At 64.3% G+C, this 56,905-nt stretch carries 50 protein-coding genes (1 of these 50 cut by a window edge); 30 read left to right on the top strand and 20 right to left on the bottom strand.

Annotation, left to right across the window (positions count from 1 at the left end; genetic code table 11):
* Nucleotides 1-287 carry the 3' portion of a DUF4193 domain-containing protein gene (locus ABH924_RS12600; RefSeq protein WP_059389433.1) on the top strand. 16 nt of this gene lie to the left of the window's left edge, so the window shows 287 of its 303 coding nt (coding positions 17-303); its start codon lies beyond the left edge, outside the window; its stop codon occupies nt 285-287.
* Between the two features lie 69 nt (nt 288-356).
* On the opposite strand, the gene ABH924_RS12595 is transcribed toward ABH924_RS12600, so the two are convergent.
* A complete protein-coding gene (locus ABH924_RS12595) occupies nt 357-1,862 on the bottom strand; it encodes a CHAD domain-containing protein (RefSeq protein WP_404499247.1) in 1,506 nt (501 codons plus the stop codon).
* A 190-nt stretch (nt 1,863-2,052) separates the two neighbouring features.
* Here ABH924_RS12595 and ABH924_RS12590 point away from each other — a divergent pair, with 190 nt between their 5' ends.
* The 3 genes from ABH924_RS12590 (at nt 2,053) to ABH924_RS12580 (ending at nt 3,831) form a co-directional block, all read left to right on the top strand.
* Entirely contained in the window at nt 2,053-2,721 is a 669-nt protein-coding gene (locus ABH924_RS12590) for an alpha/beta fold hydrolase (protein ID WP_404499245.1), read from the top strand.
* A 204-nt stretch (nt 2,722-2,925) separates the two neighbouring features.
* Nucleotides 2,926-3,420, top strand: a complete 495-nt coding sequence (locus tag ABH924_RS12585; RefSeq protein ID WP_404499243.1) for an ester cyclase — start codon at nt 2,926-2,928, stop codon at nt 3,418-3,420.
* A 111-nt stretch (nt 3,421-3,531) separates the two neighbouring features.
* The gene (locus ABH924_RS12580) at nt 3,532-3,831 is read left to right on the top strand and encodes a ribbon-helix-helix domain-containing protein (RefSeq protein WP_234753358.1); all 300 of its coding nucleotides are present in this window, start codon (nt 3,532-3,534) and stop codon (nt 3,829-3,831) included.
* Between the two features lie 191 nt (nt 3,832-4,022).
* Here ABH924_RS12580 and ABH924_RS12575 read toward each other — a convergent pair whose 3' ends face one another.
* From ABH924_RS12575 to ABH924_RS12565, 3 genes are all read right to left on the bottom strand, one after another.
* Nucleotides 4,023-4,364: a hypothetical protein gene (locus ABH924_RS12575; RefSeq protein WP_404499241.1), complete on the bottom strand. Its 342-nt coding sequence runs from the start codon at nt 4,362-4,364 to the stop codon at nt 4,023-4,025.
* 172 nt (nt 4,365-4,536) lie between these two features.
* On the bottom strand, nt 4,537-6,240 hold the full coding sequence (locus ABH924_RS12570) for an alkaline phosphatase family protein (RefSeq protein ID WP_404499239.1): 1,704 nt from the start codon (nt 6,238-6,240) through the stop codon (nt 4,537-4,539).
* 221 nt (nt 6,241-6,461) lie between these two features.
* Nucleotides 6,462-7,325 (bottom strand): IclR family transcriptional regulator, encoded by an 864-nt coding sequence (locus ABH924_RS12565; RefSeq protein WP_234753366.1) that lies wholly within the window; start codon nt 7,323-7,325, stop codon nt 6,462-6,464.
* A gap of 140 nt (nt 7,326-7,465) precedes the next feature.
* Between ABH924_RS12565 and ABH924_RS12560 the strand changes: the two genes are divergently transcribed.
* The 11 genes from ABH924_RS12560 (at nt 7,466) to ABH924_RS12510 (ending at nt 18,521) form a co-directional block, all read left to right on the top strand.
* On the top strand, nt 7,466-8,131 hold the full coding sequence (locus ABH924_RS12560) for an ABC transporter permease (RefSeq protein ID WP_404499237.1): 666 nt from the start codon (nt 7,466-7,468) through the stop codon (nt 8,129-8,131).
* Nucleotides 8,124-9,158, top strand: a complete 1,035-nt coding sequence (locus ABH924_RS12555; protein WP_404499235.1) for an ABC transporter ATP-binding protein — start codon at nt 8,124-8,126, stop codon at nt 9,156-9,158. Before ABH924_RS12560 ends, ABH924_RS12555 begins: the two co-directional genes overlap by 8 nt.
* Nucleotides 9,155-9,940, top strand: a complete 786-nt coding sequence (locus ABH924_RS12550; protein ID WP_234753372.1) for an ABC transporter permease — start codon at nt 9,155-9,157, stop codon at nt 9,938-9,940. The genes ABH924_RS12555 and ABH924_RS12550 overlap by 4 nt, the downstream gene beginning before the upstream one ends.
* 114 nt (nt 9,941-10,054) lie before the next feature.
* Nucleotides 10,055-10,966: a glycine betaine ABC transporter substrate-binding protein gene (locus ABH924_RS12545; RefSeq protein WP_404499233.1), complete on the top strand. Its 912-nt coding sequence runs from the start codon at nt 10,055-10,057 to the stop codon at nt 10,964-10,966.
* A gap of 2 nt (nt 10,967-10,968) precedes the next feature.
* A complete protein-coding gene (gene fae, locus ABH924_RS12540; protein WP_404499231.1) occupies nt 10,969-11,475 on the top strand; it encodes a formaldehyde-activating enzyme in 507 nt (168 codons plus the stop codon).
* A 5-nt stretch (nt 11,476-11,480) separates the two neighbouring features.
* Nucleotides 11,481-12,584 (top strand): mandelate racemase/muconate lactonizing enzyme family protein, encoded by a 1,104-nt coding sequence (locus ABH924_RS12535; RefSeq protein WP_404499229.1) that lies wholly within the window; start codon nt 11,481-11,483, stop codon nt 12,582-12,584.
* A gap of 10 nt (nt 12,585-12,594) precedes the next feature.
* The gene (locus ABH924_RS12530) at nt 12,595-14,115 is read left to right on the top strand and encodes an aldehyde dehydrogenase (protein ID WP_404499227.1); all 1,521 of its coding nucleotides are present in this window, start codon (nt 12,595-12,597) and stop codon (nt 14,113-14,115) included.
* Between the two features lie 21 nt (nt 14,116-14,136).
* Entirely contained in the window at nt 14,137-15,132 is a 996-nt protein-coding gene (locus tag ABH924_RS12525; RefSeq protein WP_404499225.1) for an NAD(P)-dependent oxidoreductase, read from the top strand.
* Between the two features lies 1 nt (nt 15,133).
* Nucleotides 15,134-16,321 carry an iron-containing alcohol dehydrogenase family protein gene (locus ABH924_RS12520; protein ID WP_404499223.1) on the top strand — a complete coding sequence of 396 codons (1,188 nt, stop codon included), beginning with the start codon at nt 15,134-15,136 and terminating at the stop codon, nt 16,319-16,321.
* Nucleotides 16,322-17,827 carry an NAD-dependent succinate-semialdehyde dehydrogenase gene (locus ABH924_RS12515; protein WP_404499221.1) on the top strand — a complete coding sequence of 502 codons (1,506 nt, stop codon included), beginning with the start codon at nt 16,322-16,324 and terminating at the stop codon, nt 17,825-17,827.
* A gap of 16 nt (nt 17,828-17,843) precedes the next feature.
* Nucleotides 17,844-18,521, top strand: a complete 678-nt coding sequence (locus tag ABH924_RS12510; RefSeq protein ID WP_344787020.1) for an SDR family oxidoreductase — start codon at nt 17,844-17,846, stop codon at nt 18,519-18,521.
* Between the two features lie 3 nt (nt 18,522-18,524).
* Here ABH924_RS12510 and ABH924_RS12505 read toward each other — a convergent pair whose 3' ends face one another.
* A complete protein-coding gene (locus tag ABH924_RS12505) occupies nt 18,525-20,699 on the bottom strand; it encodes a transglycosylase domain-containing protein (RefSeq protein ID WP_234753391.1) in 2,175 nt (724 codons plus the stop codon).
* Between the two features lie 205 nt (nt 20,700-20,904).
* Here ABH924_RS12505 and ABH924_RS12500 point away from each other — a divergent pair, with 205 nt between their 5' ends.
* The 4 genes from ABH924_RS12500 to ABH924_RS12485 all read left to right on the top strand — a co-directional run bounded on the left by ABH924_RS12500 (nt 20,905) and on the right by ABH924_RS12485 (nt 24,758).
* Nucleotides 20,905-21,177: a hypothetical protein gene (locus ABH924_RS12500; protein ID WP_234753392.1), complete on the top strand. Its 273-nt coding sequence runs from the start codon at nt 20,905-20,907 to the stop codon at nt 21,175-21,177.
* A 62-nt stretch (nt 21,178-21,239) separates the two neighbouring features.
* On the top strand, nt 21,240-22,172 hold the full coding sequence (locus tag ABH924_RS12495; protein WP_234753393.1) for a threonine/serine dehydratase: 933 nt from the start codon (nt 21,240-21,242) through the stop codon (nt 22,170-22,172).
* Nucleotides 22,173-22,269: 97 nt separating this feature from the next.
* Nucleotides 22,270-22,854 carry an adenylate kinase gene (locus tag ABH924_RS12490; RefSeq protein WP_234753394.1) on the top strand — a complete coding sequence of 195 codons (585 nt, stop codon included), beginning with the start codon at nt 22,270-22,272 and terminating at the stop codon, nt 22,852-22,854.
* A gap of 41 nt (nt 22,855-22,895) precedes the next feature.
* On the top strand, nt 22,896-24,758 hold the full coding sequence (locus ABH924_RS12485; RefSeq protein WP_404499333.1) for a glycoside hydrolase family 15 protein: 1,863 nt from the start codon (nt 22,896-22,898) through the stop codon (nt 24,756-24,758).
* On the opposite strand, the gene ABH924_RS12480 is transcribed toward ABH924_RS12485, so the two are convergent.
* A complete protein-coding gene (locus ABH924_RS12480; protein ID WP_404499218.1) occupies nt 24,738-27,347 on the bottom strand; it encodes a bifunctional lysylphosphatidylglycerol flippase/synthetase MprF in 2,610 nt (869 codons plus the stop codon). The genes ABH924_RS12485 and ABH924_RS12480 overlap by 21 nt on opposite strands.
* A gap of 430 nt (nt 27,348-27,777) precedes the next feature.
* Between ABH924_RS12480 and ABH924_RS12475 the strand changes: the two genes are divergently transcribed.
* The 3 genes from ABH924_RS12475 (at nt 27,778) to ABH924_RS12465 (ending at nt 29,637) form a co-directional block, all read left to right on the top strand.
* Nucleotides 27,778-28,425, top strand: coding sequence for an SGNH/GDSL hydrolase family protein (locus ABH924_RS12475; protein ID WP_404499216.1), 648 nt, complete (start codon nt 27,778-27,780; stop codon nt 28,423-28,425).
* Entirely contained in the window at nt 28,422-29,294 is an 873-nt protein-coding gene (locus ABH924_RS12470) for an NAD-dependent epimerase/dehydratase family protein (protein ID WP_404499214.1), read from the top strand. Before ABH924_RS12475 ends, ABH924_RS12470 begins: the two co-directional genes overlap by 4 nt.
* 97 nt (nt 29,295-29,391) lie before the next feature.
* The gene (locus ABH924_RS12465) at nt 29,392-29,637 is read left to right on the top strand and encodes a hypothetical protein (RefSeq protein WP_234753401.1); all 246 of its coding nucleotides are present in this window, start codon (nt 29,392-29,394) and stop codon (nt 29,635-29,637) included.
* 39 nt (nt 29,638-29,676) lie between these two features.
* Here the strand turns inward: ABH924_RS12465 and ABH924_RS12460 are convergent, their stop codons facing one another.
* From ABH924_RS12460 to ABH924_RS12435, 6 genes are all read right to left on the bottom strand, one after another.
* Entirely contained in the window at nt 29,677-31,074 is a 1,398-nt protein-coding gene (locus tag ABH924_RS12460; protein WP_404499212.1) for an AAA family ATPase, read from the bottom strand.
* Nucleotides 31,075-31,363: 289 nt separating this feature from the next.
* Nucleotides 31,364-32,572: a serine hydrolase gene (locus tag ABH924_RS12455; protein ID WP_234753405.1), complete on the bottom strand. Its 1,209-nt coding sequence runs from the start codon at nt 32,570-32,572 to the stop codon at nt 31,364-31,366.
* 201 nt (nt 32,573-32,773) lie between these two features.
* A complete protein-coding gene (locus ABH924_RS12450) occupies nt 32,774-33,586 on the bottom strand; it encodes a bifunctional allantoicase/(S)-ureidoglycine aminohydrolase (protein WP_404499210.1) in 813 nt (270 codons plus the stop codon).
* Between the two features lie 10 nt (nt 33,587-33,596).
* Complete coding sequence (locus ABH924_RS12445; protein WP_404499208.1) at nt 33,597-34,865, bottom strand: DUF6986 family protein; 1,269 nt, start codon at nt 34,863-34,865, stop codon at nt 33,597-33,599.
* A gap of 2 nt (nt 34,866-34,867) precedes the next feature.
* Nucleotides 34,868-36,463, bottom strand: a complete 1,596-nt coding sequence (aceB, locus tag ABH924_RS12440; RefSeq protein WP_404499206.1) for a malate synthase A — start codon at nt 36,461-36,463, stop codon at nt 34,868-34,870.
* Nucleotides 36,464-36,477: 14 nt separating this feature from the next.
* Nucleotides 36,478-37,896 carry an NAD-dependent malic enzyme gene (locus ABH924_RS12435; RefSeq protein ID WP_404499204.1) on the bottom strand — a complete coding sequence of 473 codons (1,419 nt, stop codon included), beginning with the start codon at nt 37,894-37,896 and terminating at the stop codon, nt 36,478-36,480.
* 210 nt (nt 37,897-38,106) lie between these two features.
* On the opposite strand from ABH924_RS12435, the gene ABH924_RS12430 reads away from it, so the two are divergent.
* On the top strand, nt 38,107-38,862 hold the full coding sequence (locus ABH924_RS12430; RefSeq protein WP_404499202.1) for an IclR family transcriptional regulator: 756 nt from the start codon (nt 38,107-38,109) through the stop codon (nt 38,860-38,862).
* A gap of 151 nt (nt 38,863-39,013) precedes the next feature.
* Here the strand turns inward: ABH924_RS12430 and ABH924_RS12425 are convergent, their stop codons facing one another.
* The 4 genes from ABH924_RS12425 to pucL all read right to left on the bottom strand — a co-directional run bounded on the left by ABH924_RS12425 (nt 39,014) and on the right by pucL (nt 44,258).
* The gene (locus tag ABH924_RS12425; RefSeq protein WP_404499200.1) at nt 39,014-40,585 is read right to left on the bottom strand and encodes an NCS1 family nucleobase:cation symporter-1; all 1,572 of its coding nucleotides are present in this window, start codon (nt 40,583-40,585) and stop codon (nt 39,014-39,016) included.
* Between the two features lie 177 nt (nt 40,586-40,762).
* A complete protein-coding gene (locus ABH924_RS12420; protein ID WP_404499198.1) occupies nt 40,763-41,587 on the bottom strand; it encodes a MurR/RpiR family transcriptional regulator in 825 nt (274 codons plus the stop codon).
* 100 nt (nt 41,588-41,687) lie between these two features.
* Nucleotides 41,688-43,178 (bottom strand): nucleobase:cation symporter-2 family protein, encoded by a 1,491-nt coding sequence (locus tag ABH924_RS12415; protein WP_404499196.1) that lies wholly within the window; start codon nt 43,176-43,178, stop codon nt 41,688-41,690.
* Nucleotides 43,179-43,343: 165 nt separating this feature from the next.
* The gene (gene pucL, locus ABH924_RS12410) at nt 43,344-44,258 is read right to left on the bottom strand and encodes a factor-independent urate hydroxylase (RefSeq protein ID WP_404499194.1); all 915 of its coding nucleotides are present in this window, start codon (nt 44,256-44,258) and stop codon (nt 43,344-43,346) included.
* Nucleotides 44,259-44,685: 427 nt separating this feature from the next.
* Between pucL and ABH924_RS12405 the strand changes: the two genes are divergently transcribed.
* Nucleotides 44,686-44,862 carry a hypothetical protein gene (locus ABH924_RS12405; RefSeq protein WP_269995742.1) on the top strand — a complete coding sequence of 59 codons (177 nt, stop codon included), beginning with the start codon at nt 44,686-44,688 and terminating at the stop codon, nt 44,860-44,862.
* A 132-nt stretch (nt 44,863-44,994) separates the two neighbouring features.
* Here the strand turns inward: ABH924_RS12405 and ABH924_RS12400 are convergent, their stop codons facing one another.
* On the bottom strand, nt 44,995-45,735 hold the full coding sequence (locus ABH924_RS12400) for a DUF2510 domain-containing protein (RefSeq protein WP_404499192.1): 741 nt from the start codon (nt 45,733-45,735) through the stop codon (nt 44,995-44,997).
* A gap of 40 nt (nt 45,736-45,775) precedes the next feature.
* Nucleotides 45,776-47,251 (bottom strand): 8-oxoguanine deaminase, encoded by a 1,476-nt coding sequence (locus tag ABH924_RS12395; protein ID WP_404499190.1) that lies wholly within the window; start codon nt 47,249-47,251, stop codon nt 45,776-45,778.
* A gap of 299 nt (nt 47,252-47,550) precedes the next feature.
* Between ABH924_RS12395 and ABH924_RS12390 the strand changes: the two genes are divergently transcribed.
* The 5 genes from ABH924_RS12390 (at nt 47,551) to ABH924_RS12370 (ending at nt 54,895) form a co-directional block, all read left to right on the top strand.
* Nucleotides 47,551-48,045 carry a nucleoside deaminase gene (locus ABH924_RS12390; protein ID WP_234753431.1) on the top strand — a complete coding sequence of 165 codons (495 nt, stop codon included), beginning with the start codon at nt 47,551-47,553 and terminating at the stop codon, nt 48,043-48,045.
* Nucleotides 48,046-48,060: 15 nt separating this feature from the next.
* Nucleotides 48,061-49,632 (top strand): NCS2 family permease, encoded by a 1,572-nt coding sequence (locus tag ABH924_RS12385; protein WP_404499331.1) that lies wholly within the window; start codon nt 48,061-48,063, stop codon nt 49,630-49,632.
* 315 nt (nt 49,633-49,947) lie between these two features.
* Nucleotides 49,948-51,141, top strand: a complete 1,194-nt coding sequence (locus ABH924_RS12380) for an XdhC family protein (RefSeq protein ID WP_404499188.1) — start codon at nt 49,948-49,950, stop codon at nt 51,139-51,141.
* Nucleotides 51,132-52,073, top strand: a complete 942-nt coding sequence (locus ABH924_RS12375) for an FAD binding domain-containing protein (RefSeq protein ID WP_404499186.1) — start codon at nt 51,132-51,134, stop codon at nt 52,071-52,073. The genes ABH924_RS12380 and ABH924_RS12375 overlap by 10 nt, the downstream gene beginning before the upstream one ends.
* 2 nt (nt 52,074-52,075) lie before the next feature.
* The gene (locus ABH924_RS12370) at nt 52,076-54,895 is read left to right on the top strand and encodes a molybdopterin-dependent oxidoreductase (RefSeq protein ID WP_404499184.1); all 2,820 of its coding nucleotides are present in this window, start codon (nt 52,076-52,078) and stop codon (nt 54,893-54,895) included.
* Nucleotides 54,896-54,945: 50 nt separating this feature from the next.
* On the opposite strand, the gene nboR is transcribed toward ABH924_RS12370, so the two are convergent.
* Nucleotides 54,946-55,575 carry a nicotine blue oxidoreductase gene (gene nboR / locus ABH924_RS12365; RefSeq protein ID WP_404499182.1) on the bottom strand — a complete coding sequence of 210 codons (630 nt, stop codon included), beginning with the start codon at nt 55,573-55,575 and terminating at the stop codon, nt 54,946-54,948.
* A 202-nt stretch (nt 55,576-55,777) separates the two neighbouring features.
* Between nboR and ABH924_RS12360 the strand changes: the two genes are divergently transcribed.
* Nucleotides 55,778-55,969, top strand: coding sequence for a YegP family protein (locus ABH924_RS12360; protein ID WP_234753445.1), 192 nt, complete (start codon nt 55,778-55,780; stop codon nt 55,967-55,969).
* A 57-nt stretch (nt 55,970-56,026) separates the two neighbouring features.
* Here the strand turns inward: ABH924_RS12360 and ABH924_RS12355 are convergent.
* Nucleotides 56,027-56,905: transketolase-like TK C-terminal-containing protein (locus ABH924_RS12355; RefSeq protein ID WP_404499180.1), on the bottom strand; the 879-nt coding region annotated here is incomplete at its 5' end.

The raw sequence follows: 56,905 nt of genomic DNA, 5'->3' as shown, positions 1-56,905 counted from the left end.
ACGAACTCCGCTCCGACGTCGCGGAATCCCAAAGCACGTCACTTCAGGCCCTGCAGTCTGCCAATGCTCCGGACGCGCGCAGCGTTGTACGCGAGCTGGACGAGGCCGATGCTTTTGAAGGCAACGAGGTACCAGGCGGCGAATTCGTGGCCGAGGAACTGATCATTGCGGTCGTTCCCCAGAAGGAAGACGAGTTCACGTGCTACTCGTGTTTCCTCGTCCGTCACCGCTCCCAGATTGCCCGTGAAAAGAACGGCCACGCGTATTGCGTGGAGTGCGAAGGCTGAGCCTCTGAGACCCAGCCCCGCCCCTACCAGCCCCCTACCTCACTGTTGGGTTCCTCACAGTCCCGTCCCTCACAGGGGATTCAGGCGCTTCTTCTTGGCGAGCTTTTCATAGCGGGCCCCTGAGTCCGCGGCTCGCTGCTCCTCGGCAGCGAGCAGGGGGCCATAAGGCGAGTTGTCCTCCACCGATCCGCCGGCATCGTTTGCGAGGCGGAGCAGCACCGAACGGCTTACGACGCTGTCCTGGTGCTCTCCTAGGATTTTCTGGAACTCGCGGGCGTCACGGACCAAGCGCACAGCGGGCTTCCCATGAACGTCTTGCAACGCTTCGGCCGCATGGCGCAGCCGTTTGGCGTCTTTGCGGACCTGATGCAACGCCGTGTCGTTTTCGACGCCGGTGTGCTGGGCCGCCGCCTTCTGTGACCGGCGCAGCCGCTTGATCGCTTTGTCGGCCAGCTTGGCCGTGACTGGGCGGGCCTTCTTCCCGGCACGAGGCATCGTGGGAGGCGTGTCGCGGAAATCCTCAAGCGCTTCCAGGAGCCGGAAATAGCGTTTCGTTCCCAAGGAGCGGAGCATCTCGCGATACCCGGAGTTGAAGGCGGCCTCGAGTTCGTCATTGATCCTGGAGGCGGCTGGAGCTGGCACCAGGCCGTCGGGTTGCTCATTCAGGAGTTCCCCGATCCGGTCGCGCAGCACCTCGGCATCCCGGGCCTTGCCCAGGACCTTGGTCAGCCATTTCAGTTCGGATTTGAGCTGATCACCGGCGTCGGCGTCGAAGAGCTTGCCGTAGGCGGACAACGTCGAGCGGAGCCTGCGGGTGGCTGAGCGCATGCCGTGAACGGCGTCGTCGGCGCCTTGCCGGACTCCGGAGTCCAGGGCGGTGATTTCGGCAATCTGCGCGGCTATGTAGGCAACTATTGCGTTTCCCGCAGAACCCTTCGGACGGGCTTTTGGTGGCGCCGGCACGGCGGCTGGCCAGGCGGTTCCGAATGCGCGGGCCAGCTTGGAAGCGTGCTCCGAGGGGGTTGCGCCGGTCCCCGACAAGACGCGCTCCGCACTCTCAAACAGGGCTTCATCGCCGTGGACCAGCTCGATTTCCCATTCCCGCCATTGCCTCTCCAGCTGCATGGGGTGCAAGGTCTCGGCTGTCACGTGGTCATCCACGAAGTCGGCCAGGGTGACGTCCTCGCTTCCGTGCAGCCGGTGCAAAATGCGGCGAGTGTGGATCCGCGCCACGGGCCTTAGCTCATCGCCGCGGGTGAACACGAGGAGCTTCTCTGCCAGTTCCTCTGGAACGGACTCAGGCTGGCCAAGCGGCGCCTGGATCTCCACGCGCGTGCCCCGGTCTGCCGGCAGTTTCAGATGCCAGCCTGAATCGGTGCCGCCGGTGCGGCGCCGCAAGGTGATGCGGTGCTTGGCAAGGATGAGGCCGTCCGTGTCGAAGTAGACGGCCTCGAGTTGATGATCTGCAGGGTCTGCGACTTGTTCGACGCCGATGATGTCCCCGAACGCGGGAAGGGGCGTTTCCAAGTCAGCGTCGTACTTGCGTTCTGTTTCCACGGATTCCTGGGTCGACATGTCGTTTCCCGTCCTTCTCGTAGCTGCCCGCACCTATAGGCATCCTCCCACTAGGCCTCGTGCAGGGAAAGACCGGGCGAACGCATCTCCAGCAGGTCCCTTGCGGGCGCGGGGATCTGGGGAAGAATGTGGGCATGAGTTCGACGCCGAGCCTTGGTCCGTTTGTTGATGGTTTCACCGGGGATGCCTCGTGAGCGCGTTCGTGCTCGTGCCGGGGGCGGGCGGCTCGGCCTGGTATTGGAGCCGCGTCGTCCCCCTCTTGCAGGAGGCAGGTCACGATGCTGTCGCCGTTGATCTGCCGGGGGACGACGAAAATGCGGGCCTGCCCGAGTACGCGCGCTTGGTTGAGGCGGCAACCAGTGGCCGGAACGACGTCGTGCTTGTTGCGCAATCGCTCGGCGGTTTCACGGCGCCGATGGTGGGTGCCCGGACCGGCGTCGCAGAGATCGTCTTCGTGAACGCAATGATTCCCAACCCGGGTGAGACCCCCGGTGCATGGTGGGACAACACGGGCTGGGAGGACGCACGCAAGCGTGCTGCCGCGGCCGGCGGCTACAGCGAAGAGTTCGATGTGAACGAGTACTTCCTCCATGACGTTCCGCCGGAGGTTGCTGCCGAGGGGGAGCCGTACCAACGGCCCGAAGCGAACGCAGTCTTCGCGTCGAGCTGCGAATTCGTGGAGTGGCCGGCGGTGCCCATCAGGGTGCTCAGCGGCGAGGGGGACCGGTTCTTCCCGCTTGAGTTCCAGCGCAGGGTGGCGCGCGATCGCCTAGGGCTTGAGCCGGATGTCCTGCCCGGCGGGCATCTCCTTGGGCTGTCGAATCCGGCCGGGGTTGCTGACTACCTCTTGCACCGATGAACTTTTTGCGACCGCGGGCGTCCGATTCCCTAGACCGGAATCGACCCAAGCCCTAAGATCACTCTGACGGCACCAGCTCTGGCTGATCGATGTCCGTCGCGGTCTCACCCTCAGCGTGAGCGCCGGGTCCGTTCCGCGACTCCTGGGTCTTCGAACGGGCCCGGTCGACCTCCGCTTGACCTCCTATCCGGAGGAGGCCTTCCTATGAGTGAAGCCAACAAGGAACTGGTGCGGCGCCACTTCGAGGAAATCTGGAACCAGAGGCAACTGGACGTTTGCGACCAGATCATGGCCGATTCATACGTCGAACACGCCTGGGCTCCTTTCGGGACTACCGAGCCAGGCGCCGTCGTCGGACCCCAAGCGATGCGCGAAACCGTGCAGTGGCTACTTGCCCAGTTTCCCGACATCACCATGACGATCGAGGCGATTGCCGCGGACGGCGACACGGTGGCCGTCCGCGTCTTGTCGGAAGGCACCAACCTCGGGCACCTTAACGGGCGGGGTCCTGCCACCGGCAAACGGATGTCCGCGCGTCAATCGCACTGGTTCAGGATCGAGGACGGCAAGCTCGCTGAGCATTGGGCCACTCGTGATGACCTCACGGCGATGCTTCAGCTTGGGGTCATCAAGCACCCCGGTCCGCCGAAAATCGTGGCGATGATCCAGCGACTGGCAGGCCGCCCAAGCGGAACATGACCGGTGAGCGCGCCAAGATGTGGGATTGCGGCGATAGTTAGAGAGTAGTTACTCGTAGATGGTGACTGCGGCCCGCCAACGGAGGATGCTTGATTGTTGGGAGGGAAAATCATGACACGAGATGTGAGTCATTTCGAGCGCCTTTCAGCGTGGACTGAAAACGACATGAAGCCAGCCGTCGGCAAGCTGTTGCGCGGTGATGGTTTGCCTGCCGATGCCCGGGAAAGCAACCATCCCTCGCCCCTGGATTTCCAGATCCCTGAGGAACTGGACCGCGCCCTGGAGTCGGCTTCGCAAACGCTCAGTCTTACGCCCAGCGAGATCCTGCGCGAGGCCCTGTCCGAATGGCTGGGCAGCCACGGACAGCCGGCCACGGGCCACCATCCATTCGGGAAACACACCGCGCTGTAACGAGCGCCGGCTGCGGGTCGCGGGCCGCGGAGCTGCAGCCGTTACTGGAGGCTGCCCTGAACAGCGTCTCCGTGCCGCGCCGAACGGAACGGCGATGCCGCAAGGAACACCGCCGCCGCCGTCCGCCGACGCGGGCCACCCGAGGACCGGGCGCCGATGGCCAGTCCCCGGGTATGGAATGCAAACTGCCTTTAGCCGCCGCAGTACTTGCTGTAATTGGTGCCCGCGTTCTGGTAGTCGTTCTTCAGTGCATTGAGCTTCGCGGTATCCGGGTTGTCCTTCGCGGACTCGTCCAGGTAGTCCACAATCGTCTTCAGGGTGGGCTTCAGCTCATCTGAGGACACGGCTTCGATCGGGCGGAGCTGGTTGGCTACCCGGATGGTTCCCGTTTTGTCCGTGGTGTTCGTGGGGTTCGAGATGACGGTCTTGACCCGGCTGCAGGTGTCCGCGGTGCTCAGCTGCTGCGGTGCGGAGCAAGCTGAAGCGGAGAGGACGAGCCCGGCCGCGAGCAGGGCTGTGGTGATTTTCTTCATGGTTCCCTCAGTAGTTGCTGACGTTTGATTGTAAGCAGACGTGGCGCGGCGCCCAATGCAGGCTTGGCCAGCGGAAGGTCTACTGCGTGCATCCTATGGCCTGATGATGACAAGGGAGGGGCCCCTCGGCCGTCCGGCCGCGGAACCCCTCCAGTGTTCGAAGCGCGCTGGATCAGCGCTGGGGGAGTGCCTTGGTCCCCTCGATCTGCACGGCCTGCAGCTTGTTCGGATCAAGGCCAAGGGTCTTCAGGATGGTCGGCGCAATCTGCGTCGTCTCGACCGCGGTGGTCACGGTCCGGGCGTGTTCGTCGTTGGTGCCGGAGACCACGAGCGGCACATCGCGGTCGTCCGCGCTGGCTCCACCGTGTTCGGCGATCTTGGCCTTGCCGCCGGTGTAAACCACGCCGGTCTGGGCGATGCCCAGGATGTCCGGGTAGCGTGCATCGCTGGTTTGGGTGCCGAAGTAGTTTGCAACTTCGCTGCCCGCGTACACCTTGCTCAACCCCGAGGTTGTCACGGTCTTGGCAGCACCGTTGATGTCGTTACCTGCTGCGGAGTGCGCTGCCAGGTAGTCCTTGGCGAACTGCGCAGCTGCCTGCGAGTGGTCCGAAAGCCACAGCTGCATGATGTCGTCGTCGGTGGAGAACGCCACGAGGTCTGCGGAGCCGGGGTGGGCCGACTTCCATGCGGCGTTCAGGCCGTCGATGATTGCGCTGTCAGGCACCCTCGTCAGTGTCGAAGAGTCCACGGGGGACTGTCCGTGCTTGGCAGAAAGGATCACCGTGGTGTCCTTCGCGTGGCCGGAAGCGGCCAGTGCAGACTCGAACTTCCCGACAGAGGCGTTGACGAAGTCCAGGGCTTTGCTCAAGAGCGGCCCGGGAACGGTGCCGCCCTGAAGGTAACCGCCGGTGAGGCCGTCCGACGTCGGGAGCTTCTGTGCCGTCGAGACGGCCTGGAAGTTCATCCCGAAGATGCCCGGGACTGCGGCCGCCTTGGTGCCTGAGTGGTCCTTGCCGTCGATTTCGTTCAGCACGGCCTGGACCTTGTAGCCGTCGTACTGCTGGGTTGCGGCGTTGTCCTGCGTCCAGTCGCCGGTGAACGGAGCGGCGGCTTTGCTGTTGATCTCCGGGGTGAACAGGTCATCCAGGCCCTTGCCGGAAGGGCCGTTCAGGATTTCGTAGGCCGGGTGCTTGTCCGACCACGCCGTGGTCAGCCCGGCGCTCTTCGCCACTTCGAAGACCGTGTTTACCTTCAAGTACTGGTGGGGGTAGACCGGCTTGCAGCTCGCCGGGTCAACCGGGAGGGCGGCCGGGTCAAGGAGTGCGCCGGGTTGTCCCGTCATGTTCAGGATGCTGGCCGGAAGCCCGGGCAGGCCCTGGCCGGCGTCGAGGGCGTTCTGGTTCTTGTCGGCGGCTTCGGTGAAGGCCACTTCGGCGCCGGGCGCAGTGTTCTTGCAGTCCGTTGTGCCTGCCGGCAGGAGTGACCTGTTGAAGGTGTCGTCATAGTAGACGCCGGTGGTCCCGGGATTGCCGCCGGTCAGCTGGCCGACCATGCCGGGGAAGGAATCCGAAGGCACGGGAGTCTGGGCGTGCGTGTAGCTGGTGCCGTGGTTGACCAGCGACGCCAGCGCCGACGTCGGGTGGTTCTTCACGTACAAATCCAGGTCCTTCTGGTGGAGGCCGTCCACCGAAAGCAGCAGGACGTGCTTCGATGTTTCGCCCTGGCCCTTGCTGTTGTCGGATCCCTGCTGGCCCTGGACGTCCTGGCCGCCGCGTGAAGCGTCGTCGGCCATGGCCGGCGCCACCGCGGATCCGGCCATGAGCACGGCCCCCAGGACCGCTGCTGTGGCAAGTCCGTTTTTCTTGGCTGTCTTCATCAAAATAAGACCCTTCGCTATTGCGTTCTTATCGATCGAGAATGCGTCCCCGGATGATTCTTGTTGCGGGGAGGGCATCCGTCTCGCCGATCGGGGCTCACGGCGGAAACGTTCACGATAGGTTCAATTGCGGGTAGCCGAACTCTTCCGAAACTCACAGGAAATCCGCGTACCCCCGGGCGGCCGGGGGTACGCGGGCTTCTGCGAACAGGGCCTACCGCCTACGCGACGGGCGCCCCCAAGGACACCGAGAACTCCATTGCCACTTTCGCCGCCAGAGCCCCGGCCTGCTCCAGATGGCGGCCGAAGCGCTGCTTCGGGGCGCTGACATTGAACGCCGCCACGATCCGCTTCTTGAAGTCGTAAACTGGGGCTGAAACGCCCACCACCCCGAGTTCGAACTCTTCATCAACTACTGCATAACCGCGCCGGCGAATCAGGGAAATTTCGGCGCAAAGGTCCTCGAAGCTCTGGATCTTGTTGGGCCGGTGTCCGGGTTGGCCTTGCCCTGCTTCCAATGCCAGGGGGGAGAGATCCTGCAATTCCGAGGCTTTGGCGGCGTTGGTGTCATACCAATCGCGAAGGGCTGTAGCATCCCAGTCGCTGACCAGCACGCGCCCCGAGGATGTGCCCCAGGCGTCCACGCTGACGCCTTCCCAGCCAAGTGCCCTGTATGTGTGGTTGGACATCTCGCTCTTCAAGGTAAGCACCGTGCCGCCACGCAGCACGCAGAGGTGCGTGGTTTCGTGGGTGGCTGCGGAGACGCGCTTGAGGAACGGAGTCGAAGCGCTCACCATCCTGGCTTCGGCGGTCCGCGCGGCCAGGGCGTAGAGCCCGTATCCGAGGCTGTACAGCAAGCTATCAGGGTCCCTATCGACCAGGCCGGCCTCTGCAAGGGTGGCCAGCGTCCGGGACACCTGGGCCTTGTCCCGGCCCGCGATTTCCGCCACCTTGCTCACGCCTAGTCCGGAGGCGGCAACCGACTCCGGGGATCCCAGGATTTCCAGAAGCTCCAGATCGCGCCGCAGGCCAGATGAATTGCGCCGCGCAGGACGGGTGGCGGCTGAAGCATTTGAGTCACTCACAAAACGACCATAGCAATGTCGAGTTGACATATCAACAACTCGCATTGCGCAAAAGGGAACTCGCCTCATACGGTTGTGGCATGGCTCACGCAATTGTGAGTCCTCATCCTTGACCCGACGAAGTGAAAAGGAGGATCACGTTGAACGACTCGTTCTTCTCGGACTTCGGTTTGTTCCTCACAAAGAGATCGGCAGAAATCGCCGAATCCGCCACCCAGCATCTCGTGGTTGTTTTGGTTTCCCTGCTGATCGCCACCGTAGTCGGCGTCGGCATCGGAGTGCTTGTCTGGAACAAGCCGGTCAGCCGCTCGGTGGCCATTGCCGGCGCAGGCGTCGGCCTGACCATTCCTTCCATGGCCCTCCTGGCGCTGCTCATCCCGGTGTTGGGTCTCGGCTGGACCCCCACCATCGTGGGACTCGCCTTTTATGCGCTGCTGCCCATCATCCGCAACACCGTTGTTGGATTGCGCGAGGTCCCGCCCGCAGTTTCCGAATCCGCCCTCGGAATGGGAATGGGAACAGTGAAGACGCTGTTCCGGGTGCAGCTGCCGATGGCGTGGCCTGTCGTCCTCACCGGCGTGCGGGTCTCCGCGCAGCTCTCGATGGGAATCGCCGCTATTGCCGCCTATGTGGGAGGACCGGGCCTGGGCGGAATGATCTTCAAGGGCCTGTCCAGCCTTGGTTCAAAGAATGCCCTTAACTTCGCCGTCGTTGGAACCGTCGGCGTCATTGTTCTCGCCCTGCTGGTGGATGCAGCGTTTGTCGCCATCCGCCGCCTCACTACCTCAAGGGGACTTCGTGTCTGAAACAATCTCGCGTCCGGCAGCCGGCGCCCGGATCGTCCTCAAAGACGTCACCAAGACCTATCCCGGCCAGGCCGGACCCGCCGTCGATTCTTTTTCCATGGACATTGCTCCCGGCGAGTTGATCATGTTCGTTGGCCCTTCGGGTTGCGGCAAGACCACCACCATGAAGATGATCAACCGAATCATTGAGCCGACGTCTGGATCGATCACTATCGACGGCGAAGACATCCTCTCCCTGAATCCCAACGAGTTCCGCCGGCGGATCGGCTATGTGATCCAGCAAATCGGCCTGTTCCCGCACATGACCATCGCCGAGAACATCTCCGTGGTCCCTAAGTTGCTCGGCTGGGACAAGAACAAAACGCAAGCCCGCGTCGAAGAGCTGCTCTCCGTCGTCGAACTTGACCCCAAGGTGTTCGCTTCCCGTTACCCGCGCCAGCTATCCGGCGGCCAGCAACAGCGGGTAGGCGTGGCTCGGGCCCTGGCTGCGGATCCGCCCGTCATGCTCATGGACGAGCCCTTTGGTGCAACGGACCCCATCACCCGCGAAAAGCTGCAGAGCGAATTCCTCCGCCTGCAGGAAAAGCTGAGCAAGACGATCGTCTTCGTCACCCACGACTTCGACGAAGCGGTCCGGCTCGGCGATCGCATCGCCGTCCTGTCCGAGCGCTCGCAGATTGAGCAATTCGACACCCCGGCAAACATCCTGGCAAATCCCGCCAACGACTATGTTTCGCAGTTTGTCGGACACGGCGCGGCCCTCAAACGACTGGGGCTGATCCCGGTGAACCAAGCTACGCTCGGCCCCACCGTCGCTGTCCGCGGTGCCATCGAGGTCAGCCTCACCGACTCGCTCCGTGACGCGCTGGATGCCCTGGTCCTCTCCGGCGGGACTCCGGTTGCCGTGGTCAACGGGCAAGGCCGGGCCGTTGGCTCCATCGACATCCAGAAGATCTCCGCCGTGCTGGGGACCGAAGTCCTCCCGGACGCGTTGGCCGGCGGAACGTTGAGCGGAGCCCGGCCATGACGGCCCAGGCCACTTTGGATCTTGCAACCGCCTTCGGAACAGCATCCAACCGGCGCGGGAAGTACTTCTCCTTCAAGCGCTTCGGCACACCGGTTGTCATCGTCCTCGCGTTGCTCGCACTGTCCTTGTGGCTCGGATCGCTTTCCTTGGACTCAATCGAACAACGGACCCTGAACTGGCAATACCTTCAGGACCGCACTTTCGAGCACTTGCGGTTGACGGTTGTCGCGTCGGCGATCGTTGCCGTCATTGCCATCCCGGCCGGCATCGCGCTGAGCCGTATCCACTCAAGGACCGTCCATGCTGTGGTGTTCGGCATCGCCAACGTCGGCCAGTCCACTCCGGCAATCGGCCTGGTGATCCTGTTGGCCATTGTCTGGAAACTCGGCTTCGAAGTGGCCCTCGTCGGCTTGGTGGCGTACTCCGTTCTGCCCGTTTTGCGGAACACCCTGGTGGGGCTGGAACAAGTGGACTCGAGCCTCACTGAAGCAGCCCGGGGAATGGGCATGCACCCCCTCCAAGTCCTCACCCGGATCGAACTGCCCCTGGCAATCCCGGTGATCGTGGCCGGCCTGCGCACGGCCTTGGTGTTCTGCGTCGGCGTGGCCACGGTGGCCACCTTCATCAACGCCGGTGGCTTGGGCGACATGATCGTCAACGGCCTCAAACTCCAACGTTGGCCCGTGCTCATCACCGGTGCCGTGGTGGTTTCCTGCATCGCCCTGGCTATCGACTGGATCGCGGGGCTGGCCGAAGACCTGCTCACACCCAAAGGCCTCTGAGTCTCCGGCCTCTGACACCAGGGACCAAGAATTCTCCTGAACCAAAAGCCCAAGCATCGAACCCTCCAAGCGTTCCCCTCAGTGGCGCCTGCCCACTTCAGTAAAGGACCCAACATGAAGAAACCAGTTCTCGCACTCCTGGCCACCGGCGTCGTTGCCGCCCTGAGCCTCACCGGATGTGGCGGCTCCGCGAGCTCGTCCACCGACACGGCCAAAGGCAACGAGCTCGACGGGCTGACCGGCGTCATTGGCGCCAAGGACTTCTCCGAGCAGTTCATCCTGTCGAACATCACCAGCCAGGTGCTCAACGCCCACGGCGCCAAGACCACCACCAATACCAAGGTGGTCGGCTCTGCCAATGTCCGCACGGCCTTCGAAACCGGCCAGTTCGCGGGCTACTGGGAATACACCGGTACATCCTGGATCACCTACAACAAGCAGACCACGCCGATCAAGGACAAGAAGGAAATGTTCGACGCCGTGAAGGCCGCCGATGCCAAGAAGGGCATCGCGTGGTTGGACCCGGCGCCGCTGAACAACACCTATGCCTTCGCCATCCGCGAGGACAAGGCCAAAGAGCTGAACATCAAGTCCCTTTCCGACGTCGCGAAACTCCCGGCCAAAGAGCAGACCTTCTGCATGGAAAGTGAATTCTCCACCCGCGACGACGGCTGGCCCGGCCTGAAGAAGGCGTACGGCCTCAGCCCCGACGCGAAGGTTTCCATGCTGGACACGGGCGTCATCTACACCGCCACCCAGAAGGGCCAGGACTGCAATTTCGGTGAAGTCTTCGAAACGGACGGCCGCATCTCGGCGCTGAAGCTCCAGGTCATGCAGGACGACAAGCAGTTCTTCCCGATCTACCAGGGCGCCCTCACCATCAAGGCGGACATGCTCGCCAAGTACCCTGCCATCGCGGACATCATGGCAAAGGTCTCCCCGAAGCTCACCGCCAAGGCCGACGTCGATGGAGACGATCCGGACAAGATCGCCAGCGACTGGCTGAAGTCGGAAGGACTGATCTAGTGATGACTGCGGTGCAAATCGGCGAATCATTCATAGGCGACGGCCCCAACGCTGCCCACGTGAACACGGTCCTCGGCCACAGGGACGGCCCGGCGGGCACCGCCTGGGCCACTGCCCTGGCAACGCCCAGCGCCGGACATGTCCCCTTCGTCACCGTCCTCCGGCCCTCCCTGCCGGTCAAGCCGTTGACACTGTTCGTCACCAAAGCGGCTCCCGTCAATGAGCGGCACGGCAACCTCATTTGGGGCGCCGCCCAGGCGGGCATCGCGGCCGGCGTCGCGGATGCCTTGGCGGACGGCACCGTCACGGCAGAACAGGCCGATTCCCACGTGGTGATCGCCGCCGTCTGGGTCAACCCCGGCGCGGACGACGAAGACGCCGTCTACCGAAACAACCGCGAGTCCGCACGCACCGCCCTGGAAAACGGGGCACAACAGTTGCCCTCAACCGCCGCTGTCATCGAGGCACGCAACGTCCCGTCCAATCCCTTCTTCACTCCGCGAGGCTGACAACAATGAAGATCACCGCCATCCGGCTGACCCGCATGGTTCTGCCCCTCGACCCGCCCTTCAGCGCAGCGTGGGACCCCGTACCGCGCACGACGTTTCCGGCCACGCTTGTGGAAGTGGAAACAGACGAAGGCATCACCGGCGTCGGCTCGGGCGACACCATGGACGGCTTCGAGGCCTACGAGCACCTGTTCATCGGCACGGATCCGTTGACTATCCTCAACCAGGTCCGCCGCATCGAGACCATCAACTTCCATGGCGGCCGCTACTGGCCCTTGGAGGCGGCGCTCTGGGACATCATAGGCAAGGTGGCCGAGCTGCCCGTGGCCATTCTCTTCGGGGGAGCGCGCAACAAACTGCTGGCCTACGCCTCTTCCGGCGAACTGAAGGCTCCAGCGGCCCGGGCCGAGTCCGCGCTCGCCGCCAAGGACCGGGGCTTCAAAGCGATGAAGATCAGGATCGCCCGGGACCACCTTGAGGAGGGCGTGGAATCCGTCCGTGCGGCCCGTGAAGCCGTCGGCAGCGATTTCGACCTCATGGTGGACCTCAACCAGATGTGGCGCATGAGCGGGGACATCGAACCGGCGCTCGAGCTGGCCAAGGTCCACAAGCTGGCAACGCAGTTGGCCGAACTGGGTGTCCGCTGGCTCGAGGAGCCGCTGCCGCAAGCCGACATCAAGGGTGCCCAGCGTGTCCGCGAGCAGACCGGCATCCAGGTTTCGGGCGGCGAAATGGTCCGCAGCATGCCCGAGATGATGGCACTCATTGAAGCCGATGCCTACGACATTTACCAGCCCGATGTCGCCCTGGCGGTAGGCATGTACCGGGCCCGGCAAGTGGCCGAGACCGCCAACCTCAAGCACCGCTTCTTCACTCCGCACACGTGGAGCAACGGCCTGGGCCTGCTGGCCAATCTGCACGTAGCCGCCGGCGTGGACGCGGGGCCATACTTGGAATTCCCCTACGATCCGCCCGGCTGGACCCCCGAACGTCGCGACTTCTTCATGGAGCCGCTGGATATCGATGCCGACGGTGCGCTCCGCGTACCCGACCTTCCGGGCCTGGGTGCGGTCATCGACTACGACGCCGTCAAGAAGTACTCGGTCTAAGGAACGCGCAATGACAGCAACGAAGAACGATTGGATCCAGCGGGCTGGAGCCCAGCGCCCCTCCACTGGTTTGTACATCGACGGCGGCTTCCGCGACGCCCGCAGCGGCGAAACGTTCCCCACGGTCTCGCCCCGCGATGGCTCGGTCACCGCACATATAGCGGCAGCGGGGGAGCAGGACGTTGACGACGCCGTCGTCGCCGCGCACCGCTCCTTCGAGGCCGGTGCATGGTCCAAGACCGACCGGCGCCACCGCCAAGCGGTCCTCACGCGGCTCTCCGAACTCATCGTGGAGAACCTCGAGGAACTTGCCCTTCTGGAATCCACGGACAGCGGCCACCCGATCAGCGATGCGCTCGCCGTCGACGTCCCAAGCTGCGCCCGGACCTTCCGCTGGTACGCGGAAGCCCTCGACAAGGTGTACGACGACGTCGCGCCCACTCCGCGCAACGCGCTCGCCATCATCTCGCGGGAACCGCTCGGCGTGATCGGCGCGGTGGTTCCCTGGAACTACCCGCTGATCATCTCCGCCTGGAAGGTGGCCCCGGCCCTGGCGGCCGGGAACTCCGTGGTCCTCAAGCCTTCCGAACAGACGAGCCTCAGCGCCCTGCGCCTGGCCGAGCTGGCCACCGAGGCCGGTGTCCCGGACGGTGTGTTCAACGTGGTTCCCGGCCTGGGACACGTGGCCGGAGCCGCCCTTGGCCGCCATCCGTTGGTGGACAAAATCACCTTCACCGGATCCCCGGAGGTGGGCAGGTATTTCCAGCGTTATGCTTCCGAATCCAACGGCAAGCAGGTGGCGCTGGAACTCGGCGGAAAGTCCCCTCAAGTGGTGCTGCACGACGTCGGCGACATCGCAGCGTGCGCGTCCGCCGTCGCATGGGGCATCTTCTACAACGCCGGCCAGACCTGCCACGGCGGCTCCCGCCTCCTCGTAGACGAGCGTGTGCACGACGAACTCCTCGAAGAAGTCATCAAGGTGGGCCGTTCCCTGCAGCTTGGCGACCCACTGGACCCTGCAACGCAGATCGGCGCAATCGTCGACCACCAACAGCTGGAGAGCATCCTGGGCTATTACCGCATCGCTGAATCCGAAGGCATCACGGTCGCCAGCGGAGGCGCCCGGATCCGTCCGCCCGGCGTCGAAAACGGCTATTACCTGGAGCCCACGGTCCTGGACCGGGTCGACAACTCCGGGCGCATCGGCCAGGAGGAAATCTTCGGGCCGGTCCTGGCCGTCAGCACCTTCCACGGCGCCTCGGAGGGCGTCCGGATGGCCAACGACAGCAAGTACGGCCTTGCCGCAAGTGTCTGGACGCAGGACATCACGAAGGCACACACCGTGGCCCGCGAATTGCGCGCCGGCACCGTTTGGGTGAATACCTTCGACGTCGCAGACATCATCACGCCGTTCGGCGGCTTCAAGGAGTCCGGCTTCGGCAGGGACCGTTCCCTGCACGCCCTGGACGCCTACTCCGCCTTGAAAACCACATGGATCAACCTGGGCGACGCGGCCCTGGATGACGCCTGACTACCGGAATCGAGACTTGAAATGACAGCAACAACCCACGCCCCTGCCGCCGGGCCGGCTTCACCCGAGACGCCCTTCACCCCAGGTACCGCCCGCATCGGCTTCATCGGCCTCGGCAACATGGGTTCGGGCATGACCCGCAACCTCCAGGCCGCCGGCTTCCACCTGGTCGTCAACGACGTCCGCAAGGAGTCTGCCGCCGATCTCCTCGCCCATGGCGCCGAATGGGCGGAGAGCGCAGCGGCGGTCGCCGCCGGCTCCGACGTCGTGATCACCATGCTCCCCACGCCAAAGCACGTTGAATCCGTCGCCATGGGTCGGGGAGGCATCCTTGAGGGACTGCCCGACGGCGGGACATGGGTGGACATGTCCACTTCTGTCCCGGACGTGGCGAACCGGGTCCGCCGAGCCGGAGAGGTCCGCGGCCTCCGCGTCCTGGACGCGCCCGTGAGCGGTATGTCCGTAGGGGCCGCGAACGGCATGCTGCAGATCTTCGTCGGCGGCGAGGCTGCCGACGTCGAGCGCCTCCGCCCGGTGTTCGAGGCAATGGGCGACCCCGAGCGGATCCTGCACGTGGGCGGCCACGGAGCAGGCTACGCCGTGAAGCTCATGATCAATCAGCTGTGGTTCTCCCACCTCGTAGCCACGGCAGAGGTCCTGAGCACCGGAGTTAAAGCAGGCGTGGACCTGGAAGTCCTACGGCAGGCCCTCATCGCCAGCCCGGCCAACTCGAACTTCGTCCAGAACGATGTCCTGTCCATCCTCAACCACGGTGACTACGACGAAGGTTTCGCGATAGCCCTGGCTTGCAAGGACCTCGGCCTCTCGGTGGACCTCGCCCGTTCCGTGGGGGTGCCCGTGGAACTGTCGTCGCTCGTGGAGCAGCTCTACCGCCGGGCCAAGGCCCTTTACGGCGACAAAGCCGGCGAAATGACGCCCGTGAAACTTTACGAAGACGCCATCGGAATGCAGTTGCGCGCCGCAATCGTACCCGCTACCGCAGCAGAAGGAGCCTGATATGCACACCCGGCCGCAGATCCACGCGGAGCTTGCCTCCACCGAACTGACCCTGGACCCCAAACCAACGGCGTACTTCGGCCGCGGAAAGGTCACCGAGGTGGGCAGGATCGTGGCCGCCCTCGGTGCCAAATCGGCGCTGATCGTCACGGACCCGTTCCTCGCCACCACCGACGTCGTTGCCGCCGTCCGCGCCTCGCTGGAGACGTCCGGACTGGGCGTCACGATCTTCGACGGCGTCACCCCCAACCCGACCACCACTTGCGTCGACGCTGGCTCGGACCTGGCCGCGTCCTCCGGAGTGGACGTCCTCGTGGCCGTGGGCGGCGGCTCGTCCATGGACGCGGCCAAGGGGATCTCGCTGGGCGCCGTGAACCCGGCCCGCGGTGCAGGGCTGGACTACAGCAACCACTTCGCCAACCCCGCGCTGCCTATCGTCGCGGTCCCGACGACGGCCGGCACCGGCGCTGAAGTCAACGCTTTCGGTGTGGTCACCGACGTCGAGGCCCACCGGAAGTTCTACGTCGGCCACGAATCCGCGCTGCCCAAGGCGGCCATCCTCGACCCCGAGCTGACCCTAGGGCTGCCGCCGAAGGCGACCGCCGCCACCGGAATGGATGCGCTCACCCATGCGATCGAGTCCTATTCCTCCATCCGCCGGAACCCCTACTCGGATGGCATCGCCCTCCAGGCAGTGTCCATGGTGGCCGAGTTCCTGCCCCGCGCAGTGGCTGACGGATCGGACCTTGAGGCTCGCTCCCAGCTGCTCCTGGCCTCGCATATTGCAGGCGTCGGCTTCTCGCACACGGGCCTCGGCTTGGTCCACGCCATCGCGCACCCGCTCGGCGGCCGCTTCAACATCCCGCACGGCTTGGCGCTGTGCCTGGTGATCGAGGACGTGCTCCGGCTGAACCTCCGCAACCGTCTGGACCGCACTGCCCGCTTGGCCTTCGCCCTGGGCGTGGGGGACACGGCCGCCACCGTCGAGGCCAACGCCGAGGCTGCGATCGCCGCCGTCGCCGGCTTGGCCCGCGACGTCGGCATGACGGCTCGATTGACCGATTTCGGCGTCACCGCGGCGGACCTGGATTCGCTCGTGGATGACACCCTGGCGGACGCTGTCATCAACAACACACCGGTGCCGCCCACCGCCGCCGAAATCCGCACGATCCTCGAGAAAGCGCTGTAAGTGGAAAACACCCTTGCCCCCGCCGTGCCCGCAACCACCACGATGGACTCGGAACTCGAGTTCATCGCAACGCTGCCGAAGCAGCTGTTCATCGACGGCGAATGGATCGACGCGTCCGACGGCGCCACCTCCGCCGTCGAGGACCCCTCCACGGGTGCCACTCTGGCTTGGGTCTCGGATGCCTCACCGTCCGACGGTGAGCGCGCACTGGCCGCCGCCGCCCGGGTCCAGGACAGCTGGGCTGGGACGCCGCCGCGCGAACGCGGCGAAATCCTGCGTCGCGCCTTCGAGCTGGTCACCGCGCGTGCCGAGGATTTCGCCCTGGCCATGACTCTGGAAATGGGAAAACCGCTGGCAGAGTCGCGGGGTGAAGTGGCCTACGGCGCCGAGTTCCTGCGTTGGTTTTCCGAGGAAGCCGTGCGTATCTCGGGCCGCTATTCCATGGCGCCGGATGGCAAGTCCCGGCTTCTGGTGACCAAGCGTCCCGTGGGTCCGTGCCTGTTCATCACGCCCTGGAATTTCCCGTTGGCCATGGCCACGCGCAAGATCGCGCCGGCCGTCGCCGCAGGCTGCACCATGGTGCTCAAGCCGGCCAACCTGACACCGCTGACGGCACTCCTGCTCACCGAGGTGTTCCAGGAAGCGGGCCTGCCTGCCGGGGTCCTCAACGTCATCCCGACCACGCGCCCCGGCGATGTGACCGGACCGTTGATCCGGGATAGCCGGCTGCGGAAATTGTCCTTCACCGGTTCCACCGGAGTGGGCAGGCAGCTCATCGCCGACTCCGCCCATCAGGTGCTGCGGACCTCCATGGAACTGGGCGGCAACGCACCCTTCCTGGTCTTCGAGGATGCGGAGCTGGAGGCGGCCTTGGACGGAGCCATGCTGGCCAAGCTGCGGAACATGGGCGAGGCCTGCACGGCGGCCAACCGCTTTATCGTCCACGAGTCGCTGGCCCTTCAATTCAGCCAAGGCCTCGCAGACCGCATGGGCTCTCTCAAACTCGGCCGTGGCTCGGCCGAGGGCACCAACATCGGGCCGCTCATCGACGCCAAGAGCCGCGCCAAGGTGGATGAACTGGTGCAGGACGCCATCGCCGGGGGAGCCACGGCACTTACCGGCGGCGCGCCGTCGGACGGTGAGGGCTACTTCTACGCGCCCACGGTACTCACGAACGTGCCGTCGGGCGCGCGGATCCTGCAGGAGGAAGTCTTCGGACCGGTCGCGCCCGTGGTCAGCTTCCGCACCGAGGCCGAGGCGATCGCGCTGGCCAACGACACTGAATTCGGTCTCGTCGCCTACGCGTACACCCGCGACCTCAACCGGGGCATCCGCCTTTCCGAACGGTTGGACGTAGGCATGTTCGGGTTGAATACCGGCATCGTGTCCAACCCCGCTGCCCCGTTCGGTGGCGTCAAGCAGTCCGGGCTAGGCCGCGAAGGCGGCACGGAAGGCATTGAGGAGTACCTGGAAACCCGCTACATCGGTATCTCGGATCCGTCCTGATGGGAACGTGGGCATAGTGCGCATCATCGTGACGGGCGGCACCAGTGGGATCGGTGCCGCCCTCGTGCGGGAATCACTCCGCGCCGGCCACTCCGTTTTCACCACCGGGCGCGACGCCGTGCGGCTCGCAGCGTTCCTTGAGTCTTGTTCCGGGCTGGGGCACGTGGGCGGACTGGTGGCGGACGCGGGGGACTGGGAACGGACCCGTGGAGCCGTCGCCGCTGCAGTGGACTTCCTCGGGGGAATCGACGTCGCTGTAGCCAACGCAGGTTTCTCAGCCCCCGGAGATCTTGCCGACGGTGACCCGGAACGCTGGCGGGACATGGTGCTGACCAATGTCTATGGCCCCGCGATATTGGCCAAGGCCGCCCTGCCGGAGCTCAGGGCCAACCGGGGGCACATGGTACTCATGGGCAGCACGGCAGGGCGCAAGGTGTACCCCGGAAACCTCTACACGGCCACCAAATGGGCAGTGACCGGCTACGCCGAATCACTCCGTCAGCAGCTCGTGGGTACAGGCGTCCGGGTGCTGCACATCGCCCCCGGGCATGTGGACACTCCCTTGTGGAAGAACGCCCCCGACGCCGCCATCGCCCCGGAGTCCGTGGCAAAAACCATGCTCTGGGCACTCGCCCAGCCACCCGGCGTCGACGTCTCTGAAGTGATGATCCGTGCTACTGGACAGGAATTCTGAAACTCAGTGGGAAGGAGTCGGCGTAGGTGTCCCCGCCATGGACGCGGGCGGCGCAGGGAAGCCTGCCGCCGGGTACAGCCCGGCGACTTGCGTCATGTAGTTGGCCCACTGGGGGCCAGCCAGCATGTAGCCGTCGATGGCGGTGTAGAACTTGCCGTTGATGGTCACGTTCTGTCCGACCCGGCTCTGCCCTGCCATGGTGTCGCCGAAGAAGGACGCCGTGGCGAGCCCGGTGGTGAATCCGACCACCCAGGTGGAGCCGTTGCTATTGTTCGTTCCCGTTTTTGCCGCGGTAGGGAACAGGTCCTGGACTTTCGGTTGAATGTAGATGCCGGACCCCCGTTTCAGGACGTCCTGGAGCACGGAGTCGACGCCGCGGGCAACCTCGGGCTTGATGGCCGGGTGGCATGAACTGGCTTGGGCGGGCAGCTTCCCGCCGGATGGATCCGTGATGCCCACAATGGCGATCGGCGCGCAGTATGTGCCGTCGTTGGCGAAAGTGGCAAAGGCGTCGGCCATGACGAGCGGCGATACTTCAGTGCCGCCGAGCAGGTTGCCCAGTTGGTGCATGTTCACGGGGGCGTTGTCCACGCCGCTGTGGAGACCTACCGCATCGACCACTTTCTGGATGCCGCAGAAGTCCAGTTGGGCTGCCTCGGCAAAGGTTGCGGTGTTGATGGAGTTGTAGAGCCCGTAGTTGACGGGCATTGGGCGGTAGTATCCCTCGTCGTTGTTGCGGAGGTCGTCCGCTGTACCGAGGCCGGCTATCTTCTGGGCGGTGCTGTAACCGCCAAGCACCTTCCCGCAGCTGTCTTTCCAGGGGAATCCGAGTGGATAGGTGCGCCGCGACGCGTCCACCTCTGTGGTCATGGATTTGCCCTCGTTGAGCCACTCGGTGAAAGTGAACGGCTTCATGGCGGAGCCTGGCTGGAACCCTCCGGCTCCGTTCAGGTCATTACCGTTGGCGTCTTTTGAATCGACGTTGAAGTTCAGCTGGGTATCGAATTTTCCGGGTTCAGGAAGAAAGACGGTGTTCTGCGCCATCGCCAGGATCTTGCCCGTGCCGGGCTGTACCGAGACCAAGGAGGCGCCCCATTTGTCGGGGTTGGCCCCTGCTGTGGCATCGACCTGCTGCTGTGCCACCACTTGCAAGCGGCTGTCCAAGGTGGTGGTGATCGTCAAGCCACCGCGGTACAGAAGCTGTTCCCGGTCCGTGACGCTGGCACCGTAGGCCGGATCATTGAGGATGAGGTGGGAGATGTAGTCGCAGAAATACACGGCCATGTCTGCTGCGGCGCAGCCTTGCTTCCCGGGGGTGATGTTGAGCTTGATGGGGGTGGCGACGGCGGCCGCATACGCTGCCTGCTGGATCTTGTGCTGGGCGAGCATGTCGGACAGCACAAGGTTGCGGCGTTGGATGGAGTTGTCCGGATGGACGGAGGGGTCGAAGTAGCTGGGACTGTTGACCAGGCCGGCGAGCAGTGCGGCCTGTGGAAGGCTGAGGTCCTTGGCTGAGACGCTGAAGAAGTGCTGCGCTGCCGCTTCGATCCCGTACGCGTCCCTGTTGAAGAACACAATATTGAGGTAGCCCTCCAGGATCTGGTCCTTCGTGAATTTCTTCTCGAGTTCGACGGCGAGCTTCATTTCGCGCAGCTTGTCGCCGATGGTCTTCTGACCGCTGAGCACCACCTGACCGGTCTGGCCTGCCGCCAAACGGGACTCGTTCAGTACGTTTGTCACGTACTGCTGGGTCAGGGTCGACGCGCCCTCGTTGGTGCCCTTCGTGAAGTTGGACGCTAATGCCCGGAGAATCCCCTGTGGGTCGATGCCGCCGTGCTCGTAGAAGCGGCTGTCCTCGACGGCGACAATCGCGTCCTTGATGTAGGGGGACATTTGGTCGAGGCTGACCCTCACCCGGTTCTCCGCATAGAAGGTGGCGATCGTCTTTCCGTCTGCGCTGAGCACTTTGGTGGACTGCGACGGCGCGGCGACCACCAGATCGCCCGGAAGGTTGTCAAAGTACTTGATCGAACCGCTGACGGCCATGCCCGCCGAAGCCACACCGGGGACTACCAGCCCGGCGGCCAGCACGCCACAAATGGCGCTCACGACGAAGAATCCGAAGACCCTCCAGAGGGCCGCGGCCAAACCGCGTTTTCGACCGTTCTTCGACGCCATTTTTCCAGCTATCAACCGTGCGTGTTTACAGACTACGCCGCCATTCCACCCGTCACATAGGCCCCGAAATCCGTGGCGACACGGCCCCCGCGGTTATGTTCGTCACTTCGCCCGCGCGCTGACCGTGTCCGGCGTTTTTCCGGATGCATACTGAAGTTATTCGGGTGCGGAGATGGAAGGCAGGTGGCAGCCGGTGGAGACACTGATGGCTGTAGTGAGGAGCGAGTATTTTCCGGCGGGAGCAGTGCTCTTGGGCGTGGTTTTGTTCTGGACAATCGGCTTGCTCGGCGGGTTGTCCTGGTTGAGCGGAGCGCAGCAGCCCTTGGCCATCCTGACGTGGATGATCTTCATCTACGGCGTCGTCGTGCTCTCTCCCCTCGCCGGAATCTGGGCCGCAGTGGACCTTGCCCGCCGTTGGTTGCGGAACCGCCAGGCACGCCGGCAGCAGCTCGGAACGGCCGACGTCGAGTCCCTCTAGGTACGCGGTAGCCTGAGGCTAGAGCCTGCCCAAGATCGGACCGCACGGAACGAGGACTTCCCATGATCACACGCGTCGACGTCGATGAAGCTGCCGCCCGGATTGCGGGAAGGATCCGCCGCACACCCGTATTCGAAGCCGATGCCGGAACGGTGCCCGGGCAATTGTGGTTCAAATGCGAGTTCATGCAGCACACGGGGACGTTCAAGGCGAGGGGTGCTTTCAACCGCGTTCTGGCCGCGCGGGAGCGCGGCGAGCTGAAGGACGATGTTGGAATCGTCGTTGCTTCGGGAGGCAATGCGGGGTTGGCGAATGCCTATGCCGCGGCGCAGCTCCGTGTGCCCGCAACCGTCTTTGTCCCCGAGACCGCACCTGCCGTGAAGGTCAAGAAGCTCAAGGCCAGCGGAGCCACGGTGGTCCAGCGCGGAACCGAGTACGCCGAAGCGTTTGAGGCCGCCCTTGACTACGCCGCGGAAACCGGCGCAGTCTACTGCCACGCTTACGACCAAGCCGAAATCGCCGCTGGCGCGGGCACTGTCGGCTCGGAGCTCCTGGAACAGCTAGGGGAGGTAGACACCGTTGTGGTAGCCGTTGGAGGCGGCGGGCTCATGGCGGGAATCGCGGCCGCCGTCGAAGGTCACGCCAGGGTCGTCGGCGTCGAGCCGGACAACGCTCCCACTCTCTATTCGGCCCTCGCTGCAGGGGCACCCGTTGACGTTGCCGTCTCCGGGATCGCTGCAGATTCCCTGGGCGCCCGGCAGATCGGCCGGATCGGTTTCGAGGTGGCTGTCCGCACGGGTGTCCGGACGGTCCTGGTGTCCGACGACGACATCGCCGCGGCGCGCTCCCTGCTCTGGGAGCAGTACCGGATTGTCGTGGAACATGGCGCAGCCGCCGCTTTCGCGGCCGTGAACTCCGGAGCGTATGTTCCGGCAGAAGGTGAACGCGTGGCCGTGGTCCTCTGCGGCGCCAATACCGACCCCGCCACGGTCTGAAGCGGCGGGTCGTGGCCCTGCCGCGAGCGCCCCACAGTTGCTAAGCTCTAGCCACAATGCCGGGGCACGCAAAACCGCTTCACGAACGGACAGTGGCATGACGCGATTGATCATCATGGGCCCTCCTGGCTCGGGCAAGGGCACCCAGGCTGAGCACATCGCCGGGCATTTCGGCATACCCGCCATTTCCACCGGAGACATCTTCCGCGCGCACGTCGGCGGCAAGACGGAACTCGGAGCCGAAGCCAGCAAGTACATGGACAGCGGCGAGTTCGTGCCGGATCACGTCACCAATGCCATGATCCGTCAGCGGCTTGGCAGCGCCGACGTCCTGGCAGGATTCCTCCTGGACGGATATCCCCGCACGACGGCGCAGATCGAGGCATTGGACGGCATTCTGGCCGGCAACCAGCAGCAACTGGATGCCGTCGTCGAACTAGCGGTCGACGACGACGAGCTCGTCGCGCGGATGCTCCGCAGGGCGCAGGAGCAGGGCCGGAGCGATGACACAGCACCGGTGATCCGACGTCGCCTGGAACTTTACCGCAAGGAAACACAGGCCGTGGTTGAGCGATACTCCGAGCGCGGAATCGTGCTCGCCGTGGATGGTTCGGGCCAGCGGGAAGAGATCACGGCCAAGGCAATAGCCGCCATTGAATCAGCACTAGGAAAGGGACTGTGAACGGTCAACCGTCTACCGGCCAAAGAATCGAAGACTATGCAATGATCGGGGACCTGCACACCGCAGCCCTGGTCAGCACGGCGGGCTCCATAGACTGGCTGTGCCTCCCGCGTTTCGATTCGCCAGCGTGCTTCGCCGCGCTCCTGGATTCCCCTCAAGCCGGGCGCTGGCTCTTGGCACCTGAAACCGGGGGAATTTGCACGCGCCGCCAGTACCGAGACGGAACCCTCATCCTGGAAACGGACTGGGAAACCGATGAAGGGCACGTCCGGGTCATCGACTTCATGCCGCCGCGCGACGCCGTCGCGGACATCGTTCGCGTGGTGGAAGGGATCCGCGGGACGGTCAAGATGCGCGGGGAACTGATCCTGAGGTTCGACTATGGACACGTGGTGCCCTGGGTTCGCCGTGACAGGCACGGCCTCCGCGCGGTTGCCGGTCCGGACTCCGTCTACCTCAAGACCCCGGCGTCGTTGGTAGGCAAGGACTTCACCACCGTCAGCGAGTTCACGGTGAACGCCGGTGACCACGTCCCCTTCGTCCTGACCTGGGCGCCCAGCCACGAACGGCGGCCACGCACCGTCGAGGCAGATATCGCGCTCGAGGACACCGCAGGATTCTGGACGGATTGGTCCAAGCGTTGCACCGTCCGGGGGCCGTACCGGAAAGCCGTTCAGCGCTCCTTGATCACGCTGAAGGCCCTCACCTATGCGCCTACCGGGGGCATTGTTGCCGCCGCCACCACCTCGCTCCCCGAACAGATCGGCGGACCGCGGAACTGGGACTACCGCTATTGCTGGCTGCGTGATGCCACATTGACCCTTCAGGCCTTCCTGGCCGCGGGCTATACCGAAGAGGCCAGCGCGTGGCGGGATTGGCTACTCCGCGCAGTGGCCGGCGACCCGGCAGACCTCCAGATCATGTACAGCTTGCACGGTCGCCGGCGATTGCCCGAGACGGAGCTGACGTGGCTTGCGGGATACCAGGGTTCGAAGCCGGTCCGAATCGGGAATGCGGCAGCGGAGCAGCTTCAGCTCGACGTGTGGGGAGAGGTCCTGGACTGCCTGTCCCTGACCCGGGCATCACTGATGACCATCGGCGATGAGTCCTGGGCTATCCAGATCGCCTTGATGCGCCACCTTGAGAGCACCTGGGACAAGCCCGACAACGGACTTTGGGAGGTACGCGGCCCGCGGCGCCACTTCGTGCACTCGAAAGTGATGGCCTGGGTTGCGGCTGACCGGATGGTCCGGGGAATCCGTGAATCCGGGATGCCCGGTCCGCTGGATCGCTGGGAGGCTTTGCGGGACACCATCCATGACGAAGTCATGACCCACGGATTCGACGCGGACCGCAATACCTTCGTCCAGTCCTATGGGAGCAAGGAGTTGGACGCGAGCCTTCTCCTCATCCCCAAAGTGGGGTTCCTGCCGCACGACGATCCGCGCGTGATCGGCACCATTGACGCCATCCAGCGTGAGCTGACGGAAGACGGCTTTGTGCTGCGCTACCGTCCGCAGGACAGCGACGACGGACTGCCGGGTGGGGAGGGCGTCTTCCTCGCGTGTTCCTTCTGGATGGTGGACGCGCTCTTGGGGGCGGGGCGCCGTGCGGAGGCGACAGCCCTCTTCGAGAGGCTCCTGGCCCTTCGCAACGACGTGGGCCTGCTGAGCGAAGAATGGGACGCACATACGGGCCGCCAACTTGGCAATACGCCCCAGGCCTTCAGCCATTTCGGCTTGGTGCTCAGTGCTTTGCAACTTCACCACGGCAAAGCGCATCACAGCAATGTCCCGATCGGCGGGGTCCCGGCGTCGGGCTCCTTGCCGGCCTCGCCGTCGGGCTCGCCGTCGGGCTCCCCGTCAGGGGCGTCCTCGACGGCTTCAGGGACGGCCCTGACCTGACGTTGCGGAGCGCTTGGGCCAGCGGAAGATCCGGCCTGCCAAAGCCAGCCCCGCTCCGAGGTTGAGCATCGGCAGGTAGGCCCGCGCAACTGCGGTTCCAACGGCAGGCAGGGAAGCGGCGTCGGGGTAGAGCATGTAGAGGGGCTCGTACCGGGGCTGGAATTTTGCTTTGAACGCCAAGAGGGACCTGAACCCGTACACCGGTTCCAAAGTCGCCCCCAACCAGTCGAGCAAGCGGTCGAGGCTGCCGGGAGGCCGGGATCGTGGCCTTGGGCGAGGCATCTCGGAAGGATCCTCTTCGACCCGTGCCAGGGGTGCTCCGGAAAGGCTCACGAATTCGCATCCTTCATCCTTGAGGCTGAGGGCCGCTGAAGCGATGAGGAATTCGATGCTGGCACGGAAGCCGCCGCTGCGGCGACGCATGAAATCGAGGGTCCAGCCAATGATGTGCCCGTTGCGGTATACGGGCAACCAAGACGTGACTGCGTGTACGGTGTGGCGCTTGTCGATTGCAAGCAGGCAGCGCACCTCGGGGTCGTCGAGTTCGTCAAGGCTGCCCAAGGTAAAGCCCATTTCGGGCATGTTCCTGTCTGCTACCCATTCTTCGGAGATTTCCTCGATCTGGACCTGGACCGAGAAAGGGGCCGAGGCGTAACTCGTCCATTCGTAGCGGATGCCCGCCTTCGCGGCATTGTTCAACGCCGTACGGATGTCCTGGAACTTTTTCCCTTTGAAAGAGACCGAATGCAATGGCAGGACTGTTTCCTGGGCTACTTGTGCAGAGCTCCATCCGGAGGAATCCGCGTGGTCGCGCAATTCCTGGGGTACGGAGTAGAAACACGGCGTCCAACCGTTGGCCCTGCAGTAGCGGGCAAATTCTTCGAAGACGGCGGTCGTCTCGGATTTAGGTCCCACCGGGCCGCCCAGTGTGAGCGCAACCCCCGTGCTGACGCGGTACGCAACGAAGGACTGCCCGGAAGCGGAGAACCAGTACATGTTTCCCGGCCAAGTGGTCATCCAGGACAGTGAGCTTCCCTCCCACGTCTTGATGACTTTCCGGGCACGCTCCGTACTGGCGTCGTGCCGGGTGTGGGCCTGATGGAGGAAGGTCCTGAAGATCAGGACACCCGCGACCGCCCAAAAGACGACCCCGACGCCTTCGTACACGAGAACGGCGGCCGTGCCCTGGGGGAAGATCGCCGGCGGCACATCCAGGACGAAGCCCAGCGGAAGGAAACGGTCAGGGACATCCGCCAGTAAGTCCGGCAGCCCCGGAACAGGGGAGAAATCCTGCGCGAGCAAGAGCCCGGCGCCGACATAGACGACACTCAGCACAGCCGCTATCGCAAGTACCCGGACCGCGAGGCGTCTGTAAGTCCCCTTCGGCGCCTCGACATGAAACAGCCGCCGGGTCGCGAGCAGAATGATGGTCAGCGCAAGGGGCAGAAGCAGCGGCAGGGCCAGGGTGAACGGCTGCGAGGAAGCCGATCCTTCGATTGCGACAATCCCCTCGCTCGCGCCGGTAGCCGAAGAAGTCGGCTGCAAGACTCCGGCCAGCGCAATTCCGGCCAGGACGGAAAGGCCCACCTGGATCAAAAGGGTCCCCACCCAGGCAAAGCGCCGTCCGCGGCGGAGGCCCTCCGCCAGCAACAGCAGAAGGAAGGACGGAAGTATGGCCATGAAGATCCCGCCGGCGCCGGCGCGCAACTGCAGCTGCGCGACGGCGCAGTCCTTCGCTTGCGCCGGGTCCGAGCAGAGGCCTTGGAGTGTTTGGGGATCTACGGGCTGGATGTTGGTAAACAGGAAACGCAGGATGGACAACGGTCCTACCGCATGCGGGATGAGGCCGGCTACTACCGGACCGATCGCCGATGCGGCAATGAGCAGCGAAAGCAGCACCCGGCCTTCGTGCCGGGAACTGACGGGGCGCGCAAACCGCGGCCGGCGGCCCATCAGCAGCGGCCCGAGAACCGTGCCCGCACCTGCGGCGCCGAGCCTGACCAGGTCTGCAAACCCTCCGCTGTACAGGGCCAGGAGGAGCAACAAGGCGAAGACGACAAGCCGGATCCGGCGCCTCCACAGGGTTGCCATGGAAGCAGTTCCCGCCATGGCGGTACCGATGATGAACGCACTCGGACCCACGAAGAGGTGGCTGCCTATCTCCGCTGTCCAGCTACCGAGCAACCCTTGGGCCAAGGCAAGGAATCCAAAGGCAATGCCAACGCCCAGAATCTGGCTGGAGACAGCTGCGATTGCGTACGCCCGCCGTCCCATTCGCCGTTCCAAGGGCACGCCAAGCAGCAGCACCAAAGCAGTTTCCAGCACATAGCCCGTCAGGTCCCTGGCCCAGACGGCGGAAGTTACAGCGGCCCACCAGTGATCAGGTAGGGAGCGGGGCGTAAGTGCGAAATTGAGCCGCAATTGCGCATCCGGTCCCGTGGCGAGACTGGAGGTCAGCGCTCCCAATCCCCAGAAGACGATGACAAAACCCAACGTGAGCTGCGCTGAGCGCAGTCTTCCCGTCCATGATCGCCGCGAACGGACATCGGGGACAGAGTGGGTTTCCGGCTCGGGCGCCGGTGCGTGCACGGGGTTCCTATCTGTGCGTCGGAAGGATGGGGGTGCGAAATGAAATTCTTCCACACCGGCCGTCCGACGAGGATAATTCCCACGTCGCCGTGACCTTCCCCGTCCCGATCCAATAGACTCCGACGTAGGCAGGCTGCCGGCTCGTTCCGTCACCGGTCCGTGAGCAATGCAAAGTTGCTTAAACAACGCTTAAACGAACAGAAAGCAAGCCCGGGACAGGTCGATGCACAAATCTCGCATACTCCGCTTTGCTGCATCCGTGATCGCCGCCGGAGTGCTCTTGGCAGGCTGTTCACAGGCGCCCGCTGAACCGAGCGACTCATCCAGCGGCAGGCAGACAGCGGCACCCGCTGCGCCCTCAGGGAGTCCAGCGGCAGCGGGCCAAGGTCCCAAGAAACCTGATTCCGGGCCGGATCCGTCAAAGCTTCCCGTGGGGTCCCTGTTCAAGAACCCAAGCAACAACCGGAACGAAATCATCCTCGCGGACGTCCGGCACACGGCCGTCCTCATTGGGGACTCCCAGTCTGAGCCCATGGGCTCATGGCCGCGGGAGGCTTTGGGCTCGCTTGGTTACAAGGTGTACTCCGTGGCCCGGGGCGGTACGGGATACGTGGCCGCGACGAGCAAGAGCGGCAACTACATCGATGCGCTGCAACGAGGAGATTGGGTCCTGCCTTATGGGACGCCGCCGCTGATCGTTGTCGAAGGTGGAGGCAACGATGCCTCCCACAACGCCAGCGACGAGCAGATCACGGCCAACGCCAACAGGCTCCTCGCCGCCCTCAAAAAGAGGTACCCACAGGCGAAGATCGTGATTATCGGAACTCTTGCCAGGGGTGCCAACGCGGGCGGGGGGCGTCGCACCCAGGTTGACGCGCTGCTGGGCAGTATTGCAGCCAAGGCCGGGGCTCCTTTCTTCAGCGTCGGGGACTGGATCAGCAAATATCAGGTCGCCGGGGACTTGGTGGACGGCGTTCACCTGAATGCTGCCGGGCACGCCAAGCTCAGCGGTGTGCTGGCGGCGGACATGGCCGCAGCGGGCCTTCGCCTGCAGCCGGACCCGAGGAGTGCATCATGAGAATTGCGGTAACCGGAGGAAGCGGGAAACTGGGCAAGAGCGTTGTCCGCAAGCTGAGGGCCGATGGCCACGAGGTCATGAACCTGGATCGCGCCGGCCTGAAGGGGCGCGGAACGGTCACGGTAGATCTCCGCAACTACGGCCAGATTGTGGACGTGATCCTTGGCCTGGACGATCGTCACCACGGATTCGACGCGATCGTCCACCTCGGAGCGATCCCGGCCCCAGGACTGGTCCCGGATGCCGCAACGTTTGAAAACAACATGCTGTCTACCTACAACGTCTTCCAAGCCGCCAGGAGGGCAGGGATCAAGAAGATCGTGTACGCCTCCAGCGAGACAGTGCTGGGGCTGCCGTTCGACGTCGATCCTCCCTACATTCCTGTGGACGAGGAATATCCGGCGCGGCCCGAAAGCACCTATTCCCTGGTGAAGCATCTCGAAGAACAGATGGCCATCGAACTCACGCGCTGGGATCCCCTGCTGAGCATTGTGGCGTTGAGGTTCTCCAACGTGATGGACCCCGAGGATTACGAAGCGTTCCCCTCCTTTGACGCCGACGCGAAACTCCGTAAATGGAACCTCTGGGCGTACATCGACGGGCGCGATGGCGCGCAAGCAGTGGCTCGCGCCTTGGAGAACGGCAAACCGGGGTTCGAAGCGTTCATCATCGCTGCCGCTGACTCCGTGATGAGTCGCTCAAGCGCCAGTCTGGCCGCCGAAGTCTTCCCGGAGGTCAACGTGACCAAGGACCTGGGAGAACATGAAACCTTGCTGTCCATCGACAAGGCCAAGCGCCTCCTCGGCTTCTCCCCCGAGCACAGCTGGCGGGACTACCACTCGAACCGCACCACACCCACCGAAGACTGAGGAACCCGACGGCGGAAGGTGCCCGCCGCCGTCGGCTCTAGTGTCCGGAGCAGACCGGGGTCTGGCAGAACTTCGCGCGCCGGAGAACAATTGATTTATGGTCAGCTATTCAGCCCTTGAAGAAGCGTCCAGCAAGAATCCGCATGACTGGGGCCGGGCGATGGCAACGGCGATGACGAAGCTCCTGGATGCGGCTCGCATTGACGGACGGCATTTTGAACACGAGTTCCTTTATGGCGAGGAACTGCGCATGAGGATCGACGAGAACAACGGCGGAGCCACGGTCAAGCTCACGTGGACGCCCGCGGACCAAGAGTCCGAACAAAACGCAACCGCGGAGTGAGTGGGTCCTTGGCGCGCTGAGCTTGAGCCGGAGCGGAGGCTACTCCTTTGCGATGGGCTCGCGGCCGTTGCCTCCGAGCAGGCTACGGGTCAGGGCCTCGCCGTCGGCCATGAGCAGTCCCACCGCGGGGCCCAGGTGCGAGTCGCCGGGAGTCTCGCCCGCCAGCGCTGCCGCGACCACCGAGCGTCGGATCAGCTCCTTCGCGAACGACGCCGTAGTGCCGGCCGTCCGGTCTGCGGCGGCTTCGATCGCCGAGGGGGAGAACGCGAGTCCGTTGGAATACAGCCGCAGAAGTTCCACCCGCTCGTGCTTGGACGGAAGTGGGATTTCCACCGCGAGGTCCACGCGTCCTGGCCGCTGGGCGAGCGCCCGCTCCAAAAGGTCCAGGCGGTTGGTCGTCAGCACGAACGCGACGTCGGCGTCGTCGTCGAGCCCGTCCATCGCATCGAGCACCTCGAAGAGCAGCGGTTTGGGGCCGTGGCCGAAGCTGCGGTCTTCGGCGATCAGATCGCAATCCTCCAGCACCACGATGGACGGCGCCAAAGCCCGGGCGATCTTGGCCGCTTCGGAAATTCTGGCGAGCGAACCGCCGGAGAGGAGCACCGCCGTCGTACCCTCGCTTTGGCTCAGCAGGTACCGGACCGTGTGTGTCTTGCCGGTCCCCGGCGGTCCGTAGAGAAGGAGGCCGCGCTTGAGATGCTGTCCGTGTGCCGCAAGGATGTCCGCTTGCCGCGCAATGCCCAGGGTGTGGCCCTCCACTTTGTTGAGGAGCCCAGCCGGAAGGACCACATCGCTGCTGGCGAGTTCCGGGCGCCTGATGAAGGTCACCCCACTGATGCTCGGCCCATAATCGCTGACTGCGAGGGCAATGATCTGGCCTTTGAAAACACTTTGGTGCTCCATGTCGCGCCGCACCTCGGCCAGGAGTTCGGAAGCGACCCCAGGGCGCATGGCCAGGACTTCAAGTGAGGCAATTTGCCGGCCGCGATCCAACTTGGCACCGCGCTGGAGGACCGCTACGGGTGATCCGGCGTAGCTAAAGAGCCAGAGCCCCAGTGCAACGGCCTGGCGCTGTTGCTCTGGGCCAGTGGCGAGGTTGGTGAAGTCCGGCTGGGCGAGGGGAAAACGGGGGTAGCTACGGGATTGCTGCAACATATCGCTGAAGGACATGTGGTGGCGCTGATCGCCGCCGCCGATTCCTACCAGCCGCCAGTCCGGGTCGCGGCCAGCCAGCCCTTCCATCACGATGTCCACATCCACCAAGCGATGCTGCGGGATCTCCTCCGTCACGACGGATAGTTCATGTGCGGGCACGCCGAGGTGCCCGGTCAACGCCTGTAGAAGCTGCTCGCCGTCGTCGGGATGATCCAATCCGGACTGGACCAGCCGAGTCAGTGTTCCGAAGTCTTCGATGAATTTCCCCAATTTTTCATCCATGGACAGACCCTAGCAGGAGGGGCATTGCATGGGCATGGGCAGGGGCGCCGGTGCCAAAGTAAACCATGGCTACGGAGGAAGACGTCCGCGTGATTTGCCGTGGATTGCCCGGCAAAAGCGAGCGGCCCAGCTGGGGCCAGCCGGCGTGGTTCGGTAAGACCCTGATGGCTCGGATCTGGGAAGACGGCGTCCTCACCGTGAAAACCGAGGAACGGGAAGCGCTGGCAGGAACCGATCCCGGCACGTACTTCTGGACGCCGCAGGCGAGCGACGGGCTGAGCGTTCCGACTCAGCAGAGCCCGTTCATGGTCGCGATGGCCACCTCCCGGAGTTGCTCGAACTCCGACTGGCCGCTGCCATCCGTCGATTCAATGTGTTTGTCAGTGTCGGATGGATAGGCGAAGCTCATGGCTATCTGGCGGCTCCCGTCGCTCGTGGACAACGCAATGCTCGCAAACCAGGTGCTGCCGCCGTAGCCGTAGTAGAAGCCGTTCGTGCATTCATCATTCCAACGCTGCAGCCCGAGTCCGTGGTTCTCCTGCCACAGGGTTTGCATGTCGCGGAGGGTGTTCGCCGTGAGTAGCCGGCCCTGCATGAGCGCTGCATAGAACGTGTTGATATCACCCACCGTGGAGATGACTCCCTCGGCGGGAGAACCGACCAGGTACTCCGGCTGCGAGGCATTGATGCGCTCGCCGTCGATGAATTCGTAGCTCTGGATCATGTCGCGCGCATCCCGGTCCGGCTCGGCTTCCAGCGAGGTATGGCTCATTCCGAGCGGCACAAAGATATCTGACTTCAGTACATCCCCGATCGGCCGGCCGCGGAGTTTTTGTACGATCGCGGCCAAGGCGAAGTAGTTGGCATCCGAGTAGCGGAACAGTTGGAAGTTGGCGTGCGCCCATGGCACGGTCCCGGCCGTCCGAAGATAGTCCTCGATGCTGAACCTTGTGTCGATGGCTTGTTTGGGCGGCATGGCCTTCAAGATGGCTTCCGGTGCGTCGGGCAGGCCGGAGCTGTGGTTCAACAGGGAGCGGACCGTCACGGGGCCGGGCGGGTGGACAAGCTGCTCGAATTCCGGGAAGTACTCCGTGACGGGGTCCTCAAGGCCCAGCTTTCCTTCCTGGACCAGCTTGAGGACTGAAACCGCCACCATCGACTGTGTGATGCCGCCGGCCTGGATCCGGTCGGTCACGGCTACCGGCTCGCCGGTCTCGACGTCTTGGCTTCCGTAGGCCTGGGACCATTCCCGTCCCCGGACTTTGATCTGGACGACGACGGCCGGCGCGCCCCGGTTGAGCATTTCATGCGCGAAGAAATCCGCAACCGGGGATTCGGGCAATGCCCCTTGCGAATCGGACGACGAGGTGCCCGCCGGGGGTTCACTTGTCAGAGGGTAGGTGCAAGCGCCGGACGCCAAGGTAAAAGCCAGGACGACGGCCACCCGGAATCCCGCCCGGGATACGCGGGAAGTCCGAGAGGCCCGCGCAGCCTCCATGGCTGCCTCCTGAAGCTACGCTGCAGGGCAAAGGCTGGGCGCCCTTGCCCCCCGTAGTTTCGATCGTCCTCTTCCGAAGCGAGGGGGTCAACGCTGAGAACGTGGGTGCGCCCCAAACCCAACTGACTCGCAGTAGTTGTCGTTATGAGCGCTCATAACGACATTAACTGCGAGTCAGTTGGGGTAGCCGGGAGGGAAACCCTAGGTCAGCTTGACCTGACGGTTGACGTCCTTGTACAGCAGGTAGCGGAACGGACCCGGGCCACCGGCGTAGCAGGCCTGCGGGCAGAAGGCGCGCAGCCACATGAAGTCGCCTGCCTCCACCTCGACCCAGTCATTGTTGAGCAGGTACATGCCCTTGCCCTCCAGGACGTACAGGCCGTGTTCCATGACGTGGGTCTCCGGGAACGGGATGACCCCGCCAGGCTGGAATGTCACGATGTTCACGTGCATGTCGTGGGCCAGGTCGTTGGGGTCGGCGAAGCGCGTGGTTGCCCAGACGCCGTTGACGTCCGGCATTTCGCCCGCTTCGACTTCGTTGTCGCTCGTGACAAAGGACTTGGCTTCGTAGCCCTCAAGGCGCTCGTAGGCCTTGCGGATCCAGTGGAAGGAGACGATCTCATCCGAGACGTTCTCCAAGCCCCAGTTGGAACCGGCAGCCAGGTAGGCGTAGCCTCCCTCTTCGAGCTGGTGCAGTTCGCCGTCAAGGGACAGGTTGACCTTGCCCTTGGTGACGAAGACGACGCCTTCGACGCCTGCCTCGAACTCGGCCTTGGGAGCGCCGCCACCCGGGCCGATCTCGACGATCAACTGGGAGAACGTGGTGGCGAATCCGGAGATCGGGCGGGCAATGATCCAGGAACGCGTGTTGGAGAAGCCAGGCAGGTTGCTGGTTACGATATCGGTCAGCACGCCCTTGGGGATGACCGTGTAGGCCTCCGTGACGATTGCGCGTTCCGTGGTGAGGTGGGTCTGCGGCGGCAGGCCGCCCTGGGGATAGTAGTACTTGCCCATCTTTGGATCCTTACTTGGAGGTGGTGTGTGCGAGCCGGGGATGCGCCAGTGCAGTCAGCCGGGGGAGTTCGACGCAGGCAAGCGCCAGCACTTCTTCGGAACCCACCGCTCCGCACTGGACGCCGCGCAGGACGAAGGCGGCGAGGGCACGGGCGGTTGCGGGCTCGTCCATGATGCCGCCTTCGGTGCGATCCACGTAGTTGCGGAGGCGGGCCGCGGCGGCAGGCAGGCCCTTGCGGTAGAAGGCATACGTTGCCGCGAAACGGCTCGGCAACTGGGCAGCGTGCAGGTCCCAGCCCTGATAGTAGCCGCGTTCAAGCGAGCGGCGGACCAAACGGCCGTGCAGCTTCCACGCGTTTTCCACGTTGTCGCCCACCGGGATGATGTTGGTGGAACCGTCGGAGAGCCGGATTCCGGTGCCCGCAACAGCCAACTGCATGACTTCCTTGGCGAAATCCGCCACCGGGTGCTCCATGGACTGGTACTCCGCGGAGATCTGCAGCGAAGCAGAGTAGTCGTAGGTGCCGTAGTGCAATGCGCTGATGCGGCCCGGAACTGCGTGCGGAAGCTGGGCCACGGGGGAGGTCCCCTCCGGGCCGAGGATCAGTTGCGGAGTCTCTACCTGGACTTCGAAACGGAGCCGGCCCGCCGGAAGGGAGTGGATCTCTTCCAGCCGGGAGACCGCGAAGTCCATTGCCTGCGCCTGGGCCACCGTGGTGACCTTCGGCAGGGTCAGGATAAGGCCCTCGGGCAGATCCCCGGCCGAGGCCAAAGTGGACACGAACAGGTCCAGGGTCTTCAGGCCACGTGCCCGGGTGGGGGCCTCGAAGCACTTGAACCGGATGCCGATGAACGGCGGGGCGGAACCCGCGGCAACGGCTTCGCTGACAGCCTGCGCCGCCGCGACCGCCGCGACGTCTTCTGCTTCATCGCCCCGGTCGCCGTAGCCGTCCTCGAAGTCGAGGCGCAAGTCCTCGATCGGTTCGCTGCGCAGCTTGGCAGCCACCCGGGTCGCGACGGCGGCAGCCAGTTCGGGCTCCTGGCCCAGCAACGTACCGAGCCTTTCGAGACCGCCGTGGGCCTCCGCCGTCGTAATCGCCTGGGCGCCCCATTCCGCGGAGAGCGACGGAGTGAAACGGTCCGCCGGGACGTACACCGTGTGCACGGGCTGGCGGGTGCCGTCGTCACCGGGATAGTTGCGCTCCAGCAGTTGGTCGGTGGCGGCCAGCTGGGTGTCGATGGCGGCGAGATCGGCCGCCGAGAAGGAAGAAGCGGCCATTCCTACACCAGCTCGTAGGCGGGAGTGGTGAGGAAGTCCGTGTAGTCCTCGGAGAGACAGATGTCAGCGATCAGACGGCTGGCCGGCTCGTAGAACTTCTCGAAGGACTCGGCGTCAACCTCGCTGCGCAGGCGGTCGGTCTCTTCGCCGAGGATCCGGGTGACCAGTTCGCGGGTGACCGTGTTGCCGGTGTCAGCCAGGACGGATTTGTTGCGGATCTGCTGCCACACCTGGGAACGGGAGATTTCCGCGGTGGCGGCGTCTTCCATGAGGTTGTGGATGGCGACGGCGCCGCTGCCGGAGAGCCACACGGCGGTGTACGCGACGGCGACGTAGAGGTTCAGGCGAAGCCCGGCCTCGGTCACGTGGCCACCGGCGGAGGAGATGTCCAGCAGCTGTTCGGCAGTCACGGAGACCTCCGGGCGCTGCTTGTCCAGCTGGTTCGGCTTGTCGCCCAGGACCGAGTCGAACACTTCGCGGCAGGTGGAGACGAGGTCCGGGTGGGCCACCCAGGAACCATCGAAACCGTCGTTGGCTTCGCGGGTCTTGTCAGCGCGGACCTTCTCGAAGGCCTGGGCCGTGACTTCGGGCTCGCGGCGGTTCGGGATGACGGCAGCCATGCCGCCCATCGCGAAGGCCCCGCGCTTGTGGCAGGTCTTGACCAGCAGTTCCGTGTAGGCGCGCATGAACGGGGCCGTCATGACCACGGACGCGCGGTCCGGCAGGATGAAGGACTCGCCGGCGTCGCGGAAGTACTTCACGATGCTGAACAGGTAGTCCCAGCGGCCGGCGTTCAGGCCGGACGCGTGGTCCCGCAGTTCGTAGAGGAACTCGTCCATTTCGAATGCGGCCGGGATGGTTTCGATCAGCATGGTGGCGCGGACGCTGCCTTGCGGGATGCCGAGGTAGTCCTGGGCGAAGACGAAGATGTCGTTCCACAGGCGGGCCTCAAGGTGGCTTTCCATCTTGGGCAGGTAGTAGTAGGGGCCGTGGCCATTGAGCAGGAGCTGCTTGGCCACGTGGAAGAAGTGCAGGCCGAAGTCGACCAGCGCGCCCACGGTGGGTTCGCCGTCGAGCAGCAAGTGCCGTTCGTCCATGTGCCAGCCGCGGGGGCGGGCGACGACGACGGCGAGTGGCGCGTCCGTGCGGAGCCGGTATTCCTTGCCCTCCGGGGAGGTGTAGCTCAAGGTGCCCTGGGCGGCGTCGCGGAGGTTGAGGATGGCGTCGATGACGTTCGCCCACGTCGGGGTGCTGGCGTCCTCGAGGTCGGCGAGCCATACCTTGGCTCCCGAGTTCAGGGCGTTGATGGCCATCTTGGCCGGGGAAGCCGGGCCGGTCATCTCGACCCGGCGGTCCTGCAAGGCTGGGGGCGCTTCGGCGATCTTCCAGTCGCCGTCGCGGATGTCCTGCGTTTCGGGCAGGAAATCGAGGCGGCCGGTGCGGGCCACTTCTTCACGCTTGGCGACGCGGGCCGCCAGGAGTTCGGTGCGGGTGCCCGCGAAACGGCGGTGCAGTTCCTCCACGAAGGCCAACGCCTTGGGAGTCAGGATCTCCTCGGCTCGTTCGATCGGCCGGGGGTCTGTGACTGTGAGAGCCATGGGATGGTCCTTTCCTAGAGAGCGTTAGCGGCCTTGGCAGATGCTGCGTTTGCTGCGTTTGCTGCGTTTGCAACGGCTGTGGCGACATCGGCGGCAACGTGGGGGTCGAAGACGCTGGGGATAATGTAGCTCGCATTCAGTTCATCATCTGCAACCCGGTTGGCGATAGCCTCCGCGGCGGCCACGAGCATTTCCGGGATGATGTCCGATGCTCCGGCGTCGAGCAGTCCGCGGAAAAAGCCCGGGAAAGCCAGCACGTTGTTGATCTGGTTGGGGAAGTCGCTCCGGCCGGTGGCGACGACGGCTGCGTGCCTGGACGCAATCACAGGGTCGATTTCCGGAGTGGGGTTGGCCATGGCGAACACGATCGCGTCCTCTGCCATAGAGGCGACCTGCTCTTCGCCGATCACGTGGGGAGCGCTGACGCCGATGAACACGTCCGCACCCTTGAGGGCTTCGTGCAGCGTGCCGGAGAAACCGGCCTCGTTGGTGTTCGAGGCGATCCAGGAACGGTGTTCGTCGTCGTACTTTTCGCCCGAGTGGATGGCGCCGGAACGGCCTGCGGCGACGATGTGCTGCGCGCCCTGGGCCTTGAGGAGCTGGATGATCGCCGAGCCGGCAGCGCCGACGCCGGAGACCACAATCTTGACCTCAGACAGCTTCTTGTCCACGACGCGCAATGCGTTGACGAGCGCCGCGAGCGTGACAATTGCGGTTCCGTGCTGGTCGTCGTGGAAGACGGGGATGTCCAGCTCGTCGCGGAGCCGCTTCTCGATTTCGAAGCAGCGCGGGGCTGCGATGTCTTCAAGGTTGATGCCGCCGTAGACCGGAGCCATGGCCTTGGCGATCATGATGATTTCTTCAGTGTCCTGGGTGTCCAGGCAGACCGGCCAGGCGTCGACGTTGGCGAACTGCTTGAACAGCGCGGCCTTGCCTTCCATGACAGGCAGGGCTGCGGCCGGGCCGATGTTGCCCAGGCCAAGGACGGCCGAACCGTCGGTGAGGACGGCGATGGTGTTGCGCTTGACGGTCAGGTTACGGGCAGCGGCCGGGTCCTCGGCGATGGCGAGGCAGACGCGTGCGACGCCGGGAGTGTAGGCGCGCGAAAGGTCGTCGCGGTTGCGCAGGGCCACCTTCGGGACGACCTCGAGCTTGCCTCCGAGGTGCATGAGGAAGGTGCGGTCCGAGACGTGCTGGACAGTGACGCCGTCGAGCGCATTGAGGGCGTCCTTGACGCGGTTGGCGTGGTCTTCGTCCGTGGTGTTGCAGGTGACGTCGACAACCAGGGTGTCCTGGTGCGACTCGGTCACATCCAGTGCGGTGACGGCCGCACCGACGGCGGCGACGGCTGCGGCCAGCTCGCTCGTGGCTGTGAAGCTCGATGGCGCGGCGACGCGCAGGGTGATCGAATTTCCGGGGCTCGGGTTCGCCATTGAATTTCCTCCTCGTACAGGCCCGTGGTGGGCCTCCGCTCAAACCGAATGTTTTCGTATTATGGATATTATTATCTACAAAGTGGAAACACAAGCCCTGATTGATGGGCAAGCATTCCGGCGTCGCGTGCTGTATCTTGAGTGTTCTAAGCAATTCTTTTCACGATGCGGATAAGAGTTGTCGGATTCCGAGCCATAGGAGACAACGGAATGGCTGAAAAGCCCTCGGGAGGCGTGCAGTCCGTCGAGCGCGTCTTCGAACTGCTGGAACTCATCACTGACGCCGGCGGGGACGTCACGTTGAGCGAACTGTCGTCGTCGACAGACCTGCCGCTCCCCACCATCCACCGCCTGCTGCGCACCTTGGTGTCCCTCGGCTACATCCGGCAACTGCCCAATCGTCGCTACGCGCTTGGCCCTCGGCTCATCCGGCTTGGCGAAGGCGCCAACAAGCAACTCGGAGCCTTGGCGCGTCCCCAGTTGAAGTCCCTCGTGGACCGGCTCGGCGAAACGTCCAACATGGCCGTGCTGGATTCCGACATGGTCATCTACGTTGCCCAGGTTCCGTCACTGCACTCCATGCGCATGTTCACCGAGGTGGGCCGCCGCGCCCATATGCATGACACCGGCGTCGGGAAGGCCATCCTGGCCCAGCTGGATGACGAGGTGGTCCGGGGCATCGTGGCCCGCACGGGCATGCCGACTCCCACGGCAAAGAGCATCGGGGACATTGACTCCCTCCTCGCCGATTTGAACCGGATCCGCGAACGCGGCTACTCGATCGACGAGGAAGAGCAGGAGATCGGCGTCCGTTGCTTCGCGATGGCCGTCCCCAACGCTCCGACCCCGACCGCCATCTCCGTTTCCGGACCGGTCTCCCGGGTGGACCAGCACTTTGCCGACCGCGCCGTGCCCTTGCTGCGGGAAGCCGCCCTCGCAATCTCGGCCGAATTGAACCAGAACTAGGCGGTCCCAACGCTCGCTCACCTATGTCGGGTTTCCTGCGGACGCTCGCTCACCTATGCCGGGTTTCCTGCGGACGCTCGCTCACCCTTGGCCAAAAGGGGTCAAAAGTGAGCGAGCGTCCGGCGGTTCCTGTTTTCGTGAGGGCAGGCGCTCAGACGAGGGCGCCGTCGTTCGCTTCGACGCCGTTTGGCTCCAGGTTGATCATCGGAGAGCGCCTTTCGAAGTACCAGAAGGTCAACAGGCCCAAGGCGCAACCGAGGAACCAGCTGTAATTGCCGATCCACGTTGCGTTGACCGTGGTGGCTCCCGAGTCCAGGAGTGCCTTGGGGATCAGGACCGAGGCGATCGACACCACGCCGCTGATGGCCACCGCCATGACCGCGTTGGGGTTGTAGCCGTTGCGGAACCAATACTTGCCGCTTGGCTTCATCGTGTACATGTCCTCAACCCACACCTTCTGCTTTCCCACGAGGTAGTAGCCGGCGATCAGGATGCCGAAGAGCGGACCGATCAACGCTCCCAGCACGCCGAGGGTGTAGTGGATGGCGTCGTCGTTCGAGTACCAGTTCCAGGGGGTCAAGATGACGGATCCGACGGCGGCGATCATGCCACCCATGCGCCAGCTGATCTTCTGCGGGCTCACGTTGGAGAAGTCGAACGCGGGAGAGATGAAGTTGGCAACGATGTTGATGCCCACGGTCGCGATGACGAAGGTCAGTCCACCGAGCAGCACGGCGAACACCGAATCGATTTCCTGGACGGTCTTGACGGGGTCCGTGATGAGGTGACCGAAGACCGGGATGGTGGCTGACGCCGTGATGACCGTGAGCAGCGAGAAGAACAGGAAGTTGACGGGCAGACCCAGGAGGTTGCCCTTCTTCACTGCCTTGAAGCTCTTCCCGTAACGCGCGAAGTCGCCGAAGTTGAGCATGGGGCCGGAGAAATAGGACACCACCAAGGCGATCGCGGAAATCATGACCGGGATGGACGCAGCGAAGCCGAGCGGTTCGCCGGCGGACAGGTTCAGGCTGATGTTGCTGATGCCTGCCTTGGATACCAAGTAGATGGCAAGGACCAGCATGACCACGTATACGGCTGGACCGGCGAAGTCGATGAACTTGCGGATGCTTTCCATTCCGTTCCAGAACAATGCGGCCTGGGCTACCCAGAGGATTCCGTAGCAGATCCAACCCAGGGCCGAAAGGCCGAGGAAGCTGTATTGGTGGACGTCGTACAACGGTTTCATGGCCGGGAAGAACTTCAGGAACACGATCACCAGCGCTTCGGAGGCGAGGAAGGTCTGCACTCCGTACCAGGCGACGGCGATCAGGCCGCGGATGATGGCCGGGATGTTGGCGCCCTTGACGCCGAAGACCGCCCGGTTGATCACGGGGTACGGGACGCCTGTCTTTTGGCTGGGCTTCGCCACCAGGTTGCAAAAGACCTGGACAATGACGATGCCCACCAGCAGGGCCACCAACACTTGCCAGCTCGCCAACCCGAGGGCGAAGAGGCTGCCCGCCGTCACATAGCCGCCGATGCTGTGGACGTCTGACATCCAGAAGGCAAACAGGTTGTAGCTGCTCCAGCGCTGGTTCTTCAAGGGCGCCAGGTCTTCATTGCTGAGCCGTGGATCGCGGTGTGCGGCGGCTTCGTCAATCGGGCTGTCAAGGAGGGTGCCAGGCGCACCCGTTTGCTCTGGGGCGAGCTGTGCTTCAGCCATCGGTTCCTCGAATCAGGGTTTTCCACGACAGGGGCAGTCGTTTCACTGATTCAATTGAATGGAACAGATGTTTCAGCGTCGTTTCCGGGCCGCTAACTCTTCTTTACGCTTGCGGTCGCGGGTGCCAGCTCTTGCTGCGGCGGGGGTCCGCGTGTGGGGCGGACAATCGCCGTCGGACTACCGCCGCTCGATCTCTTCGAGTGAGTCGAACACCCCGGTGATTTCCAGGACGCGATCCCTTCCTGAACGGCCCTTCGCCGCCAACACGCCATTCGCGAGGACGCTCATGAGGCTCATGGCCGACGCATAGCTGTCAAAGGCGGCGCTGCCTTCCACCGGGCATTCGATCCAGAGGGAGGCATCGGCCGAAAGCCAGCGGGCGCTGGGGTCTCCGATCAGGATGGTGCTCGCGCCGGTGGCGGTAGCGGCCTTCAGGACGTGATGGAAACGGTCGGGCCTGCGCCGGAAGCCAAGCAGGACCACGACGTCGTTCCCGTCCAGTCCTGCCAGTTCTTCGCCCACGCTTTGGCCTGGCTGAGGGGCCAGATTTACTGAGGAACGGCATTGCAGAAGCTGCTGCCGGAGGTGGAGGGCTACGGGGAAACTGTTGCGGAAACCGATCAGCAGGACATTCCGGGCCTCAGCCAGTTGTTGTGCCACCTTGAGGAGGCGATCGTCGTCGAGCGTGTCGAAAAGGCGGTCCAGGTTCTGCTGTTCCTGTGCCAAATGCAGGGGGAGCCTGCCGTCGCCCTCCTGCCTGGCGAGCGGCACTCCGCTGGTCCTCAGGCTCCGGGTGTGTTCCTTGACCTCGCTGAAATCGGCGAATCCGAGGCGGCGGAAGAGCCTGCTCATGGTGGCCTTGGAAACGCCGCTCAGCTGGGCCAGCTCGGCCGCGTTGTAGACGGCAAGGTCGCCCAGACGGTCCAACAGGGTATCCGCGGCCTTTTGTTCCTGCGGCCCAAGCTCCGAGTAGTGTTGTTGGATTCGCTCATCGATCCTCATGAAACAACCGTCTCACGCGAAACCGTATCTCGCGCGAAATGGCAGGTGTTGCCCTTCTTGGGAATAGGGGCAGCACCTGCCAGTTCGGCGCAGAAAGCCGTTAGTGCTCGGCGGGGGTGTCCGACTTGAGCGGCACTTCTTTGCCTTCGGCGTCGATCAGTTTGCCGTTCTCGAAACGGTCGCCGTGCGCGAGGCAGGCAATGTCCGCTTCGCTGACCACGCGTCCCGTGCCTGCCACGAACACGGATTGGTTGTCCGAGTTGCCGGCCTTGAGATGGTTGAAGAGCACGTTCAGCAGGATCGCCATGATGGCTGCCGAGCTGATGCCCGAGTGGAAGATCGTGGAGAACCAGGACGGGAACTGGTCGTAGAACTTCGGGGCGGCGATCGGGATCATGCCGAAGCCGATGGACGCGGCCACGATGATCAGGTTCATATTGTTGCGGTACTCCACCTTGGAGAGCGTCCGGATGCCGCTTGCGGCCACAGTTCCGAAGAGTACGACGCCGGCGCCGCCCAGGACGGGCGTGGGAACCGCTGCGACAACTCGCCCGAGGACGGGCAGCAGTCCGAGGACCACCAGGATGAACCCGCCGGCGCTGACCACGAAGCGGCTCTTGATGCCGGTGATGGCCACGAGGCCGACGTTCTGGGCGAAGGCGCTCTGGGTGAAGGAATTGAAGATCGGGGAGATGGCGCTGGAGAGCATGTCCGCCCGGAGGCCGTTGCCGATACGGCGTGAATCGACTTTGGTTTCCACGATTTCCCCGACGGCGATGATGTCCGCCGAGGTTTCGGTCAGGGTGACCAGGATGACGATCAGCATCGAAACAATGGACGCGATTTCGAAGGTGGGAGCACCGAACGCGAACGGTGTGGGGAAGGCCACCACCGGACCTTGGCCAACCTTGGAGAAATCGGCCATGCCCGTGGCGAGGGCGATGACGGTCCCGATGACCATGGCAAGGAGGATGGACAGGCGCGAGATGGCCGCGTTGCCGACCTTGCTCAGGAGCAGGACGATGCCCATCGTGGCCGCGGCGAGTCCGATGTTTGCCACGCTGCCGTAGTTGGGTGCGGCGCTGTTGCCGCCCATGGCCCAGTTGGCCGCAACGGGCATGAGGGTCAGCCCGATGGTGGTGATGACGGTGCCTGTGACTACGGGTGGGAAGAATTTGATGATCTTGGAGAAAAGCGGTGTGATTACCAGGCCGATCAGGGACGCCACCATGACCGAGCCGAACACCGCCTGGATCCCGCCCCCGCCGTTGACGATCGCCACCATCGTGGAAACGCCGGCGAAGGACACGCCCTGGACCAGCGGCAGTTGCGATCCGAAGAACGGGATGCCGACAGTCTGCAGAATGGTGGCGAGGCCGCCGACAAACAGGCAGGCCGCGATCAGGAGGCCGATGTTCTGCGAGGACATGCCTGCGGCGGCTCCGATGATGAGGGGCGGGGCGATGATGCCGCCGTACATGGTCAAGACGTGCTGGAAGCCGTAGGCGAACGTGCTCCCGATCGAGAGTCGCTTGTCCTCGGGGCGGGCTGGCCCGGACGCTGCGGGGCGGGTTTTATTCTTCGTGTTCATGGCAGACTTTCTTGGTTCATGGCAGACGTCTTTGTCTGGCTAACTTTGTCTGGCTAACAATGTGGATTTTGGGTGCGAGTGATTGCCCAACTGACTCGCATTTGATGTCGTTTTGAGGCTCCATAACGACACTTGCTGCGAGTCAGTTGGGCGGGTACCTCGGGGTCAGCAGAAGCCGGCGATGCCGTTCCACGCAGCCGGGGCAGGTGTGGTGTTGTCGCGCTGGACCGTGGCTTCGATCAAGCCGTACGGACGGTCCGCGGCGAAGAAGACCTCGTTGGGGTTGTCGAGGCCGAACGGGCTGAGGTCAACCAGGAAGTGGTGCTTGTTGGGCATCGAGAACTTGATCTCGTCCACTTCGCTGTGGGCCTCCAGGACCTTCTTGCCCATGTCGAACAGGGTCTGCTGCAGGGCGTGGGAGTAGTTCTCCGTGAAGCCTTCCAGGAGCAGGGCCTTGATGTCCTCATAGCTCTTGTTGAAGTCGGTCCCGGCAACGTCGAGCCCGGCGCTGTAGCGCCAGCGGGCCGAGACATCGGTGGCGAGGATGCGGTCCGTGGTCTCGGGCAGCGTGGTGTACCGGTCGCGGGGGTAGCCCACGAAGCCGGACTGCGTGGTCTTGAGGACGGTCAGGTCCTTGAGGCCGGAGATGACGTGCGTTGTGTTGCCTTCACGGACCACGACGGCGGTGCGGACTTCCTGGCCCTTGCGGACAAAGCTGTGGTCGTGTTCGGAGCCGTGTGCCTGGATGCGGTCCCAGGTGTAGGCCTCGGCTTCCCAGCGGCCGCCCGTAACCCACTCGAAGCCTGAGGTGAAGTGTTCGCTCAGGCGCAGGAGGAAGGCTTCGGGGGAGCCGATACCGTCGCGGGCAAAGGCGTAGATGGTGTTCTTCTGGGTGTCCGTGGCGACGACGTGTGCGTTGTCGCCTTGGAGGTGCGCAGCCTGGAAGTCGCCACGCAATTGCGAGGTGACGTTAAGGTCTTCGACCTGGTGGCGGTCGGTGTCGCGGGTGACTTTGACGACGCGGACTTCTGCCTTGCCGTACTGGTTGTCGCCGAGGACGATGTTGTTGCTCATGGTCATATCCCAACTTCTGTGAGGTGGAACCACTAAGGTCCACCAATGAAATTAAGCGCGTGTTTCATACGCGTTTCTGGTGGAGCCGACCCAACAAAAAAGAGCCGGCATCCGTTGATGCCAGCTCATTACGACCCTGCCTGCTGCTCCCAGGTTACGTGACCTGCGCCACGAATTGAAGAAAGCGTAGCTCACGTCTGCCAGTGGTGTACATCACTTCCGGAGAATCGTTATCTACTTTCTGATTGTGACCGACGGCGGCTGGCCGCAGGGGCATGGTCCCGTGGGCGCCTCTTGACGTGGTTCGGGAATCCCCCCTACCATTTCCATATAACAAAAAATGTTTTCCAATATGCGGAAAATGTGAAGAACCTGACGAAGGGCCTGAACCGCATCGCCACGGAGAACTTGAGCGCATGAAATAGGAGGACAGATGGACTCGCAGGATAAGAACAACGTCGTGGAATTCCCCGCGCCCGGCCAGGAACTGTACCTGCCGTTCGGCGCTACGGATCCTGACTTCTACATTCCGGCCGACTGCGACCGCATGCCCGGGACTTTCTCCCGTTGGCTGCGCGCCCTTCCGGTATTCGGCCGGCAGCGTTCCTAGGGCTCCTGCCCCTGGGGATGGGGGACTCTGCGCAACAGAGCCAAAAGGGCGGGCGGCACCTGGGGAGGTGCCGCCCGCCGCTTTGCGTCGTGGCGCCGCTTTGTTCGTGGGACAGAAATTTCGCCCGGGAACCTACATTGGCAGGGCCTTGGCGATGGTCGAAACGATCATGCCCGCTTTGACGGACACGAGGATCAGGCTCACGGCGGTCAGGCCAATCAGTGCCCAAACCGGTGCGAGTCCGCGCTGCGGGGCGACCTTGTGGACGATCACTGAACGGCCCACCACGTAGACTCCGGCGCCCAGGAAGGCCCACGCCCAGTGGAAGGGGCGCACCACACCGTCCCTCTGCAGCTTTTGCCAGTCGAGGTAGGACAAGAGAACGCTGACCCCGTAGATGAACCAGGACGAGATAACCAGCAGGAAATACGGAACGCTGAACGCGCTGGGATCGAGGGTGGGTACGGTCCGAGCGCCGACATATCGCAGGTGGAAGACCGGATTCCAGAGCATCAGGATAATCAGTGTGATCACCGGCAGCAGCGTGACGAGCCAGATAAACGGATTGTAGACCGGCGTCTGCTTGCTGATTTCCGGGCGCGGCGCGGGCTGGACCGGTCCCGCGTATTGCCCAGGTCCCGCGTATTGCCCGGGTCCGGCGTATTGCCCGGGCCGCGCGGCCGCGGGCCACGCCGCGCCGGGCTGACCAGCACCGGGCTGACCTGCTCCTGCTTGGGCCCCGCCGGTCTGGGCCGGTGGGTTCCAAGCGTCTCCAGTCCAGGCGTTACCGTCCCACCACCGTAGTTGCCCGGAGCCCGAGGGGTCCGGGTACCAACCTGGAGGAGTCGGCGTGTTGTGCTGGGGGACGGTCATGATTTGCCTCCTGATCTACGACCTAATCGAGAGGCTACTCCTAACCGCTGACGATTTTCTGTGCGGCGGCTGAGTGTTTGGCAATAAGTTCCGGGATGTCCAGACCCGGAATCTGGCCGTCCATAACGCGCCACTTGCCGCCCACCATGACGCGGTCGGCGCGGTCCGCCGCGCAGAGCAACAATGCCGCGACGGGATCATGGCTGCCGGAGAAGCGCAGCCCCTCGGGCTTGAACAAGGCAAGGTCTGCCTGCATCCCGGGAGCAATCTGGCCGATATCGGTGCGGCCCAACACTGCAGCGGATCCCCGCGTCGCCCAGCCGAGCGCACGCTCCACCGGGACGTCCGCGCCATAGCGCAGCCGCTGCAGATACAGCGCTTGCCGCGCTTCGAGGATCATGTTGGAGGCATCGTTCGACGCCGAACCGTCCACTCCCAGCCCTACCGGAACCCCGGCGGCCTCAAGTTCCAGCACCCGTGCGGTGCCGGACGCGAGCCGCATGTTCGACGTCGGGCAGTGCGCGACGGCGGTGCCCGCGGCACCCAGCCGGGCGATCTCGTCGTTGTCGAAATGGATCCCGTGGCCAAGCCAAGTGCGCTTTCCGAGCCAGCCGACGCTGTCCAGATAATCCACGGTGCGCAACCCGAACATCTCGCGGCAGAAATCTTCCTCGTCGATGGTTTCCGCGAGGTGCGTGTGAAGCCGGACATCCAGCCGTTCGGCCATGGCAGCGCTCTCGGCCATGATCTCCCGGGTCACCGAGAACGGCGAGCAAGGGGCCAAGGCAATCTGGATAACTGCGCCGTCTCCGCGTTCGTGGTACTTCCCGATCAGCCGTTCGCTGTCCGCGAGGATCACCTCCGGGCGCTGCACCGTGGATCGAGGCGGCAGGCCGCCGTCGTCCTCGCCCAGCGTCATGGACCCGCGGGTGAGCGTGGCGCGCATGCCGACTTCACGCACGACGCCGACCTCGACGTCGATCGCGTCCTCAAGTCCCGCGGGGAAGAGGTAGTGGTGGTCGGCCGCCGTGGTGCAACCGGAAAGCAGGAGTTCCGCAAGCGCAACTTTCACGGCAAGTTCGAGGCTGTCCGGCGTCAGTCGCGCCCACACGGGATAGAGGTTCTGCAGCCATGGAAACAGGGGGACGTTGGCCACCGGACCCCAGGCGCGGGTGAGCGTTTGGTAGAAGTGGTGGTGCGTGTTGATGAGCCCTGGCAGCAGGACGTGGCTGCCGGCGTCGAAAGTTTCATGGCACGGCGCGGATGGACGCTTTCCGGCGGGGACGAGCTCGGCGATTTTCCCATCGCTGACCACGATGCCGCCGCGGGCGTCGAGCCCGTTGGCGGTGAACACATCGAGGGGATTCTTGATCCAGAGCCGGGAAGAGGCTGGATCCGTCGCCGGGGCTGCTGGCTGGAAATCGGATTTCGGGGACACGGGAATCCTTGTCTGGTCGGCGTAGTTGCGTTCCAGCTCAGTGGTTCCTGTCTGCTGATCCAGGTTCCGGCGGGTCATCCCTGCCGATGGCACCCAGCGTAAGTGGCTCGCCGAAGTGCGTCAATGTGACTGACGTCGAGATACCGTCGCCGGGCGAGAATTTCACATGTCGAAACTTTTTTTCCAGAAACTATGGCGCGGCTCACATCTCCGGTGCTAATCTCAATTTGCCAAAGGCGGGCACCCGGACTCCGGGAAGCTATCTACCAGGCGAAACCTTCAAAAGCACGCGCTGAAGCCTGGTAATCGCAGCACTGGTCTGTCACGTTCAGATGCCTCCCTGGTTACAGGCTTCCTCAGCACAAAGGAAGTCGCACATGAGTACCACCGTCACGGCCGAACATTTCTTGGCCACCTCCATTGAGCTGGCAACAGCCAATGTCCTCAACAGCGGCGGGCCGTTCGGGGCCGTCATTGTCACCGCGGACGGCCGCGCCTTCGAAGGCGTCAACCGCGTCACCGCAAGCAACGACCCCACGGCGCACGCCGAGGTCACCGCCATCCGCAATGCCTGCCGCGAGCTCGGCACCTTCGATCTCAGCGGAGCCACCCTCTACACGAGCTGCGAGCCATGCCCCATGTGCCTGGCCTCGGCTCTCTGGGCACGCATTGACAATGTGGTGTTCGCAGCAGACCGGCACGACGCCGCCTCCGTCGGCTTTGACGACGCCGTCTTCTACGAATACTTCGAGAACGAAGACCGGGACAAGCTCATGCCGGTCCGCAAACTGGAACTGGGCGACCCCCAGGCACCGGCCATCCTGGAACCGTTCAACACCTGGAACACGCTTGACTCCAGGATTGACTACTAGGGCCCGGTGGCTGAAATGACAATCCTGGACCCCGCAGAAATGCGAACGGCAACTGAAAAGCAGGCTGCGCCCTTGGGCGCAGGGCAGACAGATGCACGCGAAAAGCACACGGCAACCGGACTGGCACAGCGGGGCAGCAGCCCCAAGCCCCCGGCGTCGAACTCCTTCCTGGATCGTTTCTTCCAGATCACCAAGCGTGGCTCCACGCTGGCCCGCGAATTCCGCGGCGGCATCGTCACGTTCTTCACGATGGCCTACATCGTTATCCTCAACCCACTGATTCTGGGCGGATTCTCAGCCCAGAACGCACCCACGGATGTGGCGGGCGGATGGTTGTCCGCAGCGCAGGTGGGGGCAGTCACCGGCCTCACCGCCGGCGTCATGACGGTCCTCTTCGGCCTTATCGCGAACCTGCCGTTCGGGCTCGCCGCAGGCTTGGGAATCAACTCGTTCCTCGCAGTCGCCGTCATCCACGAAGTCACCTGGCCGGAAGCCATGGGCCTGGTGGTCATCAACGGCATCCTGATTGTCCTGTTCGGCGTCACGGGTGCCCGGACCGCGATCTTCAAGGCTGTCCCCAAGGAACTCAAGGCCGCCATCACCGTTGGCATCGGCCTGTTCATCGCCTTCATCGGCTTCGTCGATTCCGGCTTCGTCCGCGCCACAAAAGGCGGACCGCCGGTACAGCTCGGCAACGATGGTTCCATCACCTCTATACCAACCCTTGTTTTCATTGTCGGTCTGCTGGTCATGGGAATCCTCGTGGCCCGTAAGATCCAGGGCGGCCTCCTGATCGGAATCGTCGCCACCACGGTCCTCGCCGCCGTCGTCGAGGCCGTCATGCACATCGGGCCTGGCAGCGCCGCCAATCCCGGTGGCTGGCACCTCAACACCCCGGTACTGTCCGGCCAGCTGGTTTCCGCACCGGACTTCAGCCTGGTGGGCCACTTCGACCTCTTCGGCTCGTTCTCGAGGATCGGCGGCCTGGCGGCCACGATGCTGGTGTTCACCCTGGTGTTCACCAACTTCTTCGACGCCATGGGCACCATGACCGGTCTCGCCAAGAGCGCCGGCGTGGCATACAAGGACGGGACGTTCCCCAAGCTCAAGTCGGCCTTCATCGTCGAAGGCCTGGGTGCGGTAGCCGGCGGCGCGACGTCGGGCTCGTCCAACACCGTATACATCGACTCCGCTGCCGGGATTGGCGAAGGCGCCCGCACGGGCCTGGCATCGGTAGTCACCGGGCTGCTGTTCCTGGGATCGATGTTCCTGACCCCGCTCACCAGCGTGGTTCCGCTCGAGGTCGCAGCCGCAGCGTTGGTGGTGGTGGGCGCCATGATGATGGCGCAGATCCGCGAGATCAAGTTCTCCAAGTTCTCCGTGGCCCTGCCCGCCTTCCTCACCATCGTCACCATGCCGCTGACGTACTCCATCGCCAACGGCATCGGTGTCGGATTCATCTCCTGGGCCGTGATCCATGCGGCCTCGGGGAAGGGCAAGAAAGTCCATCCCCTCATGTGGGTGGTGACCGTGGGCTTCTTGGTCTACTTTGCCCGCGGGCCGATCAGCGCCCTCTTGGGATCATGACCGAGGGCAGCCGGCCAGGAGCGTAGCCGGCCATTGAGGCGGCGGTCCGGCCGCAAGTCACCGCAATGAATAGGCGTCCGCCGATCGTCCCCAAGCGCATAGCGCGGACGACGACGGCGGGCGGCGGTGGGGTGCGGCTGCTCCGCCAAGGACCGGGGTGGGAAATGAGAGGCCCGCCCCGGTCCTCTTCACGCAACGGTTGCCTGTTTACCCGAAGCTCTCCTGTACAGACGCAAGGAATGAGAATATGAGGCAAGATCGCACACTGCCCCGGGCGGGTCTCCGTTCCGGGACCTCGGTAAAGGAGGTGTTGCCATGCTGGATTTGATGCCTTCGCTGGTCACGTGGCGGCCCGCGGTCTCCGGGCAGCGATGCGCCGTCGCCACGATCGTGGCCGCGGGAGGTTCCGTGCCCCGGCCGCTCGGCACGTCCATGCTGGTTTCCGAACACGGCGACGTCCTTGGCAGCCTCTCTGGCGGCTGCGTGGAAGGCGCCGTGGTGGAGGCCGCGCTTCAAGCAATGCACGACGGCGGCAGCCGCCTTGAGTCGTTCGGCTACAGCGCCGAGGACGCGTTCGCCGTCGGGCTCACGTGTGGCGGCGAGCTGGAAGTCCACATCCAGCCGACCGGGGCCGCCGGGCTGGACCTGGATTGGTTGAACACCGTGAGCGGCTTGCAGTCCTCCCTGGCACTCATCCGCAGGCTCGACGCTGCGGGAGGCGCCGTCGTCGTTCCTGATCCGGCGCGTTTCTCCGCCGCAGGTTCACGGGAACTTTCGGCCCTTCTTGGCGGGGATGACGCCGTGATCCGCGCCGCTGCAGCCCAGCTCGAGCCACTCCTGCATGGTGGCCGCGCAGGGCTGGTGCGGCTCGCTCCGGCCGAAGGCTGCGGGGGCTCCGCGCCGGAAGCCGAACCCATTACCCTCTTCGTGGAAAGCCGCTTGCCCGCGGCCCGCATGCTGATCTTTGGCGCCAACGACTTCGGCGCGGCATTGCTCCCCGCCGGGAAACTCCTGGGTTACGAGGTCACTTTGTGCGATGCGCGGCCCGCGTTTTCGAGCCAGGGCCGTTTCCTCGCTGCAGACCACCTCGTCACCGACTGGCCGCACCGGTACCTTGCCGCAGAAGCAGCCGCCGGCCGGGTCGATTCCCGAACCGTGGTGTGCGTGCTGACCCACGATCCCAAATTCGATATTCCCCTGCTGGAAACAGCCCTCGCTTTGGACCTCGCCTATGTGGGAGCCATGGGTTCGAGGCGCAGCCACCGGCAGCGGATCGACGGACTTCTGGCTCGCGGCATCTCGGTCGAGGCCCTCGGACGCCTGCATTCGCCGATCGGACTGGACCTTGGTGCCGTCACTCCCGCCGAAGTGGCCGTTTCCATTACCGCCGAAATCCTCGCGTCCCGCGCTCCGCACCCGGCCTCTGCCTGGGGTTCGCTCAAGGACGGAAGCGGGCCGATCCATCAGACCAGCACCCCCGAACAAAGCAAGGTGACCCCATGGACATGAACACCATCGAGTCCGTGGTTGCCACCACGGATCCAGGCCAGTGGCGCGAGGGCGACGCCTGGCTCGCCGGCGGCACGGTCTTGTTCTCCTACGGCAGTCCGGTGGGCAGCGAAGAGCCGCTCAAGCGGTTACTCGATCTGGGGCAAACAGGCTGGCCGGCCGTAACCGTGAGCGACGCCGGCATTGAGTTGGCCGCCACCTGCACGGTCGCCGAGCTCTACGCTCTCCCGGTGTCTGACGACGTGGCCGGCCGGAACTGGCCGGGACTGGACCTTTTCCGCCCGTGCTGCGACTCTTTCGTGGCCTCCTTCAAGGTATGGAACATGTCCACCGTTGGCGGCAATGTGTGCACTTCGCTCCCGGCCGGGCCGATGATTTCACTGTGCGCCGGCCTGGATGCCAGGGCCACCATCCTCGGCCGGCACGGCAGCAGCCGCACCGTTCCCGCGGCCGAGTTCGTCACCGGGGACGGGAAGAACCGCCTGGCACCCGGCGAGCTCCTGCGCAGCATCCAGCTGCCGGCGTCGGCCTTGGCGGCGAAGGTGGCCTTCCGCCGGCTCTCGCTGAGCAATCTCGGGCGATCCGGGGTGCTGCTGATCGGAAGGCTCGACGCCGATGGCGGCCTGGTCCTCACCGTCACCGCTGCCACTAAACGGCCCGTACAGCTGCGGTTCGCCGCCGCGGAGTTGCCGGACGCCGAGCGGCTGGCCGCCGCCGTCGGGCATTCAATCCCCACGGAGCTGTACCACGACGACATCCATGGGCTCCCGGAATGGCGCCGCGACATGACGTTCCGGCTCGCCGAGGAGATCCGCGCGGAACTGTGCGGTCCGGTTTCAGGCGAGGGACCGCTCACGGTCTCGGGCGATTTCTGGCCACCGCACGCCACCTCGCCGCAACCATCCACCCAACCCGCACAGAAGGAGGCCTGAGCATGGCAATCGAGATCAACGGAACTGCCACCGAGGCCGCACCCCGCCCGGGCCAGTGCCTTCGGACGTTCCTGCGTGAACAGGGAAACTTCGGGGTCAAGAAAGGGTGCGACGGAGGGGACTGCGGTGCGTGCACCGTCCACGTGGACGGAAAACCCGTGCACAGTTGCATCTACCCGGCCGTCCGCGCCGAAGGGCACTCGGTCACCACCATCGAGGGGTTGTCGAGTGGGGAAGAGCTGCATCCGGTACAGGAGCAGTTCCTCGAAAACCAGGGCTTCCAGTGCGGCTTCTGCACAGCGGGCATGATGATGACCGCCGCCACCTTCGACGAGGAACAGAAAGAAAACCTCCCGCGAAACCTCAAGGGAAACCTGTGCCGCTGCACGGGTTACCGCTCTATCGCGGACGCCGTGTGCGGTAGTCACAATCATTCGCCCGACGGCGGTGCGGCGGGCGCGGCAGTCATGCCCACCTCAGGCCAGCTCGGCGACAACGTTCCCGCGCCTGCGGGACGCGCCGTCGTCACCGGCACCGCCCGCTATACGCTCGACGTCCCCGCGGAACAACTCCCGGGACTGCTGCATCTCAAGTTGCTGCGCTCGCCGCACGCGCACGCCCGGATTGTGTCCATCGATACGACGGCGGCCCTCCAAGTACCCGGCGTCGTCGCGGTTTTCACCCATGAGGACGCGCCGGCCCGGTTGTTCTCAACTGCCCAGCATGAGCTTTACACCGACGATCCCGACGATACCCGTGTCCTCGACAACGTGGTGCGCTTCATCGGCCAGCGGGTTGCCGCCGTCGTCGCCGAATCGGTGGGCGCAGCGGAAGCCGGGGCCCGGGCCATCAAAGTGGAGTACGAACTCCTGGACGCTGTCTTCTCGCCGCAGGATGCGGTGCTGCCCGGTGCACCCGCGATCCACGGAGAGAAGGACGGGGAAACGGCCCGGATATCCCGCCCACAGGACAACGTCGTGGCGGAGGTCCATTCCGAGCTGGGGAACGTTGAAGCCGGATTCGCAGCGGCCGACTTCATCCACGAGAACACGTACCAAACCCAGCGCGTTCAGCACGTCGCGATGGAAACGCACTGCTCCATCGCCTGGGTGGAACCCTCTGAGAAGCCCGGGGAAGAGCGGCTCATGGTGCGTTCCTCCAGCCAGGTCCCGTTCCTGGTCCGGCGCACCCTCGCCCGCGTCTTCGATCTTCCCGAAGACCGAATCCGCGTGGTGGCCGGCCGTGTGGGCGGCGGTTTCGGCGGAAAGCAGGAAGTCCTCGCTGAGGACCTCGTGGCCATGGCGGCCCTCAAGCTCCGCCGGCCTGTGCAAGTGGAGTTCACCCGCACCGAGCAATTCACCGCCACCACCACGCGCCACCCCTTCACCATCAAGGTCAAGGCCGGGACAAGCCGGGACGGCCACCTGACGGCGATGCAGCTGGACGTGGTCACCAACACCGGTGCGTACGGAAACCACGCGCCAGGAGTGATGTTCCACGGTTGCGGCGAGTCCCTGGCCGTCTACAAATGCGCCAACAAGAAAGTGGATGCACAGGCCGTCTACACCAACACGGTCCCGGCCGGCGCCTTCCGTGGCTACGGCCTGAGCCAGATGATCTTCGCGATCGAATCGGCCGTGGACGAACTCGCCGTTGGTATCGGCATGGACCCCCTGGAGTTCCGGCTCAAGAACATGGTCCGTCCCTGTGACGACATGCTCTCCACGAACCCGGAACCGGAAGAGGACGTGTTCTACGGGAGCTACGGACTGGACCAGTGCGTAGCGTTGGTCCGGGATGCCCTCGAGCGCGGCGGCCAACGCTACCGGGACGCCGGGCTCGACGATCTCGGTCCGGAGTGGGTCACCGGTGTCGGCTCCGCGCTGTCCATGATCGACACCGTTCCGCCCCGCGGGCACTTCGCCCACACGCGCCTCAGGCTCCTGCCGGACGGTACGTTCGACGCCGCCGTCGGGACCGCAGAATTCGGCAACGGCACCACCACGGTCCACGCCCAGCTGGCGGCGACCGCTCTGTCCACCGCCGCGGCGAGCGTGGCCGTGCGCCAGTCCGATACGGATCTCGTGGAGCACGATACCGGGGCATTCGGCTCCGCAGGCACCGTGGTGGCCGGGCAGGCGACCTTGCTCGCGGCGCAGGAACTCGCGCTGCGGATCCGGGCAGTGGCTGCCGGAATCGCGGGTGTTTCGGAGGCGGACTGCGTGCTCGAAGACGGCGCCGCGCGCTGCGGTGAGCGGGTCTTGGCGCTCGCGGACGTGCACGACGCCGCGCAGCAGCAGGGCGTGGAACTCGCCACCGAGGGGCGTTGGGGTGGAACCCCGCGTTCGGTGGCCTTCAACGTCCACGGATTCCGGGTGGCCGTAAACACCGGAACGGGGGAGCTGAGGATCCTGCAGAGCGTCCAGGCGGCCGATGCCGGCGTCGTGGTCAATCCACGGCAATGCCGCGGCCAGGTGGAAGGCGGAATCGCCCAGGCGTTGGGTGTCGCGCTGTATGAGGAAGTCCGCGTGAACGACGTCGGCCGGGTCACCACCGACATCCTGCGGCAGTACCACATCCCTTCCTTCGCGGACGTGCCACGCAGCGAGGTCTATTTCGCGAAAACGAATGACCAGATGGGGCCGCTCGGTGCGAAGTCCATGAGCGAGAGCCCCTTCAATCCGGTGGCACCCGCGCTGGCCAACGCCATCCGGAACGCCACCGGGGTGAGGTTCGTGGCCCTCCCCATCGCCCGGGACAAGATTTACCTGGCGCTCAAGGACGCCGACGCCTCCACCCCCACCCAACTGGCTCGCATTTAATGTCGTTATGAGCCCTCATAACGACAACAACTGCTAGCTAGTTGGGGTGGCTAGTCGCCGAGGAGGTGCAGCTTGTCCTTCGTGTCCACGTCGGCTCCGTCGGCGAGGTCGCTGCAGTCGACGACGTCCACCAGCCCAGGGTGCGCTTTGAGGAAACGGCGTGCTCCGGCGTCGCCCACGGCGGACTCGGCGACGTCGGCACGGAGGCTGGCGTCGATGATCAAGGGGTGGCCGCGCCGGAGTTTTGTTGTGGTGCTGCCGTGGTGGACAGTGTCCGGGTATCCCGCTGCCGTCACACGGCCGGCTTGGTGCGCGGCCAGCAGCCGGGCGACGACGCCGGGGGTCAACCCGGGCTGGTCCACCAGAGTCACCATGACGTTGTGGCCGTGGGTAGCCGCCGCAACACCAGTACGAAACGAGCTGGACATGCCGGACGCCCACTCCGGGTTGTCCACCACGAGGTACCCGCCCAGGTCCGTCGTGCCTCGGACATCCTCGGCTCCGGCCCCGAGCACCACGACGACCTCGAGGCACCCGCCGTCGAGCAATGTCTTGGCGAGTACCTCCACCAAGGTGTGGCCGCGGAAGGGCAGCAGCGCCTTGGGGCCGAGGCCCAGGCGCGTCCCTGCGCCGCCGGCCAACAGCACACCAGTGGTGGGCACGGAGGTCGAATCGTTCATGGGGTTCACCCTATCCATGTGCCCCCGCGAGATCTCTAGGTTCACCTTGCATTCCCATATAGGTCTACCGAAAAAGGTTGAATATTACCCATGGGTAGGCCTTCTGGCAGGCTCCCATGGCCGATATTCTCTTATGGACTTCACGAGAGTCAGTGGTCATCGAAGGGGATGCAATGACGCATCCGCGGTGGAAAGAGGTTTTATGTCTGGCATTTTCGAAATCTTGACAGCGGGGGAGCAGTCGTTCCGTTTCCGGTTGAAGGCTGATGATGGAACGGTAGTGGCGGTATCGCCCAAGTTCCCGGATATAGCGGCCCTTGTGGCCGGTATCAACGCAGTCAGGGAGAATGCCGCCACAGGATTCGTGGTGGATCGCCGCTCGCTCGGAGCGTGACAGCAAATCGGCGGTAGTGCTCTAAGAGCACTACCGCCGATTCTTTTTTACAGCTGTTTAGGAGTCGCCCCCCGAACCGCCGGTGGTGCCGGCAGTCACGTCGAGGAGCTTGTACCGGTCAATGGCGTACGACGGCGCACCCGGGTCAACTTCGCCTCGGCGGGCGAGGAGTTGCAGGGCTTTCACGACGATGGAGTGGGTGTCGTTTTTGAAGAAGCGGCGTGCGGCCTGGCGGGTGTCGGAGAATCCGAAGCCGTCGGCGCCGAGGGAGGCGAATTCGTTGGGGATGAATTGGCGGATCTGGTCCGGGACGGCCTTCATGTAGTCGGTGACGGCGATGACCGGTCCGGTGGCGCCGGCGAGTTGCTGGGCGACGAACGGGGTGCGGGGTTCTTCGCCGGGGTTCAGGAAGGCGTGTTCTTCGGCGGCGAGTCCGTCGCGTCGGAGTTCGTTCCAGGAGGTCACGGACCACACGTCCGCGGAGACTCCCCAGTCCTGGGCGAGGAGTTTCTGGGCTTCCAGGGCCCAGGGGACCGAGACGCCGGAGGCCAGGAGCTGGCTCTTGGGGCCTTCAGCGCTCGACGCCGATAGCCGGTAGATGCCCTTCAAAACACCGTTTACATCGAGGTTCTCGGGCTCGTTCGGCTGGGTGATGGGTTCGTTGTATACGGTGAGGTAGTACATCAGGTTTCTATCGGATGCGGGTCCGGTTCCTTCGCCGCTTGCGGCCGGTCCGTACATGCGTTCGAGTCCGTCGCGGATGATGTGGCCGATTTCGTAGCCGTAGGCGGGGTCGTAGGTGAGCACGGCGGGGTTGGTGGAGGCCAGGATGGGGGAGTGGCCGTCGGCGTGCTGGAGTCCTTCGCCGGTGAGGGTGGTCCGTCCTGCGGTGGCGCCGATGATGAAGCCGCGGGTCATCTGGTCCGCGGCGGCCCA

The sequence above is a fragment of the Arthrobacter sp. GAS37 genome (assembly GCF_044908325.1).
Taxonomy (GTDB): Bacteria; Actinomycetota; Actinomycetes; order Actinomycetales; family Micrococcaceae; genus Arthrobacter; species Arthrobacter ramosus.
This window is presented reverse-complemented; position numbering and strand designations above follow the sequence as displayed.

Excerpts from the sequence above, each read along its gene's own strand:
- ABH924_RS12595 (WP_404499247.1), bottom strand. The coding sequence starts at position 1,862 with ATGTCGACCCAGGAATCCGTGGAAACAGAACGCAAGTACGACGCTGAC.
- ABH924_RS12585 (WP_404499243.1), top strand. The coding sequence starts at position 2,926 with ATGAGTGAAGCCAACAAGGAACTGGTGCGGCGCCACTTCGAGGAAATC.
- ABH924_RS12580 (WP_234753358.1), top strand. The coding sequence starts at position 3,532 with ATGACACGAGATGTGAGTCATTTCGAGCGCCTTTCAGCGTGGACTGAA.
- ABH924_RS12575 (WP_404499241.1), bottom strand. The coding sequence starts at position 4,364 with ATGAAGAAAATCACCACAGCCCTGCTCGCGGCCGGGCTCGTCCTCTCC.
- ABH924_RS12570 (WP_404499239.1), bottom strand. The coding sequence starts at position 6,240 with ATGAAGACAGCCAAGAAAAACGGACTTGCCACAGCAGCGGTCCTGGGG.
- ABH924_RS12550 (WP_234753372.1), top strand. The coding sequence starts at position 9,155 with ATGACGGCCCAGGCCACTTTGGATCTTGCAACCGCCTTCGGAACAGCA.
- ABH924_RS12545 (WP_404499233.1), top strand. The coding sequence starts at position 10,055 with ATGAAGAAACCAGTTCTCGCACTCCTGGCCACCGGCGTCGTTGCCGCC.
- fae (WP_404499231.1), top strand. The coding sequence starts at position 10,969 with ATGACTGCGGTGCAAATCGGCGAATCATTCATAGGCGACGGCCCCAAC.
- ABH924_RS12535 (WP_404499229.1), top strand. The coding sequence starts at position 11,481 with ATGAAGATCACCGCCATCCGGCTGACCCGCATGGTTCTGCCCCTCGAC.
- ABH924_RS12530 (WP_404499227.1), top strand. The coding sequence starts at position 12,595 with ATGACAGCAACGAAGAACGATTGGATCCAGCGGGCTGGAGCCCAGCGC.
- ABH924_RS12525 (WP_404499225.1), top strand. The coding sequence starts at position 14,137 with ATGACAGCAACAACCCACGCCCCTGCCGCCGGGCCGGCTTCACCCGAG.
- ABH924_RS12520 (WP_404499223.1), top strand. The coding sequence starts at position 15,134 with ATGCACACCCGGCCGCAGATCCACGCGGAGCTTGCCTCCACCGAACTG.
- ABH924_RS12505 (WP_234753391.1), bottom strand. The coding sequence starts at position 20,699 with ATGGCGTCGAAGAACGGTCGAAAACGCGGTTTGGCCGCGGCCCTCTGG.
- ABH924_RS12500 (WP_234753392.1), top strand. The coding sequence starts at position 20,905 with ATGGCTGTAGTGAGGAGCGAGTATTTTCCGGCGGGAGCAGTGCTCTTG.
- ABH924_RS12495 (WP_234753393.1), top strand. The coding sequence starts at position 21,240 with ATGATCACACGCGTCGACGTCGATGAAGCTGCCGCCCGGATTGCGGGA.
- ABH924_RS12490 (WP_234753394.1), top strand. The coding sequence starts at position 22,270 with ATGACGCGATTGATCATCATGGGCCCTCCTGGCTCGGGCAAGGGCACC.
- ABH924_RS12485 (WP_404499333.1), top strand. The coding sequence starts at position 22,896 with ATGATCGGGGACCTGCACACCGCAGCCCTGGTCAGCACGGCGGGCTCC.
- ABH924_RS12470 (WP_404499214.1), top strand. The coding sequence starts at position 28,422 with ATGAGAATTGCGGTAACCGGAGGAAGCGGGAAACTGGGCAAGAGCGTT.
- ABH924_RS12465 (WP_234753401.1), top strand. The coding sequence starts at position 29,392 with ATGGTCAGCTATTCAGCCCTTGAAGAAGCGTCCAGCAAGAATCCGCAT.
- ABH924_RS12460 (WP_404499212.1), bottom strand. The coding sequence starts at position 31,074 with ATGGATGAAAAATTGGGGAAATTCATCGAAGACTTCGGAACACTGACT.
- ABH924_RS12455 (WP_234753405.1), bottom strand. The coding sequence starts at position 32,572 with ATGGAGGCTGCGCGGGCCTCTCGGACTTCCCGCGTATCCCGGGCGGGA.
- ABH924_RS12450 (WP_404499210.1), bottom strand. The coding sequence starts at position 33,586 with ATGGGCAAGTACTACTATCCCCAGGGCGGCCTGCCGCCGCAGACCCAC.
- ABH924_RS12445 (WP_404499208.1), bottom strand. The coding sequence starts at position 34,865 with ATGGCCGCTTCTTCCTTCTCGGCGGCCGATCTCGCCGCCATCGACACC.
- aceB (WP_404499206.1), bottom strand. The coding sequence starts at position 36,463 with ATGGCTCTCACAGTCACAGACCCCCGGCCGATCGAACGAGCCGAGGAG.
- ABH924_RS12435 (WP_404499204.1), bottom strand. The coding sequence starts at position 37,896 with ATGGCGAACCCGAGCCCCGGAAATTCGATCACCCTGCGCGTCGCCGCG.
- ABH924_RS12430 (WP_404499202.1), top strand. The coding sequence starts at position 38,107 with ATGGCTGAAAAGCCCTCGGGAGGCGTGCAGTCCGTCGAGCGCGTCTTC.
- ABH924_RS12425 (WP_404499200.1), bottom strand. The coding sequence starts at position 40,585 with ATGGCTGAAGCACAGCTCGCCCCAGAGCAAACGGGTGCGCCTGGCACC.
- ABH924_RS12420 (WP_404499198.1), bottom strand. The coding sequence starts at position 41,587 with ATGAGGATCGATGAGCGAATCCAACAACACTACTCGGAGCTTGGGCCG.
- ABH924_RS12415 (WP_404499196.1), bottom strand. The coding sequence starts at position 43,178 with ATGAACACGAAGAATAAAACCCGCCCCGCAGCGTCCGGGCCAGCCCGC.
- pucL (WP_404499194.1), bottom strand. The coding sequence starts at position 44,258 with ATGACCATGAGCAACAACATCGTCCTCGGCGACAACCAGTACGGCAAG.
- ABH924_RS12405 (WP_269995742.1), top strand. The coding sequence starts at position 44,686 with ATGGACTCGCAGGATAAGAACAACGTCGTGGAATTCCCCGCGCCCGGC.
- ABH924_RS12400 (WP_404499192.1), bottom strand. The coding sequence starts at position 45,735 with ATGACCGTCCCCCAGCACAACACGCCGACTCCTCCAGGTTGGTACCCG.
- ABH924_RS12395 (WP_404499190.1), bottom strand. The coding sequence starts at position 47,251 with ATGACCCGCCGGAACCTGGATCAGCAGACAGGAACCACTGAGCTGGAA.
- ABH924_RS12390 (WP_234753431.1), top strand. The coding sequence starts at position 47,551 with ATGAGTACCACCGTCACGGCCGAACATTTCTTGGCCACCTCCATTGAG.
- ABH924_RS12385 (WP_404499331.1), top strand. The coding sequence starts at position 48,061 with ATGACAATCCTGGACCCCGCAGAAATGCGAACGGCAACTGAAAAGCAG.
- ABH924_RS12380 (WP_404499188.1), top strand. The coding sequence starts at position 49,948 with ATGCTGGATTTGATGCCTTCGCTGGTCACGTGGCGGCCCGCGGTCTCC.
- ABH924_RS12375 (WP_404499186.1), top strand. The coding sequence starts at position 51,132 with ATGGACATGAACACCATCGAGTCCGTGGTTGCCACCACGGATCCAGGC.
- ABH924_RS12370 (WP_404499184.1), top strand. The coding sequence starts at position 52,076 with ATGGCAATCGAGATCAACGGAACTGCCACCGAGGCCGCACCCCGCCCG.
- nboR (WP_404499182.1), bottom strand. The coding sequence starts at position 55,575 with ATGAACGATTCGACCTCCGTGCCCACCACTGGTGTGCTGTTGGCCGGC.
- ABH924_RS12360 (WP_234753445.1), top strand. The coding sequence starts at position 55,778 with ATGTCTGGCATTTTCGAAATCTTGACAGCGGGGGAGCAGTCGTTCCGT.